This window comes from Enterobacter cloacae complex sp. P16RS2 (genome assembly GCF_014982155.1).
Lineage (GTDB): Bacteria > Pseudomonadota > Gammaproteobacteria > Enterobacterales > Enterobacteriaceae > Enterobacter > Enterobacter cloacae_M.
This window is the reverse complement of the sequence record NZ_JADCKW010000004.1, coordinates 12,587-61,976: the sequence shown is the minus strand read 5'-3', so window position 1 is coordinate 61,976 and position 49,390 is coordinate 12,587. Positions and strand designations below refer to the sequence as shown.

Below are 49,390 nucleotides of genomic sequence, written 5' to 3'. Positions count from 1 at the left end.
CGGTGAGGGCTTCTGCGCCCGCCATGTTAATTCGCGGTCTTTTTCATCATACTGAAGATAAACAGCACCGCCGCACTCAGCACCACTGATGGCCCCGCAGGCGTGTCATAGAACGCCGAGAAGGTTAACCCACCCGTTACCGCAATCATTCCGATAATCACGGCTACGCCAGCCATCTGCTCCGGCGTACGGGCAAAGCGACGCGCCGTGGCGGCAGGGATGATCAGCAGCGACGTAATAATCAGCGCGCCGACAAACTTCATTGCGACACCAATCGTTAACGCCGTCACCAGCATCAGCAGCAGTTTTACGCGCTGCAGCTTCACGCCGTCGACAAATGCCAGATCAGGACTGACGGTCATGGCCAGTAAATTCCGCCACTGCCAGAGCAGAATAGCGAGCACTACCACCACGCCAACGGCGATAGCGATGAGATCTTCCGGCGTCACGGCCAGCAGGTCGCCGAAGAGGTAGGCCATCAGATCCACGCGGATGTTCGACATCAGGCTGACCACCACCAGGCCCAGAGACAGGGCACTGTGCGCCATAATGCCAAGCAGCGTATCAATGGCGAGGTGAGGGCGCTTTTCCAGCCAGACCAGACCGGCGGCCAGCAGCAGCGTGACCACAATCACCGCGTAGAAGGGGTTGACATCCAGCAGCAGACCAAAGGCAACGCCCAGCAGAGACGCGTGCGCCAGGGTATCGCCAAAATAGGACATTCTGCGCCAGACAACAAACGAGCCGAGTGGACCCGCGGCGCAGGCAAGCATAATCCCGGCCAGCCAGCCGGGCAGTAACAGTTCAATCATGAGTGTCCATTTCCCCGACGCAGTACGATTCGTCCCTGTAGATCATGGCGATGATTATGATGATGACGGTAAATACCCAGCTGTTCAGCGCCGCGGGGGCCGAACATGGAGATAAACTCCGGATGCATTGACACCACTTCAGGCGTACCGGAACAGCAGATATGGTGGTTGAGACACAGCACTTCGTCGGTTTTTGCCATCACCAGATGCAGGTCGTGAGACACCATCAGCACGGCGCAATCAAGCTCCCGACGTAGCTGGTCGATCAAATCATAAAGCGCAACCTGACCATTCACATCCACACCCTGAGTTGGTTCATCCAGTACCAGCAGCTGCGGGCTGCTCAGCAGCGCGCGGGCAAGTAAAACACGCTGAGTTTCACCGCCGGACAGTTTTTGCAGCGGCGCATCGACAAGATGGCCCGCCTGCACGCGTTTCAGCGCCGGGAGAATATCGGCTTTACGGGTGCCGGGGCGCAGACGCAGGAAACGGCTGACCGTCAGCGGCAGCGTGGCGTCGAGGTGAAGTTTTTGCGGCACATAGCCAATACGCAATTTTTCCTCGCGCTTAATTACGCCGTCATCGGGGGCGACCAGACCCAGCACCACGCGCACCAGGGTGGATTTGCCTGCGCCATTGGGGCCGAGCAGCGTCAGAATTTTGCCGGGCTTCAGATCGAGCGACACGTCAGAGAGGACGCGGCGCTGCCCGAATGAGACCGAAATATTTTCAAGAGAAACCAATGTCGTCATGTCATTTTAAGCTTGAAGAAGTCAACGAATGTTATAATATCACATTCCACGCATTCACTACGATGATTAGTCGCATTATGTTACATAAAAATACGCTTCTTTTCGCAGCATTATCCGCTGCCCTTTGGGGTACAACCGCACAAGATGTTAACGCTGCGGTTGTCGCTTCGCTTAAACCACTCGGTTTCATCGCGTCCGCCATTGCAGACGGGGTAACGGAAACCCAGGTTCTGCTCCCTGATGGTGCATCCGAGCATGACTATTCCCTGCGCCCGTCGGATGTAAAACGCTTACAAAACGCGGACTTAGTCGTCTGGATTGGTCCGGAAATGGAAGCGTTTATGCAAAAGTCAGCAAAACAGGTTGCTGGCGAAAAACAGGTCGCGATTGCCGAACTCTCCGGGGTGAAACCGTTGCTCATGAAAGGGGCGGATGACGACGGCGACGAACATGATCATCATGCCGCAGACGGCGAAAAAGGTGATGGAGATCACCATCACGGCGAGTACAACATGCATCTTTGGTTATCCCCAGAGATAGCGCGGCTTTCAGCGGTTGCAATCCATGACAAATTAGTGGAACTTATGCCGCAAAGTCGAGCCAAACTAGACGCCAACCTGAAGGATTTTGAGGCACAATTAGCCGCAACCGATAAGCAGGTTGGTAATGAGCTCGCACCGTTGAAAGGTAAAGGGTATTTCGTTTTTCATGACGCCTACGGCTATTACGAAAAACACTACGGTTTGACCCCACTGGGCCACTTCACCGTCAACCCTGAAATTCAGCCTGGTGCGCAGCGTTTACATGAAATCAGAACACAGTTGGTTGAGCAAAAAGCGACATGCGTTTTTGCTGAGCCACAGTTCAGGCCAGCGGTCGTAGAAGCCGTGGCCAGGGGAACATCCGTGCGCATGGGAACCCTTGACCCGCTAGGTACGAATATCCAGTTGAGCAAAGCGAGCTATTCGCAGTTCCTCAGCCAACTGGCGAACCAGTATGCGAGCTGCCTGAAAGGAGATTAACGAGGAAGTGAATACGTGCAACAGATAGCCCGCTCTGTCGCCCTGGCATTTAACAATCTGCCACGACCCCACCGCGTTATGCTGGGGTCGCTTACAGTTCTCACCTTAGCGGTCGCCGTCTGGCGGCCCTATGTTTACCACCCGAGTTCTGCCCCTATCATTAAAACCATTGAGCTTGAAAAGAGCGAAATCCGTTCTTTGCTGCCTGAAGCCAGTGAGCCTATCGACCAGGCGGCTCAGGAAGATGAAGCTATCCCGCAGGATGAGCTGGACGATAAAACCGAGAACGAGGCGGGTATCCACGAATATGTTGTCTCTACCGGAGACACGCTGAGCAGCGTGCTTAACCAGTACGGCATCGACATGGGCAATATCAGCCAGCTGGCGGCTGCGGATAAAGATCTTCGCAACCTGAAAATCGGACAACAGCTCTCCTGGACTTTAACGGCGGATGGCGATCTCCAGCGTCTGACCTGGGAAATGTCCCGCCGCGAAACCCGCACCTACGATCGCACTGCAAACGGTTTCAAGATGACCAGCGAAATGCAGAAGGGTGACTGGGTTAACAGCGTTCTGAAAGGCACCGTGGGCGCGAGCTTTGTCTCCAGCGCGCGCGATGCAGGCCTGACCAGCGCTGAAATCAGCTCGGTGATCAAAGCCATGCAGTGGCAGATGGATTTCCGCAAGCTGAAGAAGGGCGATGAGTTCTCCGTCCTGATGTCTCGCGAAATGCTGGACGGCAAGCGCGAGCAAAGCCAGCTGCTGGGCGTACGTCTGCGCTCCGAGGGCAAAGATTACTACGCGATTCGTGCCGAAGACGGTAAGTTCTATGACCGTACCGGTACGGGCCTTGCAAAAGGCTTCCTGCGCTTCCCGACGGCAAAACAGTTCCGCGTCTCCTCTAACTTTAACCCGCGTCGTCTGAACCCGGTAACCGGGCGCGTTGCGCCGCACCGTGGCGTTGACTTTGCCATGCCGCAGGGCACGCCGGTACTGGCGGTTGGAGATGGTGAAGTGGTGGTGGCCAAGCGTAGCGGTGCCGCCGGATATTATGTCGCGGTACGTCATGGCCGCACTTATACGACCCGCTACATGCACCTGCGTAAGCTGCTGGTCAAACCGGGCCAGAAGGTGAAGCGTGGTGACCGTATCGCGATCTCCGGCAATACCGGGCGCTCTACCGGCCCGCACCTGCACTATGAAGTGTGGATCAACCAACAGGCCGTGAACCCGCTGACGGCGAAACTGCCGCGCACCGAAGGCCTGACAGGTAAAGATCGCACTGATTATCTGGCGCAGGTGAAAGAGGTGATGCCGCAGCTGAGCTTAAACTAAGCCCTCTGTTTTTGTTAAAAAAGCCGGCGCACACTGACGCCGGCTTTTTCTTTTGTGCGTGGACGACTGCCTCGCTACACTATCTGAATAAAATTTTTGCGTCATCAGACCCTGGATCCAGCATGGAAACCAAAAAAAACAACATTGAATATATTCCTGAGTTTGAAAAATCCTTCCGACATCCGCGCAACTGGGGTGCCTGGCTTGGTGTTTACGCCTTTGCGGGGATGGCGATGCTGCCTGCCTCTGTTCGCGATCCCGTTCTCGGTAAAATTGGCCGTCTGGCCGGGCGTTTAGGCAAGAGCGCCCGCCGCCGCGCGCAGATCAACCTTTACTACTGTTTTCCTGAGAAAAGCGACGCCGAGCGCGAGGCAATCATTGATGAGATGTATACCACCGCCCCGCAGGCAATGGCGATGATGGCTGAACTGGCGCTGAAAGGGCCGGATAAAATCGTCGATCGCGTTGACTGGAAAGGGCTGGACATCATCGAGGAGATGCGCCGCAATGACGAGAAAGTCATTTTCCTTGTCCCCCACGGCTGGGGTGTTGATATTCCGGCGATGCTGATGGCGTCTCAGGGCCAGAAAATGGCGGCGATGTTCCATAACCAGGGAAATAAAATCTACGATTTTGTCTGGAATACGGTGCGCCGTCGTTTTGGCGGACGTTTGCATGCGCGTAACGATGGCATTAAGCCCTTCATTCAGTCGGTGCGTCAGGGGTACTGGGGCTATTATTTGCCGGATCAGGACCACGGTCCCGAGCACAGCGAGTTTGTCGATTTCTTTGCGACCTATAAAGCGACGCTCCCCGCGATTGGCCGCCTGATGAAAGTCTGTCGTGCCCGAGTGATCCCGCTGTTCCCGGTCTATGACGGGAAAACGCATCGCTTGAGTATTGAGGTTCGTCCGCCGATGGATGATCTGCTGACCGCTGACGACCACACGATCGCGCGTCGAATGAACGAAGAGGTGGAAATCCTGGTGGGGCCGCATGCCGAACAGTACACGTGGATCCTGAAGCTGCTTAAAACGCGGAAACCGGGTGAAACAGAGCCCTATAAACGCAAAGAGCTTTATCCGAGGAAATAAAAAAAGCCCTCTCCAGATGGAGAGGGCTTTTTAACACAGACGTTATTACTCGACGGTCATAACGCGCGTGGTGTTGGTTGAGCCGATGGTGCTCATCACGTCGCCCTGGGTCACAATGACGATATCACCGGACACCAGATAGCCTTTGTCGCGCAGCAGGTTTACGGCATCGTGCGCCGCAGCTACGCCGTCATTGGTGCTGTCGAAGTGAACCGGCGTCACGCCGCGGTACAGCGCGGTCAGGTTCAGCGTACGTTCATGACGGGACATGGCGAAGATCGGCAGACCAGAGCTGATACGAGAGGTCATCAGCGCGGTGCGGCCAGATTCGGTCATGGTGATGATCGCGGTAACGCCCTTCAGATGGTTTGCCGCGTACATCGCAGACATCGCTATCGCTTCTTCCACGTTGTCGAACTGCACGTCCAGACGGTGTTTAGAAACGTTGATGCTTGGGATCTTTTCAGCGCCCAGGCAGACGCGCGCCATGGCGGCCACGGTTTCTGCCGGATACTGGCCTGCAGCGGTTTCCGCAGAGAGCATCACCGCATCGGTACCGTCCAGCACGGCGTTAGCCACGTCCATAACTTCTGCACGGGTTGGCATAGGGTTGGTGATCATCGATTCCATCATCTGAGTGGCGGTGATCACCGCGCGGTTCAGCTGACGTGCGCGACGGATCAGCGCTTTCTGGATCCCTACCAGCTCAGGGTCGCCAATTTCCACGCCCAGGTCTCCACGCGCAACCATCACCACGTCGGACGCGAGGATCACATCGTCCATGGCATCCTGATCGCAAACGGCTTCCGCGCGTTCAACTTTCGCGACGATTTTAGCATCGCAGCCTGCATCACGAGCCAGGCGACGCGCATAGTTCAGATCTTCGCCGCAGCGCGGGAAGGAGACCGCCAGGTAGTCAACGCCGATCAGCGCAGCCGTCACGATGTCCGCTTTGTCTTTATCGGTAAGCGCTTCTGCAGAGAGGCCGCCGCCCAGTTTGTTGATGCCTTTATTGTTGGAAAGCGGGCCGCCGACGGTGACTTCGGTGAACACTTTCATGCCCTGAACTTCCAGCACCTTAAGCTGTACGCGACCGTCGTCGAGCAGCAGGATATCGCCTGGCACAACGTCAGCCGGCAGGCCTTTATAGTCGATACCGACTTTCTCTTTATCGCCTTCGCCTTTGCCCAGGTTGGCATCCAGCAGGAATTTGTCGCCGATATTGAGGAAAACTTTACCCTCTTTAAAGGTCGATACGCGGATTTTTGGACCCTGCAAATCGCCGAGGATAGCAACGTGGCGGCCCAGTTTGGCTGCGATTTCACGCACTTTATCGGCACGTAACTTATGGTCTTCTGGCGTACCGTGAGAGAAGTTCATACGCACCACGTTGGCGCCGGCAGCGATAATTTTCTCAAGATTATTATCGCGATCGGTGGCCGGGCCTAAGGTGGTTACGATCTTGGTTCTGCGAAGCCTTCTGGACATGTAATACTCCGTTGACTGAAACAACTTTGGTGTTGCGTGAACATTGAATCGGCCTTCATCTGCTGCAAGGCAGCAGAGAGTGGACCGAATGCCGTAAATCGTTACATCGTAATTATTGGTTACGTCTTCGTTATCAACTATCAGGGAACATCGCTCTTTATAAGCAATTCTTTATCAAAACGCGATTCCTTCAGCGCTTCCTTGACCCGCTTCAAGTTATCCCGGAATTTTGCGCCCCGACGCAAGGTAAAACCGGTTGCCAGCACGTCAATCACGGTAAGCTGCGCCAGTCGGGAAACCATCGGCATATAAATGTCGGTGTCTTCCGGCACGTCGAGGGTGATCGCCAGCGTCGCCTCACGCGCCAGCGGCGTGCCTGCCGTGGTGAGGGCAATCACCATGGCATCGTTTTCACGGGCCAGCTGTGCCAGCTCTACCTGACTCTTGGTGCGGCCGGTGTGCGAAATCAGTACCACGACGTCATCTTCACTGCAATTCATACAGCTCATGCGTTGCAGCACAATGTCATCGGAATAAATAACCGGGACGTTAAAGCGGAAAAATTTGTTCATGGCGTCATGCGCCACGGCTGCCGACGACCCGAGACCAAAGAACGCAATCCGCTTGGCCTGGGTGAGCAAATCCACCGCGCGATTCACGGAACTCATGTCCAGAGACTGGCGCACGTGGTCGAGCGAAGCCATGGCCGATTCAAAAATTTTCGCGGTATAGGCATCAACGCTGTCGTCTTCATCCACATTACGATTAACATATGGGGTGCCGTTAGCCAGACTTTGTGCCAGATGCAGTTTAAAATCAGGAAAGCCGCGCGTTTCCAGGCTACGGCAAAAGCGATTGACCGTGGGTTCGCTAACACCCGCTTCCTGTGCCAGAGCGGCGATGCTTGAATGAATCGCCTGAGCGGGAGAGGCGAGAATGACCTCGGCCACTTTTCGCTCGGATTTGCTAAGGTGTTCCAGTTGAAACTGGATTTTTTCCAGCATGTTCATGTTAACAGGATGCTCATGGGTGTAAACGATTTCATAAATTGATGAAATCGTGATTCGATTTAGCCGATATTACCCCTGTGGCTTCCATTAAGGGTAACAATCGACAAGATAATGTTGTTGTTTTTTTTCATTACTTGATCGGTGTCGGGTTTTGCTGTGACCCTGTTGCGCAAAGAAACGGCGGTTGTTGCGTCATTACGCCGTCGTAATCACCCAGATGGTGAAAAATCGCGGTATCGCACGCGACGATAAGCGCTAATGGTTTCGGGAATGACGTAAAAGCAGTACAGTGCATTGTAATAAAATTACAACGATACCTGGCAGAAGTACCAGGTGATCCAACTGAGGAGAATGACATGGCGGTAACGCAAACAGCCCAGGCATGTGACCTGGTCATTTTCGGCGCGAAAGGCGACCTTGCACGCCGAAAATTGCTGCCTTCCCTGTATCAACTGGAGAAAGCGGGCCAAATTCATCCGGATACCCGTATCCTGGGTGTCGGGCGCGCCGACTGGGACAAGGACGCTTATACCAAAGTCGTCCGCGAGGCGCTCGAAACTTTCATGAAAGAAAAAATTGATGAAAGTTTGTGGGATACCCTGAGTGGACGCCTCGATTTCTGCAACCTGGACGTCAACGACGTCAGCGCGTTTACCCGCTTAGGCGCGATGCTGGATCAGAAAAACCGTGTCACCATTAACTATTTCGCCATGCCGCCAAGCACCTTCGGCGCCATCTGCAAAGGTCTGGGCGAAGCCAAACTGAACGCCAAACCGGCGCGCGTCGTGATGGAGAAGCCGCTGGGTACGTCGCTGGCAACCTCGCGTGAAATCAACGACCAGGTGGGCGAGTTCTTTGAAGAGTGCCAGGTCTACCGCATTGACCACTATCTCGGTAAAGAGACGGTTCTGAACCTGCTGGCGCTGCGTTTCGCTAACTCCCTGTTTGTGAATAACTGGGACAACCGCACTATCGACCACGTGGAAATCACCGTGGCGGAAGAGGTGGGGATTGAAGGTCGCTGGGGTTACTTTGACCAGGCCGGCCAGATGCGCGACATGATCCAGAACCACCTGCTGCAAATTCTGTGCATGATTGCCATGTCTCCACCGTCTGACCTGACGGCTGACAGCATCCGTGACGCAAAAGTGAAAGTGCTGAAGTCACTGCGCCGCATCGACCGCTCCAACGTGCGTGAGAAGACCGTCCGCGGTCAGTACACCGCCGGGTTTGCGCAAGGCAAAAAAGTGCCGGGCTACCTGGAAGAAGAGGGCGCGAACAAGTCCAGCAACACCGAGACGTTCGTGGCGATCCGCGTGGATATCGACGACTGGCGCTGGGCGGGCGTTCCGTTCTACCTGCGCACCGGTAAACGTCTGCCGGCCAAATGTTCCGAAGTGGTTGTTTACTTCAAAAACCCGGAACTGAACCTGTTCAAAGAGTCCTGGCAGGAACTGCCGCAGAACAAGCTGACCATTCGTCTGCAGCCGGACGAAGGGGTGGATATCCAGATCCTGAACAAAGTGCCGGGGCTGGATCATAAACACAACCTGCAGACCACCAAGCTGGATCTGAGCTACTCCGAAACCTTCAACCAGACGCACCTGGCCGATGCTTACGAGCGTCTGCTGCTGGAAACCATGCGCGGTATCCAGGCGCTGTTCGTGCGTCGCGACGAAGTGGAAGAGGCGTGGAAATGGGTCGACTCCATCACCGAAGCCTGGGCTGCCGATCAGGATGCGCCAAAACCGTATCAGGCGGGTACATGGGGACCTGTCGCGTCGGTGGCGATGATCACCCGCGATGGCCGCTCCTGGAACGAGTTTGAGTAAGATAATCCTCTAGCTCGAAAGTGTTATTTTACCGGTAACATGATCTAACACAGCTAGTGGCACAATTTTCAACTTTTAAGCTCCGCGTGGATTCACCCGCGGAGCTTTTTTTATTACACTGCCGGAAGCGATTTTGCCCCTGAGCTCCGGACAGCAAGCGTTTCAGCGTTGTTAACAACTGCCAGCGACTTTGTAAACTCCCGAGCCGGACAGATAATTTAGAGGAGCTTTTATGAATCCGACATTGTTACGCGTAACACAGCGCATTATCGAGCGCTCGAAAGAGACCCGTTCGGCCTACCTCGCCCGGATTGAACAGGCAAAGAGCAGCACCGTCCACCGATCTCAGCTGGCCTGCGGGAACCTGGCGCACGGCTTCGCCGCCTGCCAGCCTGATGATAAAGCGTCGCTGAAAAGCATGTTGCGTAACAATATCGCCATTATTACCTCCTATAACGATATGCTTTCCGCCCACCAGCCCTATGAGGTCTATCCCACTATCATCCGTAACGCGCTGCATAGCGTAAATGCGGTGGGCCAGGTGGCGGGCGGCGTACCTGCCATGTGCGACGGCGTGACGCAGGGGCAGGACGGTATGGAGTTGTCCCTGCTGAGCCGCGAAGTGATTGCGATGTCTGCCGCGGTGGGCCTGTCACACAATATGTTTGATGGCGCGCTGTACCTCGGCGTGTGCGACAAGATTGTCCCGGGCCTGGTGATGGCGGCGCTGTCGTTTGGGCATTTGCCTGCGATCTTCGTCCCGTCCGGCCCAATGGCGAGCGGTCTGCCGAACAAAGAAAAAGTGCGTATCCGCCAGCTGTACGCGGAAGGGAAAGCAGACCGTCAGGCGCTGCTGGAGGCGGAAGCTGCGTCCTATCATGCGCCGGGGACCTGTACGTTCTACGGTACGGCTAACACTAACCAGATGGTGGTGGAGTTTATGGGGATGCAGCTTCCGGGCTCGTCCTTCATCCAGCCGGATGCACCGCTGCGCAAGGCGCTGACCGAGGCCGCGGCCCGTCAAGTCACGCGTCTGACCGGCAACGGCAACGAATGGATGCCGATGGGTAAAATGGTTGACGAAAAAGTCATTGTTAACGGGATTGTCGCGCTGCTGGCAACCGGGGGCTCAACCAACCACACCATGCATCTGGTGGCCATGGCGCGTGCGGCGGGCATTCTGATTAACTGGGATGACTTCTCCGAGATCTCTTCTGTAGTGCCGCTGATGGCGCGCCTGTACCCGAACGGTCCGGCGGATATTAACCACTTCCAGGCTGCAGGCGGCGTACCGCTGCTGATGCGCGAGCTGCTGAAGGGCGGACTGCTGCATGAAGACGTAAATACCGTGGCGGGCTTTGGCCTTCAGCGCTACACCCAGGAGCCGTGGCTGAACAACGGCGAGCTGGACTGGCGTGAAGGGGCGAGCGCGTCCCTTGATGCGCAGGTGATTGCTACGATCGACAAACCGTTCTCTCCTCATGGCGGCACCAAAGTGCTGAGCGGCAACCTCGGTCGTGCGGTAATGAAGACCTCTGCCGTACCGGAAGAGAACCAGGTTATCGAAGCGCCGGCGGTGGTGTTTGAAAGCCAGCACGACGTATTACCTGCCTTTGACGCCGGTCTGCTTGATAAAGACTGCGTGGTGGTGGTGCGTCACCAGGGGCCTAAAGCTAACGGGATGCCAGAATTACATAAACTTATGCCACCACTTGGTGTATTATTGGACCGCCGTTTCAAAATTGCGCTAGTCACCGATGGACGCCTCTCCGGGGCATCCGGTAAAGTGCCTTCAGCCATCCACGTGACGCCGGAAGCCTACGACGGCGGTCTGCTGGCGAAAGTGCGCGACGGTGACATGATCCGCGTGAACGGCCAGACGGGCGAGTTAACCCTGCTGGTGGATGACGCCGAGCTGGCGGCACGTCAGCCCCATATTCCTGACCTGAGCGCATCGCGCGTGGGGACCGGACGCGAAATGTTCAGCGCGCTGCGTGAGAAACTCTCCGGTGCGGAGCAGGGCGCAACCTGTATTACGTTTTAAGACGACTTGATTTTAACGATCTGGCGAGAGAAAACTCTGATGAAAAACTGGAAAACAAGTGCAGAAGCAATCCTGACCACTGGCCCTGTCGTGCCGGTTATCGTGGTAAACAAGCTGGAGCACGCTGTACCGATGGCGAAAGCGCTGGTTGCGGGCGGCGTTCGCGTTCTGGAAGTGACCCTGCGCACCGCCTGTGCGATGGATGCTATCCGCGCTATCGCCAAAGAAGTGCCGGACGCCATCATCGGTGCGGGTACCGTTCTCAACGCGCAGCAGCTGGCGGAAGTGACCGAAGTGGGCGCGCAGTTCGCCATCAGCCCTGGCCTGACCGAGCCGCTGCTGAAAGCCGCCACTGAAGGTACCATTCCGCTGATCCCTGGCATCAGCACCGTCTCTGAACTGATGCTGGGCATGGACTACGGTCTGAAAGAGTTCAAATTCTTCCCGGCTGAAGCGAACGGCGGCACCAAAGCGCTGCAGGCGATTGCGGGTCCCTTCTCTCAGGTACGCTTCTGCCCGACGGGCGGTATCTCTCCTGCCAACTACCGTGACTACCTGGCGCTGAAAAGCGTGCTTTGCATCGGCGGTTCATGGCTGGTTCCGGCGGATGCGCTGGAAGCGGGCGACTGGGATCGCATTACCAAACTGGCTCGCGAAGCGGTTGAAGGCGCGAAGCAGTAAGCCACTCGCCGCATGAAAAACGGGCCTTTTGGCCCGTTTTTTTATCCCTCTACCTTGACGTTCGCAGCGGCCGCTTTCGCTCTCGCCACGGCGTCGTCAACGTTATCCCCGGTGGCTAATGCCACGCCAAGACGGCGGGTTCCGTCGATCTCCGGCTTGCCGAACAGACGTACCTGCAATCCTGCACCCACCGCCCCGTCGACGTTATCAAAAGTGACGTTCTGGCTGGTTAGCTGCGGCAGGATCACCGCCGAGGCGGCAGGGCCATACTGACGAATACCGCCGACGGGCAGGCCGAGGAAGGCGCGCACGTGCAGGGCGAACTCGGAGAGATCCTGCGAAATCAGCGTGACCATGCCGGTGTCATGCGGGCGAGGGGAGACTTCGCTGAAAATCACCTCATCACCGCACACAAACAGCTCCACGCCGAACAGGCCATAGCCGCCCAGCGCCAGGACGGTTTTACGGGCGATCTCCTGAGCACGCTCCAGCGCCAGGGGGCTCATCTGCTGCGGCTGCCAGGATTCGCGGTAATCGCCATCCTCCTGACGGTGGCCAATCGGGTCGCAGAAATGGACGCCGTCAACGGCGCTGACGGTCAGCAGGGTGATTTCGAAATCAAACTTCACGACGCCTTCGACTATTACGCGACCGGCCCCGGCACGGCCGCCCTGCTGGGCGTAATCCCACGCGTTATCCAGGGCACCGCTGTCGCGAATAAAGCTCTGCCCTTTTCCGGAGGAGCTCATCACCGGCTTAACGATGCACGGGTAGCCAATCTCCTCAACGGCCTGCAGGAACGCGGCCTTATCGCCAGCAAAACGGTAGCTCGAGGTGGGCAATCCCAGCTCTTCCGCCGCCAGGCGACGAATGCCTTCGCGGTTCATGGTCAGCTTTGCGGCTTTCGCACAGGGCACCACGCGCTGGCCTTCCTGCTCCAGGGCGATCAGCGTATCAGTGGCGATGGCCTCAATTTCCGGCACGACAAAATCGGGTTTTTCGCGCGCAATCAGCTCGCGAAGGGCATCGCCATCCAGCATGTTAATCACATAAGAACGATGGGCGACGTGCATGGCGGGTGCGTCGGCGTAACGGTCTACGGCAATGACTTCCACACCTAAACGCTGGCACTCAATGGCGACCTCTTTTCCCAGCTCGCCCGATCCCAACAGCATCACTCGCGTCGCCGCAGGTCGCAGCGCAGTTCCTAAACGAATCATAACAATCCCCCTGAAAAAGTTGCGCGCAGTATAAACGAAAACGTTTGCGTCTGTCTTGCGCAGGGATAAACGCGAGGGCAGAAATTTGCGCTTCTTTAGCCCGACCAGACATTTCCTGACGCCCGCTCGCTTACGCTGTGGAACATGTTCACCGTTAAGTGAGGGAAACCATGTCTGGCTGGTTAAATCAATTGCAATCCCTGTTAGGGCAGAAAACATCGTCTGGCGAACGGGACTTCAGCAAACTGCTGGTACCCGGGGCGCTCGGCGGGCTGGCAGGCCTGCTGGTCGCGAATAAATCCTCACGCAAGCTGCTGGCAAAGTATGGTACAGGCGCGCTGCTGGCCGGCGGCGGCGCCATCGCGGGCACCGTGCTGTGGAATAAATACAAGGACAGGGTACGGACCGCGCACAGCGATGAACCGCATTACGGCGAGCACACCTCGCCGCTGGATCTGCGTACCGAACGGCTCATTCTTGCGCTGGTTTTTGCCGCGAAAAGCGACGGGCATATTGACGATAAAGAACGATCGGCGATCGAGCAGCAGCTGCGCGAGGCCGGTGTTGAAGAGAAGGGAAGAGTGCTGGTGGCGCAGGCGATAGAACAGCCGCTCGAGCCGCAGCGTCTTGCGCAAAGTGTGAAAAATGAGGAAGAGGCGCTGGAGCTCTATTTCCTCAGCTGCGCCGCCATCGATATCGATCACTTTATGGAGCGCAGCTACCTTAACGCTCTGGGCGATGCGTTAAAGATCCCTCAGGACGTGCGCGAGGGTATTGAGCGGGATATCCGGGAGCAAAAACAGGCGTTACAGGGATAGCCGTCGCCGTCGCGACGCTGTTTCGCTTGCATCATGCGTGGGTTTTGCCAACCTTATAGGGTGTAAAACTTAAAAGAATGATGACATGCCACCGAAAGCCCGACGTACTCCTTATGCGATCACCACGCATGGCGATACGCGTATAGACAACTATTACTGGCTGCGGGACGATTCTCGCTCCCGGCCAGAGGTACTCGACTACCTGCACGAGGAAAACGACTATGGCCGTAAGGTCATGTCCAGCCAGCAGACGCTTCAGGACCAGCTCCTGAATGAAATGGTGCAGCGTATTCCCCAGCGCGATATCTCCGCGCCCTGGACCAAAAACGGCTATCGCTATCGCCATATTTACGAGCCCGGCAATGAGTATCCCATCTACCAGCGTCAGTCGGTGTTAAGCGCCGAATGGGATGAGTGGGATATTCTGCTCGATGCCAACCAGCGCGCCGCCCACAGCGAGTTTTATACCCTGGGCGGCATGTCCATTTCCCCTGACAACGCGGTGATGGCGCTGGCGGAGGATTATCTCTCCCGCCGCCAGTACGGCCTGCGGTTTCGCAATCTGGAGACCGGCAACTGGTATCCGGAAATGCTGGAAAACGTCTCCCCGGATTTTGTCTGGGCGAATGATTCCGAGACGGTCTACTACGTCAAAAAGCACGCGTCGACGCTGCTGCCTTACCAGGTGTGGCGACATACCGTGGGAACAGACTCCGCTGACGATGAGCTGGTTTATGAAGAGAAAGACGAAACGTTCTATGTCAGCCTGCATAAAACCTCCTCACGCCACTATGTGATTATCTTCCTTGCCAGCGCGACGACGTCGGAAGTTCTGCTGCTGGATGCCGAACTGCCGGACGCCCAGCCGCTCTGTTTCCTGCCGCGCCGTAAGGATCACGAGTACAGCCTGGATCACTTCCAGCACAGCTTTTATTTGCGCTCCAATCGCGAGGGCAAAAACTTTGGTCTCTATAAAACCAAAGTGCGCGATGAGCGCAAGTGGGAGGTGCTTATCCCCGCGCGGGATCAGGTGATGCTGGAAGGGTTCACCCTGTTTACCGACTGGCTGGTGGTGGAAGAGCGTCAGCGCGGGCTGACCAGTATCCGGCAAATCAACCGTAAAACCCGGGAAGTGGTGGGGATTGCGTTCGATGATCCGGCCTACGTGACGTGGATTGGATTCAACCCTGAACCCGAATCGTCGCGGTTGCGCTACGGCTACTCCTCCATGACCACGCCGGACACCCTGTTTGAGCTGGATATGGATACCGGGCAGCGCCAGGTGATTAAACAGACCGAGGTAAAAGGGTTTGAGTCCGAAAACTACCGCAGCGAGCACCTGTGGGTCACCGCCCGTGATGGCGTGGAGGTGCCGGTCTCTCTTGTTTACCATCGTGCTCATTTCCAGAAAGGCAAAAACCCGATCCTGGTGTACGGCTACGGCTCGTATGGCTCAAGCATGGACGCCGATTTCAGCAGCAGCCGGTTAAGCCTGCTCGATCGCGGTTTTGTTTTCGCCATCGCCCATATTCGCGGCGGCGGTGAGCTGGGCCAGAACTGGTATGAAGAGGGGAAATTTCTGAAAAAGAAAAATACCTTCAATGACTACCTCGACGTCTGCGATGCGCTGATTGAGCAGGGATACGGCGATCCGCAGCTCTGCTTTGGGATGGGGGGCAGCGCGGGCGGCATGCTGATGGGGGCGGCGATCAACCAGCGTCCCGACCGTTTTAAGGGGATTGTCGCGCAGGTACCGTTTGTCGATGTGGTCACGACCATGCTCGATGAATCCATTCCTCTTACCACCGGGGAGTTTGAGGAGTGGGGAAATCCGCAGGATGAGATGTACTACCGCTATATGAAAGAGTACAGCCCGTACGATAACGTTGAGGCGAAAGCCTACCCGCATATGCTGGTCACCACCGGTTTGCATGATTCTCAGGTGCAATACTGGGAGCCGGCAAAATGGGTGGCAAAACTGCGTGAGCTGAAAACCGATAACAATCTGCTGCTGCTGTGTACCGATATGGATTCCGGACACGGAGGGAAATCGGGGCGATTTAAATCGTACGAAGGCGTTGCCCTGGAATATGCTTTTTTAATAGGCCTGGCGCAGGAAACTTTGCCAGGCCGTGCAGAGCGTTAAGCGTCGCCAAGATAATGTTTTAGCGTTAAGCGCAGTTCCGGGCTCATTCTGTCGAGGTTGTTATACAGCCAGCGCAAATAGCCCGGGTCTTTATCCGCCACCTCGGACACCGGCTTCCCGCGATATTTACCAAAGGTAAACGTGGTCAGCAGCGCGGGACGTCCGGTGATCGTCGCCATGTCATCCGGCGTCCAGCCAGAGATATTCATAATATCAATCAGCAGCGCGGCGGTGATATAGCAGTCATACAGGGCGCGGTGATGGTGAAGCCCCTCTGGGGTACGAACGCTGAGCTTGCGGGACTTGTACAGCGCCATATTGCTGTATTTAATCCCCGGCCACAGACGACGCGCCAGCTTCATGGTGCAAATCCATTCCCCCGGCATTTCAGGCAACACCCGGCGGTCAAAGCTGGCGTTATGCGCGACGTACCATGGGCTACCGTAGTAGTGAGGTATGATCTCTTCGATCCACGGCTTATCCGCCACCATCGATTCGGTAATGCGATGGATAGCCATTGCCTGAGGGCTGATGGGGCGATCGGGACGCACCAGATGGCTCATGGGGTTGACGATTTTACCATCAACCACGTCGACAGAGGCCACTTCCACTATTCCGCCCTGAAGATCGCAAGTTTCGGTATCGATGACGCGCAGCATTGAAAACTCCTGAGCTTAAAACGCCTAGCCTAAAGGAATGATATCGCCTTGCCAACCCTCTCCGCCGAGCGTGCCGGTCACCAGAAGCTCGCCCTTATCCGCGCGCACGACCAGCTGGCCTTTTTCATCCCACAGCGCGCTGCCGCCGCAGGCGTTCGCCATCAGCACCGCAATGGCATATTTATGCGCGAAGCGCTGCAGGTTACTGATGGACTGCCGCCAGCGATTATCCCCCACCGACTGGCAGCTGGTAACAAGCGTTGCCCGGGGATCGAGATTGGGCGAATCGGGATGTGTATCAAGGATGCTAAGGTGTTTATCCCCCGGCACCAGGCTGGCACCGCGCCCTTGCGGATAGCGCAAAATGCGATGGCGAGCGGGCGAAAACAGCACAAGGCCTTTCTGGCGCTGGCCATTCTGTTCCAGGGGGAGCCCGGCAATAACGGTAATCTGGTGTAGATGTGCCGCGTTGAGCAGCGGCTCAAGCTGCGCGTCATCGGGCGGGGGAGGTAACGTCGGCGCGCCAGAGCCCGTTAATGAGAGCTCAGGGAAAACCAGCAGATCGCACCGCTGCCGTGCTGCTTCGGCGATGAAGCGCAGGTGGTGCGTAACATGGTCATCTACGGTCTGATGCAGCCCGCCATACTGGGCTGCCGCTATATTCCAATGTGACATCGTGACTTCCTTATACACTGAGTCGCAGAGATTTAAGAATAGACCCAAATTTATCAGGGTTTTCTTATCCTGCCAGATTCCGCGTAAGGAAGTGTAACGACTCGTTAAGCTTATTTAACTTTAGGCTCGTACGGTAAACGGGAGAGATTGACCGAAGCAAGACGGTGGGCGATGAGTCTTTCGCGGAACCAGTCGCGCAGATGGGCGGGCTGTTCCCGTTCCACTACTTCAGCCACGATGGGCATGTTGTAACGCTCTTTGAACGCGACGCCAGCGGCAGCGAGATCGACATTCACTTTATCCATCTCGTCCTGCGGAAGGGCGGCCAGATTGATCTTCATTACCTTCTCCTTTTTATGCGGCGGCAACGTTACCGCGATTGCACGATGATGACAAGCGGAGGCAGGATGATCCTCGACTCGTTTATTATACAGCGTTATTCTTTAGCATACAGACATAACAAAAAGGAATGATTGGATGGGTTTCTCCGCTTCCCGCGCAGTATGCGCACTGGTTTTTGTGGCCTCGACAATGATGACGCCCTCCGTGCTTGCACATGCGCATCTTAACCAGCAGGTCCCGGCAGCAGACAGCGTGGTGACCGCACCGCAGGCACTTACGCTGAATTTTTCGGAAGGTATCGAACCTGGTTTTAGCGGTGTGGTGGTAACGGATGCGCAAAAGCAGGTCATCAAAACGGGAACCGCTACGCGCGACGAAAAGAACAAAGCTCAGCTTACCGTGCCGCTGGAACAAACGCTGGCAGCAGGAACTTACCAGGTGGACTGGCACGTGGTCTCCGTTGACGGCCATAAAACCAAAGGCAGCTATCACTTTAGCGTGAAATAGCATGCTGGCGCTGTGTTATGTCGGATTACGCTTTATCCATTTCGGGGCGCTGATGCTGGTGTTTGGCAATGCGCTTTACAGCGTCTGGTTTGCGCCATCCTCCCTTCACCGTCTGCTGTCCCGGCGTTTTCAGTCGCAACAGAAAGTGGCGGCCTTAGTGAGCCTGGCGGCTGCGGTCCTGATGTTTTTGCTGCAGGGCGGATTGATGGGCAACGGCCGGGGAGATGTGTTTGCGCCACAGGTCTGGTTCAGCGTGATGGGAACCCGGTTTGGCGGCGTCTGGCTGTGGCAAATGATCCTCGCGGCGATAACGGTCAGCGCCGCATGGCTCGCGCCGCTGAAAGGTTCGCGTCTGCTGCTGCTCGCAATGGGCCAGCTTATCCTGCTGGCTGGGGTAGGGCACGCGGCGATGAACGACGGTCCGATGGGGGCGCTACAGCGTCTTAATTATGCTTTTCACCTGATCTGTGCCGCCACCTGGCTTGGCGGATTACTGCCCCTGCTGTTCTGCATGCGACTGGCGAAAGGGCGCTGGCAGAATGCCGCCATCTTTACCATGATGCGCTTCTCGCGCGTGGGGCATTATGCCGTTGCGGGCGTCCTGCTCTCCGGGGTGATAAATGCACTTATGATATTGGGCCTCAATATTCCCTGGCAGGCTGGCTACGTGCAGTTTTTGTTGTTCAAATGTGCGCTGGTGGCGTTGATGGTGGTAATTGCGCTGGCAAATCGGTATTTTCTGGTGCCACGGTTTCGTCCGGAGAGCGGGCGAGCACAACAGATTTTTATCAGGATGACACAGGCAGAAGTGGTGCTGGGAGCGCTGGTGCTGGCAACGGTCAGTCTGTTCGCCACCTGGGAACCCTTCTGACAAGGTTAAATATCATATGAAAAAGACAGTACTTTCTCTCTTATTGCTGGCCTGTACGGGGAGCGCGCTTGCCGCACCGCAGGTTATCACCGTGAGTCGTTTTGAAGTGGGTAAGGACAAATGGGCGTTCAATCGCGAAGAGGTGATGCTGACCTGCCGTCCAGGCCATGCGCTGTATGCGATCAACCCGAGCACGCTGGTGCAATACCCACTGAATGATACCGCAGAGCAGCAGGTAGCCAGCGGCAAGAGCAGCGGCCAGCCGATTAGCATTATTCAGATCGATGACCCGTCACACCCGGGACAAAAAATGAGTCTGGCACCGTTTATCGAGCGCGCCGACAAGCTCTGCTAACGTTCGGGTTTCCAATAAAAAACCGCAGATGCTTGCGAAAGCACTGCGGTTTTTTACTTTTTATGATGCTCTTACGCTTTTTTTCCGACCGCTTTTGCTGTGGACTGGAAAACCTGGCGTCGTCATCTATTCTTAAAAGGCAAGGCGACTTAGCCTGCATTAATGCCAACTTTTAGCGCACGGCTCTCTCCCAAGAGCCATTTCCCTGGACCGAATACAGGAATCGTATTCGGTCTCTTTTTATCTATTTGTTTATCAAGGGTTTTTTCTGTCTTAACACGAAATCCCCCGAAAATTACTCGAATTTTCCATATCCTGTCTAAACCATAACATACTCTGCACCGCGTGCGTCCAGGTATTTTTTGGTCATTGTTAAATTTTTGTGTCCGAGTAAACGCTGAGCAAATTCTTCTCCGCGCTCCTTTTCATAAAGCCTGCTCGCGAGGCTTCTGATCTCATGAAAAGGCGGTGGGTTAGGGCCGAATTTTAACCCGGTCGAATCCCGTATCTCTGCGAAGGCCTGGGTGAGCCCGTCAGGAGTTAGCGGCCCCGGCTTTCTCCCGCCACGGCGAACCGGCGAGTAAAGCATAAAGTCGGATGGGTTATTTACCCGGCATCGCTCAATGACATCCTGCAACACAAGCCCGGCGACGTCCAGCCTCAAATCAAGTGGGAGCGCCAGTTTGTGACCTGTTTTCTCCTGAGTAACGAAAAGCCTCCCGTCTTTAACGTCACTGAACCTGAACAGTGAGATATCCTCCCGCCGCTGGCCGGTGATCAGCGCCAGATCGCATGCGTTAGGCGCCCAGTCAGAATGAGTTAACGCGGCCTGGCGGATTACAGTGAACTGTTCGAGCAACAAGCGTTCTCGTTTAACTTTCGGCGTCGGAGTTCTCGTCGGCTCGGCCGGGTTTCTGTCCACGTGACCTTCAACGATCGCTTCCCTGAAGATGTCCATCATTACAGACCTCAGCCCGGAGGCCATGCTCTTTTTATCGCAGAGAATGTACCCTTCAAGAAATGAGGCGATGTCCTTTGTCGTGACGGATGAGAGGGGGATTTTGCCGAACTCTTCCTTTATGGTGGCGATCTGGTTTCGCCTGACCTTCATCGTGTTTGGTTTCAGCTCGCGCCGCTCGAGAATTACCTCGTAACGCTCAAGCCATGCAGCCACTGTGAAAGTGGGCACGTCTTTTATGCGATCCAGTAGAGAAGAGGGAAGGTAATTCTGGTCGATGTAGTTGTTGGCCTCAATGGCCTGGGCAACAGCGTCCTTGCGATCAATCCGTCCAAGAGAAATCTCCTGCCCGGTCACCGGATTGCGCCAACTGTATAGTCTGTCTCTTTTACGATAGGTCAGGTTACGGGGCAGGTTAGCGTCGTAACGTACTGGCCTTTTCGCCATGAGTCAGTCTCTCCAGTAAGGTGCCGCCGGACGGCAGTTTGGTGTGTTTCGGTTTAGCGCGCAGATTCTTCTTGCGCGGATCCACGTAGATAGCGTCAGGCTGAACTTTATATTCCTTTCCATGCAGCTCAGGCGCGGGATAAATGCGCCCCTCCCGCGTCCATCGACGCAGAGTAGAAAGGGAGGGTGGAGTCGTGTAGACCTCAGCAGCCCATTCCTGCAAGTTGAGAAGCTTAGCCATGAGAACTCCTTAGCCGCCAGGCATTATAAGCGAGGCCGCGTTGACGTGTTGATTAATCGAAATCAGGTAAAAAGAAGCCCGGCTCAGGGCCGGGCAAAAGGGATTACGTGGCAGTGCTTTCGCACTCAATAGCCAGCTCATAACTGGCTATGAGTTGCGTCATGGTTTGATGTGAAGGCGCGGTTCGCCGTCTTTCGGTTCAGGCCACTGGCGGTCCATGTTCACCTTTAGCTTTTCTTCCAGCGCTGCGGTGATCTGCTCATCGGTGATGCCGGCGCGCCGCTGCGCGTCCCATAGCAGGAACTGCATATCAGCCCACTCACTGAGGTCGCCAGGAGCGGCAGCAGCTTCCAGCGCCTCTTTGGAAAGGTGCTTCAGAGGTCCGATGGGGCCGACATTGCCGAATGTCTTTTCTGACCATTCAGCGTGGCGCCGCCGGATCAGGTTTCTGGTGAACTGTGATTTCTTCGACTCGTAAGGTTTCACGTTCTCTCCTCATGCCGCACGCTGGGCGCGCAGCTTCTTCAAGTGTTCTGTTGTTTCGATTTCTTCGGCGATCCGCTTGGCCTGTGCTTTGGTGAGCGGCTCGAATTCGTGCTGAAAGCGGCCCATGCTGGCAATGCAGGTGCGACCGTTGCGGATGTAGTGGATAACTTCGTGGGTAGCGCGTATGATTTTGCAGGGCGCGCCGTGGGGATCGGCGTACCAGGTGTTAGGCTGGATTATCCTGAACATGGGCTGACTCCTGATTGCGCTTTATTTCCTTTCGGTATGCTGCAACCTCTTTGGCTTTCCTTTTCTGCCGCGGTGATGGCTTTGCGTGCTCCCAAACAAAAGGCCAATTGCTACCCCATACCAACCAGCGTCTATTGCTGATTCGATAAGTGTTATTGATGTGAGCACCAAGCAGCCTACGCGCTTGTCGGTTGTTCATGACAGTCCCGTCTGCTTATTCTTCAACTCGATGACGGATTGGCACTCCGCGCAAGTCTTGCAGCCGGGAACGGCAGCGCGCCGCGGCTCGGGAATTGGTTCGTCGCATTCTTCACAATGCTCAGCTGATACGGCGTTGCGGTTGAGTCGGTGAGCGGAAAGGGCAGCGTTACGCTGAAGCTCTTCAATCTCTGCTGCTGTGTCGATGATATCGGCCATGGTCACTCCTTACCGAGGGCTTTGTTGATGGCATGCAGCGCCTTCTTTCCGGCAGGCTCATCTTCGAGCCGCCAGTTACCGGCATCGCCTGAATCAGCGAGCTGCTTATAGTTGTTGAACGGGCATTGCAGAGCTTCTAAAAGGTCAGGTGCCGAAGCGATAAGTCTGGCATTGGCTCTTGTTTCCACTGCCTCTCGGTCATGCACATTTTCGTAAACAGGCGTTATGACGTTGGCAATTTTGTAGCGTCCACCAATATTGGTGCCGCGGATGCGGATGTAGTTCTTATCTACTTCTTCAGGCAGGGCTATCCAAGGCCCGCGCGTAAATCTTGTTTTTTCCATTTATCACTCCGCGAACAGTCGGTTAATTCGGTTGAATGTGAACGCGAGCAATAAAAAAGGCCGCCCGAGCGACCTGGTTATCAGTTCCTTCATGCTGGCTCCTTTTCGGCTAACTCGTCCGGTATGTCCACCTCATGACCGATCTTTGCAAATACAACTGCGCGGCAAATGGCTGTGCGAGGATTGTCAGCAACCAGGCCCCGGCGTCGGCCAGGCGAAACCAGTTCATAAACCCCAACCCAGTGATGCAGCTTGCCAGTAGCTGGGTCTGCTGACTGATAGCAGCTGATGGATAAGTTCTCCATCATAGGGCCGCATTGCGCCCATTCCGTTGAAGGGCTCCAGGTGAACCACACATCGCGCTCTTCAAACCAAAGACACCCGGTATCAGCTTCAAAATCCACCTTCTGACCGGTTGCTAGCGCTGTTGCATAATCAAGCTGGATGCCTACTAAATCTTCAGTCTTAACCTTCACGATTCAACTCCGAAGCGGCGATTAAGCCGCCCTGTGTATACGACGAACTCCAGGAGCTAACCCCCAGAGCTTCAATTTTCTTGTGATGCTTGTTGATGATTGGAGGCACCGTATCGTTCCAATTAGGCTTTGGCTTCCTGCGCATGGCCTGCTGGATTTCTTCGGTGCAGCGGCGGCAGGCGGAGCGGATGGCGTTGTCTGTTTCTGACGTCATGCGGCCTCCCGGCGGGCGAGAAGTTTCGCCCCGAAAGCCATCAGTTCGTCCCGGTCCACAGTTGCGAAGTGGCAGTGTGTACGCGGGTACGGTCGCCAGATTATGAGCATCGACCCTTTGTTGTTGCCGCTTACCGGCTTACCGGTGACCGGGTTGATAAATGCCAGCCGCCCGGCTGTGATGAAGCGAACCTCGCTGGCGGTCTGGATAGCCTCCTTAAACCAGCCAACCGAAGTGTCAGCTGGGGCAAGCATGACCGTGCCGATCTGATTGACGCTCTCGGCGGCAGCCTTCTTAACGAACGGTGTGATATCGCTGTATGGCGGGTTCAGCCAGACGTAGCCGGGAATGCTCAGGTATTCAGCCCACTGCGTTTCCAGTGTGTTCTGCTCGGCGGTGATGAACTTCCTGCACAGCGCGTTATACGGCGCTGCTGCGGCATCCAGCTGGAAGCAGAACTCAGCATCAAGGGAAGCGAACAGCGCTGGTGGAGTGCGCCATAGGTCGCGCTGATCCGCTGGCGTGTTGCTGCCGGTGTAATCAGTCATGCCGCCTCCCGTCTGCGTGCCAGCAACGGCCCGTCGTGTCCTGCGTTAAAGCTTTCAACCATCGCGCGGCAACACGCCGGACAGCAGCTATAAGTCCTTTGCGGTTCTTCGTCGAATTTCCAGTAAGAGGAACGCATAGACGCGGAGAACGTGGCGCAGATATCGCAATGAAAGGCTCCCGATTCCAGAACCTTCATTAGCTGAGGCTCTGAGAGTTCGAACTTTCTGGCGATAACCGCATGCTCAAGTCCAGCATCAAGCAGGGCTTCAATCAGCTGCAGATCGTCGATGGTTAATTTCCCGCAGCGGTAAAGACCCATGCTGCTGGCCTTCATCTGGATAGATGCTTTGGTGCGCTGTAACGTTGCGCACAGTTCATCCATGTTCATGTAAAGGTAGGTTTTGGACAAAAAAATGGCCTGTGAATCAGGCCAGGGCATTGAGTGCATCTGCATTGTCATAACTACACCTCAAGGCTTTTCGCCAGGATAACTTTGACGAGCTGCTCAGCAGCCGATTTCTGCGCCGGAACGGAGGCAATGATCGTTGGCCGGTCTTTTTCGGCATTCACGCAGATACCGCTCCATCGCGAAATCAGGAAGAAGTCTTCCATCTCAGTGGAACCTGCATTGCTCGCCAGTTCGTCAATCATCTGGACGATATCGACGATTGAGTGGTCAGCCATCAGCCGCTGAACGGCGTAGCCGAAGGCATTGATCATCACCGCGTGGAACTGAATGTAGTCGCGCTTATAGTCTGCCTGGCTGGTGCCGTGGCGAATCGCCTCGATCTGCGTAAGTGACAGCCAGGCCTCCCAGATGGATTCGATGTCGCCCATTTCCAGCGGCTTACTGCCCGCGTTGGCAAACTTGGCCGTCGCGTCGCTCAGCGCTTTGAAGCTCACCCACAGCTTACTTTTCGCCGGAACGACGTTGTGCTCGAAGTCTGTCACCTCTGCGAAGGTGTCGTGCTGAGACAGGAACGTCACCATTTCCTGTGCAACTTCATTACGCCTGTCATAGGCCATGTTGATCGCAGCTGAAGGTTTCGAGACGTTGTTATTGATATCGGAGAAGAACTGCTGGCGTGCCTTCAGCGGGAGATTATGGGTCAGCATCAGCGGGATGCTGATTGGCTCTCCGTAAGTCCGGCAGAACTCAGCTAATCCGGCAGCGCGGTGCTGGCCGTCGAAAAGTTTGATCACCGCATCCATAGGGAAGCGTGCGACGCCCACATTCGTATTGCCGAACTCTTCAAACTCAATATCCGCGTCGCAGTTGCCGACCAGCGGCGGGATGATGAAGGGCTCTTTGTTTTGGTATGCATTGACGAGGTACTGGTAAAACTTCTTCACTCGCGCCTGGTTAATTTCGCGTTGAGAACGCTCGAGCGTGCTGCCGTGATTGTCGGAGGCAAGTATGCGCGTCAGAGCGCGGGCCGGTGCCGTTATCATGTAAGTCGCCGTGCCACCCTGCATGCCGCGCGACGCCGGAAACTCGAAGAAATAATCGCCTACTTTGCTCATGCATCCTCCCGCTCCGGATCGTTAACATCCCAGCCATTACGCTCAATATTGGTTTGCAGCCGCTTATCTCCGACCTCTTCAATGCTGCGGCCGGTTATATCCGCGACTTCAGCGTTTGAGTGCCGCCACAGCAGCGCAAGCTCTTCGAGTGACCACGCTTTCATAGCACTGACTCCATTTCGTCGATGTAGAGGCCCTGAGCAATCAGGCGGCTACGGCGGGCGGCACGTTCAATGCATTCCTGCCGTCTGCCTTCCTGTGATTGCTCTATGGCGCGCCGGGTGAACAGCCGCGATTTGCCCTGTGGTGTTACGACCTTTGGCTTCGTAACCAGGTCGAATGTCCGGTCGCAGATGCCGTCCTCGTTGACCCATTTTTCCGACTCAACGATCTGAGCTATCTGTCCGGAGCCGCGGGTAATGCCGTTGGCTACCCGGTTGAACTCGATGAGCGTTACGCCGAACTTCTCTGCGATTTCGCTGCCGGTGACCGGGCGACCGCGCGTCTGAATCATCCAGATCACGCGCTCACGGAGGCCGGAGAATTGCCCGGTTCGCCCGGGCCTGCGGTAGAATGGGGTGCGTTTCATTCGAGCTCCAGTATGCGGCGTTTAGTGTCCGCAACAAGTTCGAGGAAATCATTTCTGCGTGCGCGTAGCCGGGCTATTTCTGTTTCACATTCAGCAGCTGTAAGGCGATAAACGATGAGCTGCTTACCGTCCGGGAAGTCTGAGCAGAAGCTGATGAAGTCAACCCAATCCCTGCCGGAGCAATCGAGGTGACCGACCAGTTGCCATCTGTATGCCGGATCGAAGGAGCCGCGGGTGAGGGTGGAGTAGTGAGTGGCGGCAATGACCGACTTAATCTCAACGAGCCCGCTCTGGCCAACGAGGCCGTCGGGGCTGTCACCATACGTTTCGTGATCAAAGAAACCGCCGTTATCCACATCGACGAAGTTCATCTCTTCGTACAGCATGCGTGCAATTGGCTCCTGTTCGTGCCCGCGCTCCATGTGGTCGTTTGAGAAGCCATACTCAGACTTGCACCCCTTAATCTGCTCCAGAGCCAACTGAAGTGCGTAACGCTTGGCTGGTTCGCCAAAAGCCTTTCCATCGTTAGCCATAATCAGGCCGAAGTTGGACGCGGTTGCCTTACCCAGGCGAAGAGCATCCCACTCTTCACCATTTTGCTCGACGTCGTGCCAGATCATGATGAACACTCCTGCTCAAGCTGGCGCCGATGCTCTGGAGAAATATCCATTCTCGCCAGCACTGCATCAAGGTTGCCGTCTCGCTTGAAGGCAGCTTTGGCGTTATTCCATGCCTGCGTTTTTTCCGGCGAAAGCACCGGTTTTGTGACGCGCGCCGGGCTTAAGCGGAGACCTTCAACCGATTCCTTTCCGAACCGGACATTTTTATCGACGTAAACAGTGACCTTCACGCCTACCCAATCCTCAAGGAAGGGGGATCCGGTGATGCTTTTCAGCATCTTGCTATTGGTTGCATTCAAAATCATCGGCTTAAGCTTTTCGCCAGGGCGCAGCTCGCGCTCTTCAAAATAAGCGGTGTTAAAAACGTCTTTGGATTTTTTTGTTTTGTCGTTTTCTAACGTTGCCCGGGCGATCGTCAGCACCGTTGGCTCAACGATGTCGGCGCTGCTTAGGTAAGGGGAGTCAAATGCCTTGCGGTAATGTGTTTTTGAATCTGTCATTTTGCAGCCTCTCTGATGAATCTGTTTACCAAAGGCCTGAGAGCATCCTGAATGGTGAAATGCTCGCGTCGCTCTTTGCTGCTGTCATAAATCGGTGTCCAGCCGCATCCCGTATTCACCTGGATCACCTGGTAACTACCTTTCCCATCTCTCCACTGAATTCCGTTCATCGAGAGCCACTCCTTAAAGTCGGCTAATTTCGATTTGTGGAGTAAATTTCTGCGGGCCATTAGCTCTTTCCTTAAAACGGGCAGCCGGTACGGTGTTCCCAGTCGTATTCCGCCTGGGCGTAAGCAACTGCCGAAATGAAATCGTTGTAGGCTTCGCCAGCTTTATCGCTGCGAAGTCCTTCGTATGGGCTGGAGTCAATCGGGACCGAGAAGCGGAAGAGGCCGGACGGCTCTTTTGGCATCATGTCGATGATTTGCTGTGCCCGGTCGTCGATCCACTTCTCTTTCTCGTCGTCGAGCTGCTGCTCAACCCAGCGCCGATCTTCGATGCGGTCGTAAGTGAGGTATGCGTTCATGGCTTAACTCCTGAAATTTGGATGTGCAGATCCCGCCCGCATTGAGCCAGGCCGATCGGTTGAACAGGGTGGTTGGTATCAGTGAACCATTGGCTCGCCGCGCTCATTCAGCAGCACAACGACGGAATCACTTTTGATGATGGTTTTTTCGAAGATGTTGAAGGCGTACAGGCCTTTCTCAACGTTCGCAGAGGCGCAATAAGTTTTGCCGTGGTGTTGCAGCATTGTGCCCGGTAAAACCTCGCTACGTGGCACTGATGCGGTGCCGTAGTGCATTCCAATCATACCTTCACCTCAACCTGTTCCAGGAGGCCAGCGATATGCATCTGCCAGCGGTTCAGCACCAGTTTTTCCCGCGGTGCCGATAGCGACGTCAGTAGCCACTCGTTATCGTTGAGCTTTTTGGCGGTGTACTGCTTTCCGTTGTGGGTGACTGTCATGATGCCTCCCGGGCGCGGAGCATTGCGTCAGCCATCTCGTAAGAGATTTTAGCTACTGACTGAGCAAAAATATCCATTCGTCCCAGAGGGTTCTCTGGCTTCGAAGTTAACAAGGCCGACTGCATAGCTTTAGCCGCGAAGTAGTCACGCATGCTTATTCCACGACCACCAAAATCATCGCTATCCCATGAGTTAATTTCAGGTGTACATACGCCTGATTGTGGAAAAGCTGGACCACCAGTTTTGTTGTTCATAAATCCTCTTGGCCTTATCGCGGCGAACGGAACGGTTAATACAAGACTTCAACGCATTTATTCAGTGTTTCAATGGGCGGTGGATGGCCGCCGGTTTTCATAACTAAGCCGCCTCGGTGAAGCGACTGAGGTATGCATTTACCTTTTCCGTAGTTGCTAAATTTGAGATCGCGTGTTAAATCATCAATTGCTTAATCAACAACGTAGTTCGATGTTTTCTAATGAAAAAGGAGATCTTATGAGTGATGTTATTAACCCCAGAAATAGCGCGGAAGCAGCAGCCCAGCAGGTCATACTTGAATTAATAAAAGCTGGGAACTTAGGTGCTGTGGGGAACGGAAAGGCTATAACTGATGTTTATGAAAACCTTGTAAAAGAATACAAACGATTAAATAAAGAAAGTCAGTAACTTAAAAACTGAAGCTTATATTTAAGCTTCAGTTATTTCGCCACACTCTCGCAGTGGCCGCGCTCATGCCCTTGAGTACCTGTCGCTCGTCGCCGCTCATAACCGGTGCGCGTATGGCGTTCGCACTGCTTTACCGGCATACCCTTTTCCTCGATTTACCCTGACCAGCGGTAAGCCGCAGTTCGGACCTGCGTCTGGCTCTCTCACTGAGACTCGGGGCCGCATCATTACTGCGGCTTGAAAGTGCGGTCTGTCCGCTTTAGTGCTTCATTGGAATCACTCCTCTAAGTTGAATCAGCGCCAACTCCTTGCCAGTGTTGCCCGTTCTCACGCCGTTCTCGCTCTCGCGCGGGGATACTCTCTCACCGACCGGATCGCACCCGGTGATACAGCACGTTTACGTGTAGGGGTCTTAACAGGTCATTGACGCTGTAAATCTGCATGTTGTTAAAAAGCAGGCGACTTGCTGTCCGCCGCTGGCTAACTTCGCTCAGCTGTCGATGTTTCGTTTCGATGGGGTAAATTTAGCGTGATGCTAAATTATGCGCAATAGCAAAATGCTAAATTGTTGATGATTTTTATTTAGCGTATTGATTAATAAGCGATTAAAAATTTACAGCGCAGGGATTCGTGACGTAAAAAAGCCCGCGCGATGGCGGGCTTGAGGGGGTTTGCGTGAGGTTATGGGATGTTTAGTATTTTGGCATCAACCACAACGCCGATAATTTTGCAGTTTCCATTAACCTCTAGCATTGGATATGCGGGGTTAAGTGGCTTAAGGAAGCGTCTGCCGGCATCGATTACAAGCTTCTTAAATGTCGCTTCGTTATCGCCTTCCAGCTTTGCGACAACCAGCTTCCCGTTGCGCGGTTCGACTTCAGGGTCAACAAGTATTGCTGCCCCCTCGGGTATGCTCAGTCCGGCCGGGGAGGTCATAGAATCCCCTTTAACGTCCAGCCAGAATGAATCTTCTGAGCAGTCAACAGTCGTGTCATACCAGCGATCTATCGCTCTTCGGTGATAAGGTTCTACAGCTTCCATCCATTGCCCCGCGCTTACCCAGCTGATTACAGGATAACTTCCTTTTGTCTCGTTCAGTCCTCGAAATGCAACGTTCGAAGATTCCTCACTGGCGTGTAAAACATCCATCCAGCCAAAAGGCAGATTAAGCGCAGTTTCAATTTTGCGAGCCATCTTATCGCCGATATTGCGATGAGGGTTTGGTCCCAGTAGCTGGCTAAGCGCAGCCGGACTTGTCTCGATGAGCTCGGCGAACTGCGCCTTGGTCATTCCAGACTCGTGCTGACGCTTCTCGTACAGCGCTTCCAGGTTGGCTTTTCTGATTTCTTTATTTTCCATACCTGCATTGTTACTGCTTTTAGCAAAATGATAAATGTGCAAATTGCTAAATGATGCTTGCGTAGTATTTAGCATAACGCTAAACTCCAAATCAAACGACTCACCCGGAGACACCAATGAGCACTGAACTACACCGCTGGCGCAAGGCCGCCACTACCGACGAATGGGCGCAGCTCGCAAAGTTGGCTAACACGACGCCAGGTTACCTGGACCAGATTGCCTACGGAAATCGCCGGGCATCTCCAGAAATGGCATCTGCTATCGAGAAAGGCACGAAGAATTTTCACCGCCAGGCTCCGGTCCTCAAAGAAAGCCTGGTATTCGCATCGCCGCGTGATACTGCGGCCTAACCACGAAAGGGAAAGCAATGCATTCACTTGCGTATCAACAAGGTAACAAATTTTCGCCAACGGCGATGATTTACCAGAATCGCCGGGAGCCTGATTCCGTGGCGTTAAACATCGATGGGATCCGCGCGGCTGTTCGCGCCTGGGCAGCTGACTGCCGCAGCCGTGAATTTGTCGCGGCGCTGATTGTGGAAGAGTGGCGGGCTACCGGCGGCACCGGGCTGGATATCCCGACTGACTCGCACCGCCAGATGCAGAAGGTGTTTCGCTGGATTGATGGCGATACCGAATACGCCGCCAACAACATTCGCCAGATGGCGCCGGCAATCATGGCCGTTCTGCCGCTGGAGTATCGCCATCGACTTCTTCCTGAGGACAGTTTCATGTCCCGCTTAGCTCGACTTGAGAAGGAAACGAGCGAGGCGAAAGTGGCCGTTGCGATGAACGCCCCGCGTCACCAGAAGCTCAAGGAGCTCAGTGAGGGGATTGTAGAGATGTTCCGTGTCGACCCGGACCTGACCGCGCCGCTGATGGCCATGGTCACTTCGATGCTGGGGGTTATGTGAGAACTACAGAAATGGCGAAAGCCGCGGTGCTGTAACACCAACGGCTTTCAGGTGCAATAAACGTCAGTCAATTGCGAGGCAATTATGCCAAGTAAATCGAAGAGAGTAAACAAACCGGAGGTAGCACGTGAGCATGTCACTTATGGCGAAAGCAATGGGGGTCAAAGTGGGAAACTCACTGCGTAAGCTCGTCCTGATTAAGCTGGCTGATAACGCCAACGACAAAGGCGAATGCTGGCCTTCGTATCAACACATCGCCGACCAATGCGAATGCAGCCGAACGGCTGTTCGTAACCATATTGATGCGCTTGAAGAAATGGGTCTTATCAAGCGTGAGAACCGTGTCGGCGTCAACAACGGAAAAGGTAACACGTCAAATGTGTATTACCTCAAATTAGATGCCACCCCTATGCCATTAAATGGCACAGGGGTATGCCACGACGAAGCACACCCTATGCCATCAGATGGCACACCCCCTGTGCCACCAGATGGCACCAGAACCAGTCACTCTTTTGAACCAGTCATTGAACCTAACTCTCTCTCTGGACGCGAAGGTTTTATGAGCGAAGCCGCTAAGCGTCGGATCGGTATTTCACCAAACGGGGAGATTCCATTCCCGCCCCTGTTCAAGCCGTCGGCAGATCACATTGCTATGGCTGCCGAGAAGGGGGTGAGCATTGAAACTGAGCTGCTGAACTTCCGGGACTATCACCTTTCCCGTGGCACGCAGCTAATCGACTGGAATTCGGCTTTCAGAGTCTGGATCCGGAATGCCAGGGTTAACCCGCTGGCTAAGCGTGGTCGTGCCGAGCAGGAAACGCCTCACTGGAACAGCCGCGAGGGATGGGAGGACTTCCTGTGAATAATCAGATTATGCAAGCCGTTAACGGCCGTGATGGCGCGCTACTTTCCAGAATGGCGAACGGAAGTACCGACCAGCAGAAGGTTATCAACCCTGAGGCTGAGGGGCTTGTTGATTCTCTCTTTCGGCAGCTGAAGCAGATTTTCCCTGCGTCTACGCAGACAAACCTGAAAACTGACGCAGACGAGAAAACGGCAAAGCGTCAATGGATCGCAGCGTTTTCAGAGAATGGGATCCGCACACGCGAACAGCTTTCTGCCGGAGTACGGCACGCCCGCGCCAGTGAATCACCTTTCTGGCCGTCGCCGGGGCAATTCATCAAATGGTGCAAGGATAGCAGCACGGTGCTTGGCATTGGCCTGGCTGATGTGATGAATGAGTTTCATCGGTATAGCCGCGAAAAAGGGCTGCATACCGGCGGAGCAGAAGCTTTCCCGTGGTCTCATGACGTCATGTACTGGATTGTGACCGATACGCGCAGAGCGATGTACCAGCGCCAGCTGAGCGAGGCTGAAACTGAAAAATACGCGTCAAAAAAACTTGAGGAATGGGCGCTGAAAGTTGCTGGTGGGGAAAAAATACCATCTCCCGTCCTGGCGCTCGAGAATTCTGATGAAGTGATCCCGACAAATCACGTGAGCCGTCAGGCCGGTTATCACCCGGAAGGAAAAAGCTTCGGGTGCATGCCAAACGCAGCGACTCTCGGAGCTCTAACCCCGGCCCAATGGCTTTGGGAAGAGTATCAGCGCGGGAAAGAGAGAGGGCTTATCCAATGAAAGGCAAACAGGCAATCCTGCGTTATCTCGAAACGCACCGGACCTTCACAGCGAAGGATGTGGCCACAGAGTGCGGCATGACCATCAATTGCATCACGAAGAACGCCATCGATCTGGAGCGGGCCCGCAAGATTGTCCGGGTGAGCAAGGTCTGGCGAACGGTGACTTATCGCCTGGCGACGCCGGAAGAGCAGGACGGCACCGCGCGCAGCTGCACCAACGGAATATTTCAGGAGTGCCGCAACAGCGCGGCTATGAAGCGTGTATTGATGGTTTGGGGGAGGGTAGGGGTATGAAAATTTACATCGCAGGACCAATGACGGGTTACGAAAACTACAACCGTCCGATGTTTAATGCAGTAGCACAGCAGATGTTATCAGGTGGTCATGTGGCATTAAATCCGGCCACGCTCCCGGATGGTTTATCTCAGCATGAGTATATGGACATCTGCCTGGCGATGCTTCGCTGCGCCGACGCCATTCACATGCTGCATGGGTGGCAAGAGTCGGAAGGCGCCGTCGCTGAGCATGCCATGGCTAAAAAGCTGGGAATTAAAATTTCCTAACAATTTGAAGGAGCTGCCGCATGAAACCAACATACGAAGAACTTGAAGCCAAGAGCGCGTCTCTGGTTGCGGAGAATGCGCTTCTGAAAAAATCTGAGCCAGCACCATTCAGTAAGCTGATGATGGAGGCGCTTGATGTTTATCAGGCAGGGGCTGACGAAGTGCCGGAGCTGGCAATGCTAAGCGCGTACACGAAGCTGCGAGATGGTCTAAAAATCCCGGCCACCGACGCTTTCCTGGCTGAAGTGCGGGCGCATGCGCGTAACGAAGGCATCAACTATGCCGCAGGTCGTCTCGCCGCTGCATTCAATCACGGTTTTGTCGATAAGCCGCTGGCTGAAGTCTGTGACGTGGTGCACATGATTCTGGACACCAAAGAAGAATTGGCAGTGTCCATGATTCCAGCTGTTGACGGTTTATCTGGCGAGTACGCAGAAGCGTTTCTCAAAGATTCCGCCGCCCAGCTTCGCAAAGGAGTGCAGTCATGAGCATGATGGATTTCGCAGAAGCTAAAAAGGCGGTCGACGCCATCACAACCGACTGGTCTATACGTGGACCTTATCATGAAGACGACGGCAAATATTACGCCTTGCTTCGTGGAGAGTGGGTTGGTGGCGGATATGCCGGAAAACGGAAGGCTCTTGATGCCATTCTCGAAAAGTTAACCAGCGAGGCCGCCCAATGAGCAACATCGACAAACGCGCATTACGTAAAGCCGCCGAAAAACATGGAGATGACGACATCCTGGAGCTGCTGGATGAGCTGGAAGCCAAGGAAAAGAGGATTGCTGAGCTGGAGGCACGGGAGGTTGTACTGCCGAGTACGCAAGATGTTCACCCATTAGGTCCACAGTCGGCGAAAATTTTTTGTGAGTTTCACCGGAGTATCGTGAACAGATGCGCCGATGAGATTCGCAAGGTTGGCGTCAAAGTCAGCATCAAGGGGAATTAGGGTTATGGCTGAATTAACCAAAGAATGGCTCCAGAAGACAATCGCGGAGCTTGAAGAAGAGCGCGATGAGACACCCGGCGCAGTAAACGAAGATGCAGCCAAGGCGCTCGCTGCGATGAAGCTGGCGCTGGCATCGTTCGAAGCGGAGGCTGTGGCGTATATCAGAGAAGGTTATGGTCTTTGCTATTTCAGGCCGCCGCGTGAGTACGGTTTAAAAATTGGTGACAAGCTCTATGCCGACCCGCCAGCGCCGGCATCTGTGCCTGATGCCATTCATTCCCAGGGTGAGAAATCCGTTGGCGATGATTACTACGCTCTTGGCTGGAACGCCTGCCGCGCCGCCATGCTTCAGGGTGCCGAACATGTAAGTAATCGTGATGAGTTGCCAGATGGTTGGGTGATGCTTCCCGCTGAGCCAACCCAGGCAATGATGAATGCGTGGCTATCAGAGGTCGCCAACTGGCGCGGACATGCAGCCGGTTACAGGGCCATGATTGCAGCAGCACCGCAGCAGGAGGTGAAGTGATGAGACAGCGGAGGCCTCAGGTGAGGCCTCGTTCTAAACAACCTTCTTTTGCCACCGCCTCCGTCTCGGTATAGGTATGCAAGATATAGAGGTGAGGCGTGTTCCACAGACGGAGCAAACCGCACCATGAGGTTGGTTTAAGTCTGAACTAAAGGTCGTAAAAAAGAACTTTTTGTTCGAACAAACCTGGCACTTGAATTGGATGTTGGGGATGGTCCCCTCCGGCCAGTTGATTGGAGTCTTAAAGTTACAGTAATTATTAGTCTGCGTATTTAAATATTTGAAAGAAATTTGAGTTGTGAGGGTTCATTTACAATCGCCAGACAATTTCTCTTCAAGGCCATTTTTCTCATGAATGGTAATCGGGCCAAAAAAAGCCAGCGGCTAGCGCGCCAGCTGACATCATAATCAGAATTGTTATCAACAACCTGGATTTAACAGAGGGATCCTTGTCCCCGCAAAGGTAATGTCTAATCAAGGCGAAGGCAAACGCGGCACTTAATGCTGCATGCACATAGGTTAGCTTTTCTGGTAATGACACATACGCTCCTTGCGACCAGCACTGACACATCAAACATGTGGCACCTTAGTCTAATAATTTTTGGAGAAAAAATTAAGTTTGTGGTGAGTAAATGCAAAATTTGATTAATCAAAATCAACCCGCCATAATTGAGTCATCGGAGCCTGAACAACTCCGGTGACTTCTGCGCATTTAAGGGGACTTAAATGCGACCACAATCTGAACTCCTCACTTTGTCACAGATGCAGAAATGCACCTGCGATTTTCTGCATTCTGCGGTTTCCGGGAAGGAGGCCGTATGACTCTGACAGTAGACGGCATCAAACTCCATCGCGGTAACTTCGCGGCCATCGGCCAGCAGATTCAGCCATTACTGGATGCCGGGCAATGTTTCCGCCTTCAGGTTAAGCCATGGCGAGAGAAGCGCAGCCTGTCACAGAACGCTCTCAGCCACATGTGGTACACGGAAATCAGCGACTATCTCATCGCCCGCGGCAAGACCTTCGCTACGCCTGAGTGGGTCAAAGACGCGATGAAGCACACCTATCTCGGCTACGAAAGCAAGAACCGGGTAGACGTCGTGTCCGGCGAGGTCACCACGGTCCAATCTCTCCGCCATACGTCCGAGCTGGAAACCGGCGAGATGTACATTTTTCTGTGCAAAGTCGAAGCCTGGGCGATGAATATCGGCTGCCACCTGACCATTCCGCAGAGCTGTGAATACCAGCAACTGCGCGATAAGCAGGAGGCATGATGTCTACTCCACTTTCTCGCGTCATCACAAACGAAATCTTCCGCCTCCCGGCGCGCCGCCAGCGCAAGCCAGAGGTTAAGCCGTCCGACATCCCTACCATGAAAGACTACACCGCCCGCTTGGTGGATCAGAAATGGCTGCGTCTCGCGGCAAGGAGGAAACGTGCGTAAACCATCCCGCCGTAAGTGCAAAGTATGCGGTGAATACTTCGTGCCGAAATTCCACGATATCCGGATCCGCTGGTGCTGCCCGGAGCACGGCGCAATCCTCGCGATGGAAGAACGCGAAAAGGAAAAGGTGAAAGCCGCGGCCAAGCGCATCAAGGAGCAGAAGGAAGCCGAGAAGGCCGGTCGCAAGCGCCGCAAGGAGCGGCTGGCAGAGCTTCGGCCTGCCGGTTACTACAAAGCGCAGGCTCAGCAGGCATTCAACGCCTACATCCGCGCGCGTGATGCTGGTTTGCCATGCATCAGCTGCGGCGAGACCAACCCTCCTGATCTGCATGGCGGCCAGTGGGACTGCGGCCACTTCAAAACGGTCGGCGCTAACCCTGAATTGCGCTTTGAAGAGCGCAACGCCCATAAGCAGTGCAAATCGTGTAATGCGGGAGCGGGCAAATACACCGCCAAAGAGGCGACGGTCGCGCAGCAATACGAAGCTGGCCTGGTCGCTCGTTACGGCCAGGAATACGTCGACTGGCTCAATGGCCCCCACGAAATGACCAACTACCGCCGGGAAGACTTCATCCGGATCCGCGATGAGTACCGCGCCAAGCTCAAAGCACTGAAACAGCGGGAGGCCGCATGAAACTTGAGTCTTTATTTCTGCTGGCCTTTTACCTCATTCCCCTGATCGCGATGGGCATTATCAGTCATATCAATTACAAAAAATGTCGCATTCAGTTCTCAGCAATCAGTAAAGGTATTCGGTTTCAAAGAAATTACCAAATGCTGAAAAGCCTTCACCCAGACCGGGAGGACTTATGAATTTTTCAGAACTTCTCCGGTACCAGGCAGAAAGCGTTAAGCGCGCCAGCCTGCCGCCAGTAGCAAAGCACAGCCAGACCAAAACCAACCAGCCACAGAAGGAAGCCGCATGAACAGTCAGCAACTGGAATACGTACGTCAGCAGCTCATTGTGGCGACCGCAGATCTGAGCGGGGCGACGAAAGGGCAACTGGTAGCTTTCGCCGAGAACGCGCAATTCACCGCGACGGCGCGCAGCCGGGGTCGGAAGAAAATCACCGATCCGGTCACTGGCAGGAAAGTTAACCCTGACGGTCCGGCGATGAGCGGCAGCCAGTCCCGCGCCAAAGGTTCATCTATTGCCCTGGTAAGCCCGGTAGAGTTCGGCACCGCATCGTGGCGCCGCGCTGTCCTATCGCTGGAAGAGCACCAGAAGGCGTGGCTGCTGTGGAACTACAGCGAGAACACGCGCTTCGAATACCAGGTATCGATAACCCAGTGGGCGTGGGCAGAGTTCCTGGAGCAGCTTGGCGCGAAAAAGGTGGCCGGCAAGACGATGGAGCGCCTGAAGCAACTTATCTGGCTGGCAGCGCAGGACGTCAAAGCAGAGCTGGCAGGGCGTGAAACGTACGAATATCAGGCCCTGGCTGATCTGGCAGGTGTAGCGAAATCCACCTGGACAGAAACCTATCTACCTCACTGGCTGGCGATGCGTAACAGCTTTAAGCGACTCGATAGCGGTGCGCTTATATCCGTAACGCGATCACGTTCACAACAAAAGGCGACAAATTTAGATGTAAGTCTTGCAAAACCGAACTGAAACGCATATATTTCATGTAAATCTGATATCGTCGCCATAGCTTCGTAGGTCGACAAAGAATTAAGAGCCTCGCCATCGAGCGGGGCTTTTTATTTGAACAAAAGAGATATCCCAAGTTTTACCAAGAAGACGAAAATAGCGATATCGATAATCATGTGAATAATTCGATCCGCTAAGTCCGGATTCTTGTTGATTCTGTACCTACCACGTCTACGTCTGCCCATTTTTCTCTCCTTTAGGGGATGTATCGGCAGTGATGTAAAGAAACTTTATTCAAAGGCTCACTCATGTGGGCCGTTTTTATTTCAGGCTCCGGGAACCATCATCGACACGCCTACTTGTTAAATCGTCCCGAGGGCCTGAACCAACTACACACGGAATAAATATGTCTGAGACCTTCACTATCGTAGGCGTTGGTCTTACATCGTCATCAGTCGGTGTAACCTTTGCCACGCTGTTTCCGGAGGCGACTCCAGCAGTCATGCTCGGATCACTCGCCGGAACTGCGCTATACGTTCTGACCTCAGATCCCCATCAACTCTGGAAGCAGGCTATCTTTGCGCTGATATCGTTTATCAGTGGCGTGTTCTTCTCCGTACCCATGGCGAAAATCATGGCCGGAATCATCAACACGCCGTTAAGCCTGATGAAGCCACCGGCCAGCATTGAGGTATCGCCAGCTGTCGGTGCAATTGTCACTGCTTCCATTTCCGTGGCAGTCCTGCTGCGTATTCTCCGCAAATCCAAAAGCGGGAAGATGCCGGGGCTGGGGGAGGAAGATAAATGACATGGCAGCTTCTTCTGATGGATGCAAACGCCATAGTTTGCCTGTTAATCATGGTCAGGCTGATGTTTTTTCGAAAAGAGGGAAAGCGTCATCGCCTGAGTGTCGCGGTGCTGGCCTACTTGGTCATCCTTGCCGCCGGATTCAACGCCTTCAACATTCTGCTCGGCCACTACGTACAGGTTAACCTCGGCGATCTGCTGCTTAACTCCGTCATCTGCATGGCGGTGTGGCTGGCACGCGGGAACCTGGCGAAGGTCGTTATAACGGGGTAGTCCATGCAAACCAGCGAAAAGGGCATTGCCCTGATTAAAGAGTTCGAAGGATGCAAACTCACCGCATACCAGGACAGCGTCGGCGTCTGGACGATCGGCTATGGCTGGACTCAGCCTGTCGACGGCAAACCAATCCGCGCCGGGATGACGATTAAGCAGGAAACGGCAGAACACCTTCTGAAGACAGGACTGGTCAGCTACGAAAGCGACGTCTCCCGCCTGGTTAAAGTAGGGCTGACTCAAGGGCAATTCGATGCTCTGGTGTCGTTCACGTATAACCTTGGCGCCCGGTCATTGTCGACATCTACTCTCCTGCGAAAACTCAATGCCGGAGATTGCGCTGGCGCTGCCGATGAGTTCCTGCGCTGGAATAAAGCTGGTGGGAAGGTGCTGAATGGCCTGACACGTCGCCGTGAGGCAGAGCGCGCTCTGTTCCTGTCGTGATTGGCGCGCTGGTTAAACGTTACTGGTTGCAGTTGCTGGTTATAGCGGTAATCGGCGTGCTGGCGTTCTTCGTGAACCACTACCGCGACAACGCCATCGCCTACAAAGACCAGCGCGATAAAGCCACTGAGAAACTCAGCCTGGCGAACGCCACCATCAAAGATATGCAGACCCGCCAGCGTGATGTCGCTGCACTGGATGCCAAATACACCGGAGAACTGGCTGATGCGAAAGAAACCATTGAGCGTCTGCATAGCGATGTCATTGCTGGCCGTAAGCGGCTGCAGCTCAACGCAAACTATCCCGCGAACGGAGCGACCAGCACCGGCGGCCTGGGCAATGCTTCCGGCCCCCGACTTACTGACTCCGCTGAACGGGATTATTTCACCCTCAGAGAGCGAATCGTCACTGTGACGAAGCAGGTTGGCTATCTGCAGGACTACATCAAAGATCAGTGCATCAAATAACAGCCTCGCATTCGCGGGGCTTTTTTGTAGTAACCAGAAGACGAAGAAGGAAGTAACCATGTTCACAGTGAAAACCATCATCAATGGTGTAACCCATATCTGCGAGTTGCCGACATTCACAGTAGCGCGACCAGACTCAGAAAGATTTGAAGATATTCTCAAGCTGATTGATTACCACTCAAGCCCTGACTTTGCTATTTGGCTACCTGATGTTTATGCAGATGCAGAGTGCAAAAACGCATTGCAGGAAGAGGAGCTAATCATCAGTGAGCGAGAGGGTGTACTAGATTACCAGGCTATTGCTGTTCTTATCGAAGACTTTGAGAGTCCTGAGCATGCAAAGCAGAAAGCATTTGATGGCATCCGATACCAGTTCATCTATCCGGGCGACCAGGTTTACGTGATGAACTCTCACGGGTCGACCATCGAAACAGTGAAGTAGTCATTACAGAAGCTCCTTGCGAGGGGCTTCGATAATGATCTGTGTAACCCCGCAAGGATGGTGATCACATCTTGCTGACGGGTAAGCCGTAGGTGGCTAAGCACTTCTGAGAAGCAGTGCAACAGCTGCGACAAGGCAAAGAGGTAATCATGTCCGACATCTACCAAATCACGCTAACCACCCAAACAGGCGAAACCTTCACGGGCAAGATGTCACGACGTCAGCCTGAGCTGGTTAACGGCTTTGTGCCGCTGGCGACGGAAACGGGCGAGTGGCTTTACTTCGCTCCTGGCGACGTGAAGCGCGTGCAGTTCACGCCAGTACCGGCAGAGCAGATCGAACAGCCAGAAGAACAAACAACGGAGTAACGAATGAGCAAACCGGACTGGGAGGCCATCGAGACGGCGTACCGGGCCGGAGTGATGTCCCTCCGAGAAATAGCATCACAGCACGGTATTAGCGAAGGCGCTATCCGTAAGCGTGCCAAGCGTGATGACTGGTCGCGTGACCTCAATGCGAAGATTCAGCAAAAGGCTGAGGATCTGGTACGCAAGCAGGAGGTACGCAGAACGGTACGCAACGAAAGCACTTTGACCGAGCGCGTACTGATAGAGGCGACTGCCGAGGTAATTGCCACGGTACGCATGGAGCACAGGGGTGACATTCGCCGGGCTCGAGAACTGACCAACACGCTATTCGATGAACTTGGTGCGCAGTGCGCAGATGTAAGCGCGCTCGAGCAGTTGGGCGACATCATGTTTGACCCCGACGATAAAGGGCGGGACCGGCTCAATGAAATTTATCAGAAAGTGATCAGCCTGCCTTCCCGCGTTAAATCCATGAAAGACCTGAGCGACAGCCTGAAGACGCTGATCGGCCTCGAGCGTGAGGCATACAGCATCGAGAATAAGGCTGAAACGAAAGAGGTCACGCATAACGTCATGCTGGTGCCAACCAGTGACAACGTGGATGACTGGGAAGCGGCAGCGCAGAAACAACAGGGCGGGGTGCTCGGTGGATGAATTACAAAGCTGTATGGAAGCCACTGCCTGGATCTCAGTCCCTGGCGCTGAGTTGCCCGTGTAACGAAATCCTGTTCGAGGGTACTCGCGGACCGGGAAAGACAGCTGCGCAGTTAGCCAGGTTCCGGCGCAATGTCGGCGTGGGTTATGGCTCATTCTGGCGCGGCGTCATTTTCGACACCGAATATAAGAACCTTGCCGACATCATCACTCAGTCGAAGCGTATGTTTCGCCTGTTCAACGACGGTGCGCGCTATCTGTCATCTGCGAGCGAATTGCGATGGGTATGGCCTACTGGCGAGGAGTTGCTCTTCCGTTTCGGCAAAGAGGCGGACGACTACTGGGACTTCCACGGGCAGGAATTCCCGTTCATTGGCTTTAACGAGCTGACTAAACAGCAGTCCCCGGAATTCTACGAAATGATGTTCTCCTGCCGACGTTCATCGTTCAGGCCGGAAAACTACCCGTTGGAGAATGGCAAGTTACTGAGGCCGATCCCGCTGGAGACGTTCAGCACTACCAACCCGTTTGGCATCGGGCATACCTGGGTGAAGAAACGCTTCATTGAGCCAGCGCCGCGCGGAACCGTGCAGCGCGACCGGCAAATGGTGTTCAACCCTCAGACAGAACGAGAAGAGGAAATCACGCTGACCCGCGTGGCCATCCACGGATCGTTCAAAGAGAACCCGTACCTCGACCCGCAGTACATCGCCACCCTTATGGCCATCAAAGACCCGAACCGGCGCAAAGCTTGGGTGGAGGGTTCATGGGATGTGACCAGTGGTGGGCGATTTGACCACCTGTGGAATGAATCGCTGCACGTCATTAAGCCATTCCGCATACCGGATAGCTGGACAGTTGACCGCTCGCATGACTGGGGTGAGTCGAAGCCGTTCGCTAATCTGTGGTGGGCGCAGGCTGATGGCACTGCCGCCGAGTTGCCTGATGGTCGGCAGTTCTGCCCGCCGGCAGGGACGTTAATCCTGATCGGAGAATGGTATGGCTGCCCGCCTGATGAGCTGAATAAAGGCCTGAATATGTCATCCACCAACGTCGCGAAAGGCGTGGCGTGGATTGACAAACGGCTGGTGGGCGAAGAAGTCGACGAGCCGGAAGAGATTCAAATCGACGGGGTCACGCAGGGCCAACTCAACATTGCGCCGGGAATTTGCTCGGAAGTTATCCCGGGCCCGGCTGATAGCGCCATTTTCAATACCGGTGACGATGAGTTGTCGATCGGCCAGAAAATGGAAAATCAGGGTGTCGAATGGCTTGAAGCCAATAAGAAGCCAGGCTCGCGAGTAAACGGGGCCTCGGTATTCGCTGACATGCTTGAGGCTGTAGTTGAAGGTAAGAAGCTGGAATCTGGCATCCCTGAGAAGCCTGCCTTTTACGTTTTCGAACATTGCCGTGGCTGGATCAGCCGCATACCCGTACTTGTTCGAGACAGCAAAAACCCTGATGACGTTGATACCCAGCAGGAAGACCACGACTGGGATGCTACCCGCTATCGAGTACTGCATTCACCACAGAAAATAACCGGCATGTTGGTGCGCTCGCGCTGACGGAGGAAACCGTGAACGAAAGCGAAAATAAACAACTCGCCACGAACGCCAGCATCGACCGCGAGCGGATGCGTTACGTCAACGCGCTGTTCAATGGCACCAGTAATACCAAGCGCCAGCGTCTGTACCAGGAGTTTGGGTACCCTAAAGAGCTTTGCTTCGATGACTTTTACCGTGCTTACCGCCGCAATGCCATTGCTGGCGCCGCGGTGACGCGCATGGTTGATGGCTGCTGGGAAGATTACCCGGAAGTTTACGAAGGGGACCAGACGAAGGATGCAACCCAGCAAACAGCATGGGATAAGCGGGTCAATAAGCTGCTTAAACGCTGCTGGAAGCAAATTAAGGGCGCCGACAAGCGCAACTTGGTGGGGCGCTACTCTGCTCTGCTAATTCAGGTGAAAGATAGCAAGCCATGGTCGGAACCGGTTGATAAGGCGACGGTTGGCAAGCTGCAGGAAAGAGCGCTTGTCAGGCTAATCCCGGTCTGGGAGGCTCAGCTCGACCCGGTCAGCTATAACGAGGACCAGAACAGCGAGAGCTATGGCGCTGTGAGCATGTATTCTTTCACCGAGATACCGGTGCAGCAGCAGCGCAGTGGCCAGCCAGGGCGAATTATCAATGTTCACCCAGATCGCGTCATCATCCTGGCTGAAGGATCTGATGACGGGCGGCTTGATTCAGGCGAGTCACTGCTGGAAGAAGGATTCAACAAACTGCTGGACCTCGAAAAAGTGTCTGGTGGTGCTGCTGAAGGGTTCCTGAAGAACGCCAGCCGACAGCTCAACTTCAACTTCAGTGCCAAGACAAGCTTTGCGCAGCTGGCCAGAGCGCTGGGCGTTAGCGAAGCTCAACTCTCAGAAGGGATGGATGATCAGGTTCGCCGACTCAATGACAGCACGGACAGCGCCGTCATTATGCAGGAAGGTGATACCCGCGTGCTTTCCGTGGCAGTTGCCGACCCGGAGCCAACATGGCGGACTGCGCTCAATGAGTTCTGCTCCACAGTGCCGATCCCGGTGAAGGTGCTGGTGGGCATGCAGACAGGAGAAAGGGCCAGCACGGAAGATGCGAAGGACTGGGCAAAAACCCGTATGAGCCGACGCAATGGCTTCCTGACCGAAGTAATCACTGAGGTGGTTACCCGCTTCTGGACGCTTGGTTTCATTCCTCCAGCCAGCGGCGAAGAAGTTACAGTGGGATGGTCCGATCTACTGGCGCCGAGCCAGGCAGAGAAGATTGCCAACATGGACAAGCTCGCGGACGTGGCCGTGAAGTCGACGAACGCGTTTGGCCGCTCAGCAATCACCGAAAACGAGATACGCGCGGCGGGCGAACTGCAAGCCCTGCCTGAACTTGATGATGAGGTGCCGCCAGATGGCAACCAGCCAAAGCCTGATCCACTGGCCGACCCAGAATCAGAAGCCGAAAAGTCCGGTGATACCACGGTCGAAAGTTGACCCCACAATGTCGCGTAAGTCCGTCAGCAGGAAGGATCGCGACATTGTGGATAGGTATTACGCGATAAAGGTAGCGTTGAAAGCACTGTTCGATCAGCGCCTGACCGGGCGAGAGCGAGAGGTGAACAGCCACAACTGGCACTTCCTGTGCCACGACCACGGCGCTGACATGCGGCTCTACCAGGTCAACGCCGGCAAGTTCATCTACGACATGTCAGCGCAGGAACTGGCTGATTTGCTGGAAGCGGTGCAGGCTATTCTCGAAGAGTACCTGTTGGATGGTGGCGAGCGGAACCTATGGGCGATGGATTACGTCGTCGCAGAAGCACAGCGTGGCACGCTGGAGGCCTTCAACAACCTCTCGCAGCAGTCGCAGGTGTACGCCAGCCAGACGACGCTACAGCAGCTTTTAAGCAGCCCCGGTTATCTGAATCAGATAGCGGCGGCCAGGCTGACAACGTTCAGTGACTGGAAGGTCATCAGCGACACAGCCCGCGGCGACCTGACGAATATCATCACCGACGCGGTAGCGCGCGGCGTGAATCCACGCGAGACGGCCAGCGTCATCAGCAAGCGCCTCGATGTATCGATGTCGAAGGCCAAGACCATCGCTCAGACTGAGCAGGTCGGCGCGCTGCGGCAGGCACAATGGAACGAAACGGACTGGGCTGCTGACCGGCTGGGGCTGAATACCGGCCTGCTGTGGCTGTCAGCGCTCAAGCCTACGACGCGCACCTGGCATGCCAGCCGTCATGGCAAGGTCTACACCACCGAAGAAGTGCGGGACTTCTACGCTGAGAACGGCAACCGGTACAATTGCTATTGCAGCCAGATTCCGGTGCTGCTCAACGATGACGGCAGCATCTTCAATGAAGGGCTAGCTGACAAGCTGGCGAAAGAGCGCAAGCAGTGGTATTTATAAGCACCCCCTTTACTTTGTGGTCATTTCCAGTGAAAAAGATAGGAATACTTGCAAAAGTTTTTTCGTGTGAGGAATACAAAGAGGATTTCCTTAACGGCAATATATATATGAACACAATTCAGTTTTTTAGAAGCTATGAGGAAGAAACTGAAGGTAATATAGGTGACAAATACGAAGCATTAACTGGATGGATGCATCCTCATGAATACAGGTTTGAGCTTGAGGTTGATGGCGTAAAACACATTTTGAATCCTGATGATATAGTGGGGCCCATCACCACGAGTATGAAAATTCATGACCATGCCAATGTATTCTGCATGACGCACTTACATTCTCATGATCTCGATATGTCATCCATTAAAAATGAAGAAGAGTTTAGACTAGCTGAAAAATATTTTACTCTCCCGGAAGAGGTTAAAAACCTAGGTGAATATATGGTTGTTATCACCAATCCAAGGGAATTCGTCAGGAGGGCGAGAGATGAGGCTCAACGGCTCCACGACATTGGTGATGCAGTTTATTATCAGTCAAAGCAGGTAATTTATTATGATGCGGCAACTCAAAGCATCATGCTTGATAACCACAACGACGCTCCTTTTTACAAACAAAGCAAATACGCTCATCAAAATGAGTATCGTCTTTGTTTAGTAAGGAATAACCCAGATAATAAGCCCTACACAATGAAAATAGGTAGTCTCAGAGATATATCTATGGAGCTTAAAACTAATGACTTCAATTCTTTATTGGAATTAAAGCGATAAAGGTCAGCTACATATTTATTATTGCGGCGTAACTCAATCGGTAGAGTAACGCATCAACGCGGCCATGCCATTGCTGGTCGTGCTCGGTTCGGCATGATGTTGACGCCTGACGAGAGTGCTGGTTCGAGTCCAGCAGCCGCAACCTAAAACAAGACCCAGCCGTAGTGCTGGGTTTTTTATTGCCTGATATCCACCAATGAGGACGCAACGTGAAGCTATCCAGCATCCACGTTAAATCCCTCGCCATCAACGCCTCCAACATCTCAACGACAACCATCAGCGGCCAGGAACACTACGTCATTCGTGGTGCGGTCCCGATCGTCGATGACATCGTGATGAATGGCGGGCTATACCCGGCGGAGGAGATTAACAACAGCTACCAGACGATGGAGCGCAAGTTAATGCCGATCGGCCACCCGATGGTGAACGGCAAATACGTTAGCGCCAACGACCCGCAGGCGGTCAACGATTACTACGCCGGGGCATGGGCTCAGAACGTCAGCAAGGCCAACGACAAGGTCGTGATGGACGTTTACGTCAATAAGGCAGTGGCAGACACCAAGCCTGACGGTAAGCGCCTTATTCAGCGCCTGGACGACATGATTTCCGGCAACAACGCCGACCCGATTCATGTTTCTACCGGTCTGCTGCTGAACAAAGAGCAAAAGGCAGGTGAGTCGAAGCAGAAGAAATACTCCTGGGTCGCTCACAACATGCAGTTCGACCACATCGCGATCCTGCTCGACGAGCCTGGCGCCGGTACTCCGGATGAAGGCGTCGGCATGTTCGTCAACGCTGACGGACAAGAGGCTGATGTTGAAGCGACGAGCCTCATCGATGCTGCCAACAGCATGAAAGACGGCTGGTGGAACAAAGTAAAGTTCTTCATCAGCAACGCTTCAGAGATGTCATTCGACGACATCTACCAGGCGCTGCGCATGTCCATCAAGCAGGACGACAAAAAGTGGCGCTACGTCGTCAGCGTCTGGCCTGACCATTTCGTTTACGAAGAGGATGGCGAAAACGCCAAGCCGAAGCTCTTCGACCAGAAGTACCTCATCTCTGACAAGGTCATAACGCTTGTCGGCGATCCAGTAGAAGTCGTGCGCAAACCAACTGAGTACGAAGTCAAAACCAACGGAGAAACAAACCCGATGAAAGAGAAGATGATCGCCGCGCTCAATGCCGCAGGCGTTAAAACCGAGGGGCTGACCGACGATCAGGTCTGGGATGCCTACAACCAGCAGATGCAGAAGAAAGAGGGTGGCGGCGACCCTGGCCAGGCTCAGATCAACTCTGATGTGATTACTGCTGCTGTTAATGCTGCGCTCACCCCGCTGAACGAAAAGCTGAGCAAGCTGGAAACTCAGCTGCAGGCGAACGCTGAAAGCGAGCTGAAAACCAAACGTGACGCTGTTAAAGCGAAATTCTCGTTCATGACCGAAGCAGCGGTTAACTCCCTGTCCGGTGACGCGCTGAACGACTTGTACTCACAGTGCCAGACCAGCACCGGTCTGAACCCTGCATTCCAGGGGAATGGCGCTCAGAGTGAAATCCTTAACATGGAGGCACCTGAATAATGGCTCTCGCACCTCGTTTCCATACGGTAATCGCGGGCCCGGCCCGTAAGAATGACCCACAGGTCATTGAAGCAATCATGGCGGCGGACGTGAAACCCGGCTCACTGGTGATGCTCGACAGCACTGGGAAACTGGCAGTTCACAATGTCGCTGGCGGTGCAGGCGTTGCCCTAGCTCTCCAGCACAACTACATCGGCGGTGGTGACATTCGCGACTCGGTTCCTGCAGGTGATACCGGCGCGGCCATCATGTGCGAAGACGATGTGGATTACCACATGCTGGTCAAAGCAGGCGAAGTGCTGCTGGAAAACGAAGGTCTGGTTTCTGCCGGTGACGGCACGCTGGCCAAGTCAACCACACCAGCCACCGACCAGGTCCTCTTTTATTCACGCGAAAAAATCACCGTTGGCGCTGAAGCTCAGCTCGTGAAAGTTCGCAAATCAGGGAAAGCAACCGCATGAGCATGATCGTATTTAACAAAAAGCTGATCACCGAGCACAACCAGGTGAAGCAGGCATGGAATCAGCTGCTGATGCAGCGTGAATCCTTCAACATCAACCAGGGCACCATTTCTGCCCAGTACGGCGGCGCGCTGGAAGTGAACCAAGCCGCGCTGATCTCCAAAGACTACTGGCGTGAAGTGGATAACATCACTACCCGAGTCTTCCGAAATGACGAAGGCAACGGCCTGCTGGATGATCTGCTCGGTCTCGGTACGCCGATCTCTATCGGCAAGACAGCGGCGCTTTACCGCGTCTCCAGTGACGCGGGCAAGGTTCATCGCACACTGACGGGCCACGTTCCGGAAGAACTGGATAAAGTCATCTACGACGAAGCTGGTGACCCAATCCCGATCTTCAACACCGGCTACAGCCGTGAATGGCGTGAGTGGAACGGCATGCAGTCAGAAAACCTTGACGCAATGGCCGATGACCAGGAAGCGCACGTTGCAGCCATCCGCGAGGATATGGCCGACTACATGCTTTCAGGTGATGCGAAAGTGAAGGTGAAGGGGTATGTTGGCGCAGGCATTACCAACCACGCCAACACTAACCAGGTTGATCTGAGTGCGTCCGGTCTGAATATCGACCTGACCACCGCCACCCCTGACGAGATGGTCGCATTCTTCACCGGCCCGTTCGCGAAGCTCCTGGACGATAACTACGTGCAGGAGAAGGTGAAGGTGTGGGTGTCGCCTGACATCATGCGCAACATGAGCAAACCATATTCCTCCGCTGCCGGCTTCAAAGAAGGCACTGTGCTGGAGTACATCCTGCGCTACGGCCGTATCGAGTCTGTTAACCAGACCTTTAAGTTGACGGGTAACCACTTCATCGCGTACGTGCGCAATTCGCAGTACATCAAGACGCGTATTGCCGCGCCGGTGGGCACCTTCATGATCCCGCGCCAGAATCCGTTCGACAACTACAACACTCTGGTCTGGAGTGCTGTCGGTCTGCAGATTAAGCGCGATTTCAACGGTCGCTCTAAAGTGTTCAACGCACAGGGTTAAGGGGCTTCGGCCCCTTTTCTTCGGGAGAGAGCATGAAAAAGTTAAAAGTCGAGAAGGCTGGTTGCTGGGGAACGATTAACGGAGTATTCCAGCAACTGCCGGTTGGTCATGAGTTTGTTGCGGTTGATGTGCCGCCAGCTTTCGCTGGACGCGTTTCAGTGGCAGGTGAAGTTGATGATCAGGAGCTTGAAGTTGCCACTCCAGGTACTGACAGTAAACCTGCAGAGCAGGCAGAGCAGGC

General features: G+C 54.5%; 69 protein-coding genes and 5 pseudogenes. 44 read left to right on the top strand and 30 right to left on the bottom strand.

The window, feature by feature from the left end:
* Positions 1–26 precede the first annotated feature (26 nt).
* Together znuB and znuC are read right to left on the bottom strand one after the other, a co-directional pair.
* Positions 27–812: a zinc ABC transporter permease subunit ZnuB gene (znuB, locus tag INF68_RS01595; RefSeq protein ID WP_029741768.1), complete on the bottom strand. Its 786-nt coding sequence runs from the start codon at positions 810–812 to the stop codon at positions 27–29.
* Positions 809–1,564: a zinc ABC transporter ATP-binding protein ZnuC gene (znuC, locus tag INF68_RS01590; RefSeq protein ID WP_126786411.1), complete on the bottom strand. Its 756-nt coding sequence runs from the start codon at positions 1,562–1,564 to the stop codon at positions 809–811. The genes znuB and znuC overlap by 4 nt, the downstream gene beginning before the upstream one ends.
* Before the next feature lie 77 nt (positions 1,565–1,641).
* Between znuC and znuA the strand changes: the two genes are divergently transcribed.
* The 3 genes from znuA to lpxM all read left to right on the top strand — a co-directional run bounded on the left by znuA (position 1,642) and on the right by lpxM (position 5,015).
* Positions 1,642–2,586, top strand: coding sequence for a zinc ABC transporter substrate-binding protein ZnuA (gene znuA / locus INF68_RS01585; RefSeq protein ID WP_045404493.1), 945 nt, complete (start codon positions 1,642–1,644; stop codon positions 2,584–2,586).
* A 15-nt stretch (positions 2,587–2,601) separates the two neighbouring features.
* Positions 2,602–3,921 carry a murein DD-endopeptidase MepM gene (gene mepM / locus INF68_RS01580; RefSeq protein ID WP_023312231.1) on the top strand — a complete coding sequence of 440 codons (1,320 nt, stop codon included), beginning with the start codon at positions 2,602–2,604 and terminating at the stop codon, positions 3,919–3,921.
* Between the two features lie 122 nt (positions 3,922–4,043).
* On the top strand, positions 4,044–5,015 hold the full coding sequence (gene lpxM / locus INF68_RS01575) for a lauroyl-Kdo(2)-lipid IV(A) myristoyltransferase (RefSeq protein ID WP_023312230.1): 972 nt from the start codon (positions 4,044–4,046) through the stop codon (positions 5,013–5,015).
* Between the two features lie 45 nt (positions 5,016–5,060).
* On the opposite strand, the gene pyk is transcribed toward lpxM, so the two are convergent.
* Positions 5,061–6,503, bottom strand: a complete 1,443-nt coding sequence (pyk, locus tag INF68_RS01570; RefSeq protein WP_008500455.1) for a pyruvate kinase — start codon at positions 6,501–6,503, stop codon at positions 5,061–5,063.
* Positions 6,504–6,643: 140 nt separating this feature from the next.
* On the bottom strand, positions 6,644–7,513 hold the full coding sequence (locus INF68_RS01565; RefSeq protein ID WP_023312229.1) for a MurR/RpiR family transcriptional regulator: 870 nt from the start codon (positions 7,511–7,513) through the stop codon (positions 6,644–6,646).
* Between the two features lie 356 nt (positions 7,514–7,869).
* On the opposite strand from INF68_RS01565, the gene zwf reads away from it, so the two are divergent.
* From zwf to kdgA, 3 genes are all read left to right on the top strand, one after another.
* On the top strand, positions 7,870–9,345 hold the full coding sequence (zwf, locus tag INF68_RS01560) for a glucose-6-phosphate dehydrogenase (RefSeq protein WP_023312228.1): 1,476 nt from the start codon (positions 7,870–7,872) through the stop codon (positions 9,343–9,345).
* A gap of 232 nt (positions 9,346–9,577) precedes the next feature.
* Complete coding sequence (gene edd / locus INF68_RS01555) at positions 9,578–11,389, top strand: phosphogluconate dehydratase (protein WP_045404461.1); 1,812 nt, start codon at positions 9,578–9,580, stop codon at positions 11,387–11,389.
* Between the two features lie 39 nt (positions 11,390–11,428).
* Complete coding sequence (kdgA, locus tag INF68_RS01550) at positions 11,429–12,070, top strand: bifunctional 4-hydroxy-2-oxoglutarate aldolase/2-dehydro-3-deoxy-phosphogluconate aldolase (RefSeq protein ID WP_126786410.1); 642 nt, start codon at positions 11,429–11,431, stop codon at positions 12,068–12,070.
* A 41-nt stretch (positions 12,071–12,111) separates the two neighbouring features.
* Here the strand turns inward: kdgA and purT are convergent, their stop codons facing one another.
* Positions 12,112–13,290: a formate-dependent phosphoribosylglycinamide formyltransferase gene (gene purT, locus INF68_RS01545; RefSeq protein ID WP_126786409.1), complete on the bottom strand. Its 1,179-nt coding sequence runs from the start codon at positions 13,288–13,290 to the stop codon at positions 12,112–12,114.
* Positions 13,291–13,460: 170 nt separating this feature from the next.
* Between purT and INF68_RS01540 the strand changes: the two genes are divergently transcribed.
* Both INF68_RS01540 and ptrB read left to right on the top strand, forming a co-directional pair.
* Complete coding sequence (locus tag INF68_RS01540; protein ID WP_126786408.1) at positions 13,461–14,108, top strand: tellurite resistance TerB family protein; 648 nt, start codon at positions 13,461–13,463, stop codon at positions 14,106–14,108.
* A gap of 85 nt (positions 14,109–14,193) precedes the next feature.
* Positions 14,194–16,254, top strand: coding sequence for an oligopeptidase B (gene ptrB / locus INF68_RS01535; RefSeq protein WP_126786407.1), 2,061 nt, complete (start codon positions 14,194–14,196; stop codon positions 16,252–16,254).
* Here the strand turns inward: ptrB and exoX are convergent.
* The 3 genes from exoX to INF68_RS01520 form a co-directional block, all read right to left on the bottom strand.
* Positions 16,251–16,913 carry an exodeoxyribonuclease X gene (gene exoX / locus INF68_RS01530; RefSeq protein ID WP_010432611.1) on the bottom strand — a complete coding sequence of 221 codons (663 nt, stop codon included), beginning with the start codon at positions 16,911–16,913 and terminating at the stop codon, positions 16,251–16,253. The two genes, ptrB and exoX, sit on opposite strands and share 4 nt — an antisense overlap.
* Before the next feature lie 24 nt (positions 16,914–16,937).
* A complete protein-coding gene (locus tag INF68_RS01525) occupies positions 16,938–17,588 on the bottom strand; it encodes a carbon-nitrogen hydrolase family protein (RefSeq protein WP_109845158.1) in 651 nt (216 codons plus the stop codon).
* 110 nt (positions 17,589–17,698) lie between these two features.
* Positions 17,699–17,929 (bottom strand): DNA polymerase III subunit theta, encoded by a 231-nt coding sequence (locus INF68_RS01520; RefSeq protein ID WP_013096102.1) that lies wholly within the window; start codon positions 17,927–17,929, stop codon positions 17,699–17,701.
* Positions 17,930–18,065: 136 nt separating this feature from the next.
* On the opposite strand from INF68_RS01520, the gene yobA reads away from it, so the two are divergent.
* From yobA to INF68_RS01505, 3 genes are read left to right on the top strand one after another with little or no spacing between them, the layout of a single operon-like run.
* The gene (yobA, locus tag INF68_RS01515) at positions 18,066–18,437 is read left to right on the top strand and encodes a CopC domain-containing protein YobA (protein WP_109845157.1); all 372 of its coding nucleotides are present in this window, start codon (positions 18,066–18,068) and stop codon (positions 18,435–18,437) included.
* Between the two features lies 1 nt (position 18,438).
* On the top strand, positions 18,439–19,308 hold the full coding sequence (copD, locus tag INF68_RS01510; RefSeq protein ID WP_193525245.1) for a copper homeostasis membrane protein CopD: 870 nt from the start codon (positions 18,439–18,441) through the stop codon (positions 19,306–19,308).
* Between the two features lie 16 nt (positions 19,309–19,324).
* On the top strand, positions 19,325–19,663 hold the full coding sequence (locus INF68_RS01505) for a YebY family protein (RefSeq protein WP_039263646.1): 339 nt from the start codon (positions 19,325–19,327) through the stop codon (positions 19,661–19,663).
* Between the two features lie 319 nt (positions 19,664–19,982).
* On the opposite strand, the gene INF68_RS01500 is transcribed toward INF68_RS01505, so the two are convergent.
* From INF68_RS01500 to INF68_RS01400, 21 genes and pseudogenes are all read right to left on the bottom strand, one after another.
* A complete protein-coding gene (locus INF68_RS01500) occupies positions 19,983–21,068 on the bottom strand; it encodes a tyrosine-type recombinase/integrase (protein WP_193525244.1) in 1,086 nt (361 codons plus the stop codon).
* Positions 21,037–21,309, bottom strand: coding sequence for an excisionase (locus INF68_RS01495; RefSeq protein WP_023300430.1), 273 nt, complete (start codon positions 21,307–21,309; stop codon positions 21,037–21,039). Before INF68_RS01495 ends, INF68_RS01500 begins: the two co-directional genes overlap by 32 nt.
* Before the next feature lie 165 nt (positions 21,310–21,474).
* Positions 21,475–21,747, bottom strand: a pseudogene (locus INF68_RS01490) (dATP/dGTP pyrophosphohydrolase domain-containing protein); the annotation flags it as partial.
* 57 nt (positions 21,748–21,804) lie between these two features.
* A complete protein-coding gene (locus tag INF68_RS01485; protein WP_193525242.1) occupies positions 21,805–22,044 on the bottom strand; it encodes a DUF4222 domain-containing protein in 240 nt (79 codons plus the stop codon).
* Between the two features lie 195 nt (positions 22,045–22,239).
* The gene (locus tag INF68_RS01480) at positions 22,240–22,461 is read right to left on the bottom strand and encodes a TraR/DksA family transcriptional regulator (RefSeq protein ID WP_193525241.1); all 222 of its coding nucleotides are present in this window, start codon (positions 22,459–22,461) and stop codon (positions 22,240–22,242) included.
* Between the two features lie 2 nt (positions 22,462–22,463).
* Positions 22,464–22,805, bottom strand: a complete 342-nt coding sequence (locus INF68_RS01475) for a hypothetical protein (protein WP_193525240.1) — start codon at positions 22,803–22,805, stop codon at positions 22,464–22,466.
* An 89-nt stretch (positions 22,806–22,894) separates the two neighbouring features.
* Entirely contained in the window at positions 22,895–23,281 is a 387-nt protein-coding gene (locus INF68_RS01470; protein WP_193525239.1) for a phage protein NinX family protein, read from the bottom strand.
* Positions 23,278–23,495 (bottom strand): annotated as a pseudogene (locus INF68_RS01465) (hypothetical protein). Before INF68_RS01465 ends, INF68_RS01470 begins: the two are co-directional and overlap by 4 nt.
* Positions 23,492–24,043: a phage N-6-adenine-methyltransferase gene (locus INF68_RS01460; protein ID WP_193525238.1), complete on the bottom strand. Its 552-nt coding sequence runs from the start codon at positions 24,041–24,043 to the stop codon at positions 23,492–23,494. The pseudogene INF68_RS01465 and the gene INF68_RS01460 overlap by 4 nt, the downstream one beginning before the upstream one ends.
* A complete protein-coding gene (locus tag INF68_RS01455; RefSeq protein WP_193525237.1) occupies positions 24,040–24,504 on the bottom strand; it encodes a hypothetical protein in 465 nt (154 codons plus the stop codon). Before INF68_RS01455 ends, INF68_RS01460 begins: the two co-directional genes overlap by 4 nt.
* A 2-nt stretch (positions 24,505–24,506) precedes the next feature.
* The gene (locus INF68_RS01450; RefSeq protein ID WP_193525236.1) at positions 24,507–25,568 is read right to left on the bottom strand and encodes a DGQHR domain-containing protein; all 1,062 of its coding nucleotides are present in this window, start codon (positions 25,566–25,568) and stop codon (positions 24,507–24,509) included.
* Positions 25,565–25,732 carry a hypothetical protein gene (locus INF68_RS01445; RefSeq protein ID WP_180251303.1) on the bottom strand — a complete coding sequence of 56 codons (168 nt, stop codon included), beginning with the start codon at positions 25,730–25,732 and terminating at the stop codon, positions 25,565–25,567. Before INF68_RS01445 ends, INF68_RS01450 begins: the two co-directional genes overlap by 4 nt.
* Entirely contained in the window at positions 25,729–26,157 is a 429-nt protein-coding gene (locus INF68_RS01440) for a regulator (protein ID WP_193525235.1), read from the bottom strand. The genes INF68_RS01445 and INF68_RS01440 overlap by 4 nt, the downstream gene beginning before the upstream one ends.
* The gene (locus tag INF68_RS01435; protein WP_193525234.1) at positions 26,154–26,777 is read right to left on the bottom strand and encodes a YqaJ viral recombinase family protein; all 624 of its coding nucleotides are present in this window, start codon (positions 26,775–26,777) and stop codon (positions 26,154–26,156) included. The genes INF68_RS01440 and INF68_RS01435 overlap by 4 nt, the downstream gene beginning before the upstream one ends.
* Positions 26,774–27,082 (bottom strand): hypothetical protein, encoded by a 309-nt coding sequence (locus INF68_RS01430; protein ID WP_162184608.1) that lies wholly within the window; start codon positions 27,080–27,082, stop codon positions 26,774–26,776. The genes INF68_RS01435 and INF68_RS01430 overlap by 4 nt, the downstream gene beginning before the upstream one ends.
* Positions 27,079–27,277, bottom strand: a pseudogene (locus INF68_RS01425) (hypothetical protein). The gene INF68_RS01430 and the pseudogene INF68_RS01425 overlap by 4 nt, the downstream one beginning before the upstream one ends.
* A complete protein-coding gene (locus tag INF68_RS01420; RefSeq protein ID WP_023328770.1) occupies positions 27,274–27,507 on the bottom strand; it encodes a hypothetical protein in 234 nt (77 codons plus the stop codon). Before INF68_RS01420 ends, INF68_RS01425 begins: the two are co-directional and overlap by 4 nt.
* Before the next feature lie 11 nt (positions 27,508–27,518).
* The gene (gamL, locus tag INF68_RS01415) at positions 27,519–27,803 is read right to left on the bottom strand and encodes a host nuclease inhibitor GamL (RefSeq protein ID WP_063659678.1); all 285 of its coding nucleotides are present in this window, start codon (positions 27,801–27,803) and stop codon (positions 27,519–27,521) included.
* 78 nt (positions 27,804–27,881) lie between these two features.
* Positions 27,882–28,088, bottom strand: a complete 207-nt coding sequence (locus INF68_RS01410) for a cell division protein FtsZ (RefSeq protein ID WP_063659676.1) — start codon at positions 28,086–28,088, stop codon at positions 27,882–27,884.
* Positions 28,085–28,243, bottom strand: coding sequence for a hypothetical protein (locus tag INF68_RS01405; protein WP_063659674.1), 159 nt, complete (start codon positions 28,241–28,243; stop codon positions 28,085–28,087). The genes INF68_RS01410 and INF68_RS01405 overlap by 4 nt, the downstream gene beginning before the upstream one ends.
* On the bottom strand, positions 28,240–28,497 hold the full coding sequence (locus INF68_RS01400; RefSeq protein WP_063659672.1) for a hypothetical protein: 258 nt from the start codon (positions 28,495–28,497) through the stop codon (positions 28,240–28,242). The genes INF68_RS01405 and INF68_RS01400 overlap by 4 nt, the downstream gene beginning before the upstream one ends.
* Before the next feature lie 238 nt (positions 28,498–28,735).
* On the opposite strand from INF68_RS01400, the gene INF68_RS01395 reads away from it, so the two are divergent.
* Positions 28,736–28,906 carry a hypothetical protein gene (locus INF68_RS01395; RefSeq protein ID WP_153257397.1) on the top strand — a complete coding sequence of 57 codons (171 nt, stop codon included), beginning with the start codon at positions 28,736–28,738 and terminating at the stop codon, positions 28,904–28,906.
* Between the two features lie 681 nt (positions 28,907–29,587).
* Here INF68_RS01395 and INF68_RS01390 read toward each other — a convergent pair.
* Positions 29,588–30,340, bottom strand: coding sequence for a LexA family transcriptional regulator (locus tag INF68_RS01390; RefSeq protein WP_063659730.1), 753 nt, complete (start codon positions 30,338–30,340; stop codon positions 29,588–29,590).
* Positions 30,341–30,381: 41 nt separating this feature from the next.
* Between INF68_RS01390 and INF68_RS01385 the strand changes: the two genes are divergently transcribed.
* From INF68_RS01385 to INF68_RS23145, 32 genes and pseudogenes are all read left to right on the top strand, one after another.
* Complete coding sequence (locus tag INF68_RS01385) at positions 30,382–30,615, top strand: hypothetical protein (RefSeq protein WP_000102594.1); 234 nt, start codon at positions 30,382–30,384, stop codon at positions 30,613–30,615.
* A gap of 17 nt (positions 30,616–30,632) precedes the next feature.
* Positions 30,633–31,178: a toxin YdaT domain-containing protein gene (locus tag INF68_RS01380; RefSeq protein WP_063659671.1), complete on the top strand. Its 546-nt coding sequence runs from the start codon at positions 30,633–30,635 to the stop codon at positions 31,176–31,178.
* A 133-nt stretch (positions 31,179–31,311) separates the two neighbouring features.
* Positions 31,312–32,040: a helix-turn-helix domain-containing protein gene (locus tag INF68_RS01375; RefSeq protein WP_063659728.1), complete on the top strand. Its 729-nt coding sequence runs from the start codon at positions 31,312–31,314 to the stop codon at positions 32,038–32,040.
* Positions 32,022–32,816, top strand: coding sequence for a replication protein P (locus tag INF68_RS01370; protein ID WP_063659670.1), 795 nt, complete (start codon positions 32,022–32,024; stop codon positions 32,814–32,816). The genes INF68_RS01375 and INF68_RS01370 overlap by 19 nt, the downstream gene beginning before the upstream one ends.
* Positions 32,813–33,112 (top strand): hypothetical protein, encoded by a 300-nt coding sequence (locus INF68_RS01365; protein WP_023300409.1) that lies wholly within the window; start codon positions 32,813–32,815, stop codon positions 33,110–33,112. Before INF68_RS01370 ends, INF68_RS01365 begins: the two co-directional genes overlap by 4 nt.
* Complete coding sequence (locus INF68_RS01360; protein ID WP_063659669.1) at positions 33,109–33,381, top strand: DUF4406 domain-containing protein; 273 nt, start codon at positions 33,109–33,111, stop codon at positions 33,379–33,381. Before INF68_RS01365 ends, INF68_RS01360 begins: the two co-directional genes overlap by 4 nt.
* 20 nt (positions 33,382–33,401) lie before the next feature.
* Entirely contained in the window at positions 33,402–33,869 is a 468-nt protein-coding gene (locus tag INF68_RS01355) for a hypothetical protein (protein WP_128771555.1), read from the top strand.
* On the top strand, positions 33,866–34,066 hold the full coding sequence (locus INF68_RS01350) for a hypothetical protein (protein WP_063659668.1): 201 nt from the start codon (positions 33,866–33,868) through the stop codon (positions 34,064–34,066). Before INF68_RS01355 ends, INF68_RS01350 begins: the two co-directional genes overlap by 4 nt.
* On the top strand, positions 34,063–34,332 hold the full coding sequence (locus INF68_RS01345; protein ID WP_074181813.1) for an ead/Ea22-like family protein: 270 nt from the start codon (positions 34,063–34,065) through the stop codon (positions 34,330–34,332). The genes INF68_RS01350 and INF68_RS01345 overlap by 4 nt, the downstream gene beginning before the upstream one ends.
* A gap of 4 nt (positions 34,333–34,336) precedes the next feature.
* A complete protein-coding gene (locus INF68_RS01340) occupies positions 34,337–34,858 on the top strand; it encodes a hypothetical protein (RefSeq protein ID WP_193525233.1) in 522 nt (173 codons plus the stop codon).
* An 818-nt stretch (positions 34,859–35,676) separates the two neighbouring features.
* Positions 35,677–36,132, top strand: a complete 456-nt coding sequence (locus tag INF68_RS01335) for a YbcN family protein (protein ID WP_193525232.1) — start codon at positions 35,677–35,679, stop codon at positions 36,130–36,132.
* On the top strand, positions 36,132–36,302 hold the full coding sequence (locus tag INF68_RS01330) for a NinE family protein (RefSeq protein WP_058650885.1): 171 nt from the start codon (positions 36,132–36,134) through the stop codon (positions 36,300–36,302). Before INF68_RS01335 ends, INF68_RS01330 begins: the two co-directional genes overlap by 1 nt.
* Positions 36,295–36,936 (top strand): recombination protein NinG, encoded by a 642-nt coding sequence (locus tag INF68_RS01325; RefSeq protein WP_063659663.1) that lies wholly within the window; start codon positions 36,295–36,297, stop codon positions 36,934–36,936. Before INF68_RS01330 ends, INF68_RS01325 begins: the two co-directional genes overlap by 8 nt.
* Positions 36,933–37,115, top strand: a complete 183-nt coding sequence (locus INF68_RS01320) for a hypothetical protein (protein ID WP_063659661.1) — start codon at positions 36,933–36,935, stop codon at positions 37,113–37,115. Before INF68_RS01325 ends, INF68_RS01320 begins: the two co-directional genes overlap by 4 nt.
* Entirely contained in the window at positions 37,112–37,228 is a 117-nt protein-coding gene (locus INF68_RS23155) for a hypothetical protein (RefSeq protein WP_120301929.1), read from the top strand. Before INF68_RS01320 ends, INF68_RS23155 begins: the two co-directional genes overlap by 4 nt.
* Positions 37,225–37,914 (top strand): bacteriophage antitermination protein Q, encoded by a 690-nt coding sequence (locus INF68_RS01315; protein WP_063659659.1) that lies wholly within the window; start codon positions 37,225–37,227, stop codon positions 37,912–37,914. The genes INF68_RS23155 and INF68_RS01315 overlap by 4 nt, the downstream gene beginning before the upstream one ends.
* Positions 37,915–38,299: 385 nt before the next feature.
* Positions 38,300–38,701: a putative holin gene (locus tag INF68_RS01310; protein ID WP_001514183.1), complete on the top strand. Its 402-nt coding sequence runs from the start codon at positions 38,300–38,302 to the stop codon at positions 38,699–38,701.
* On the top strand, positions 38,698–38,973 hold the full coding sequence (locus INF68_RS01305; protein WP_062937888.1) for a phage holin family protein: 276 nt from the start codon (positions 38,698–38,700) through the stop codon (positions 38,971–38,973). The genes INF68_RS01310 and INF68_RS01305 overlap by 4 nt, the downstream gene beginning before the upstream one ends.
* A 3-nt stretch (positions 38,974–38,976) precedes the next feature.
* A complete protein-coding gene (locus tag INF68_RS01300) occupies positions 38,977–39,417 on the top strand; it encodes a lysozyme (RefSeq protein WP_193525231.1) in 441 nt (146 codons plus the stop codon).
* Positions 39,414–39,884: a lysis protein gene (locus tag INF68_RS23405; protein ID WP_193525230.1), complete on the top strand. Its 471-nt coding sequence runs from the start codon at positions 39,414–39,416 to the stop codon at positions 39,882–39,884. Before INF68_RS01300 ends, INF68_RS23405 begins: the two co-directional genes overlap by 4 nt.
* 58 nt (positions 39,885–39,942) lie before the next feature.
* Positions 39,943–40,326 carry a hypothetical protein gene (locus INF68_RS01290; protein WP_193525229.1) on the top strand — a complete coding sequence of 128 codons (384 nt, stop codon included), beginning with the start codon at positions 39,943–39,945 and terminating at the stop codon, positions 40,324–40,326.
* A gap of 149 nt (positions 40,327–40,475) precedes the next feature.
* A complete protein-coding gene (locus INF68_RS01285) occupies positions 40,476–40,694 on the top strand; it encodes a hypothetical protein (RefSeq protein ID WP_193525228.1) in 219 nt (72 codons plus the stop codon).
* Between the two features lie 3 nt (positions 40,695–40,697).
* Positions 40,698–41,348: a hypothetical protein gene (locus INF68_RS01280; RefSeq protein ID WP_129318612.1), complete on the top strand. Its 651-nt coding sequence runs from the start codon at positions 40,698–40,700 to the stop codon at positions 41,346–41,348.
* Positions 41,345–42,913 carry a terminase gene (locus tag INF68_RS01275; protein ID WP_193525227.1) on the top strand — a complete coding sequence of 523 codons (1,569 nt, stop codon included), beginning with the start codon at positions 41,345–41,347 and terminating at the stop codon, positions 42,911–42,913. Before INF68_RS01280 ends, INF68_RS01275 begins: the two co-directional genes overlap by 4 nt.
* 11 nt (positions 42,914–42,924) lie before the next feature.
* Entirely contained in the window at positions 42,925–44,373 is a 1,449-nt protein-coding gene (locus INF68_RS01270) for a DUF1073 domain-containing protein (RefSeq protein ID WP_193525226.1), read from the top strand.
* The gene (locus INF68_RS01265; protein WP_370552404.1) at positions 44,309–45,295 is read left to right on the top strand and encodes a phage minor head protein; all 987 of its coding nucleotides are present in this window, start codon (positions 44,309–44,311) and stop codon (positions 45,293–45,295) included. Before INF68_RS01270 ends, INF68_RS01265 begins: the two co-directional genes overlap by 65 nt.
* Positions 45,296–45,324: 29 nt before the next feature.
* A complete protein-coding gene (locus INF68_RS01260; protein ID WP_193525224.1) occupies positions 45,325–46,056 on the top strand; it encodes a hypothetical protein in 732 nt (243 codons plus the stop codon).
* A gap of 22 nt (positions 46,057–46,078) precedes the next feature.
* A pseudogene (locus tag INF68_RS01255) lies at positions 46,079–46,198 on the top strand.
* Between the two features lie 67 nt (positions 46,199–46,265).
* On the top strand, positions 46,266–47,636 hold the full coding sequence (locus INF68_RS01250) for a DUF2213 domain-containing protein (protein WP_193525223.1): 1,371 nt from the start codon (positions 46,266–46,268) through the stop codon (positions 47,634–47,636).
* Positions 47,636–48,097, top strand: a complete 462-nt coding sequence (locus tag INF68_RS01245) for a hypothetical protein (RefSeq protein WP_193525222.1) — start codon at positions 47,636–47,638, stop codon at positions 48,095–48,097. Before INF68_RS01250 ends, INF68_RS01245 begins: the two co-directional genes overlap by 1 nt.
* Complete coding sequence (locus INF68_RS01240; RefSeq protein ID WP_193525221.1) at positions 48,094–49,149, top strand: major capsid protein; 1,056 nt, start codon at positions 48,094–48,096, stop codon at positions 49,147–49,149. The genes INF68_RS01245 and INF68_RS01240 overlap by 4 nt, the downstream gene beginning before the upstream one ends.
* A 32-nt stretch (positions 49,150–49,181) precedes the next feature.
* Positions 49,182–49,390 (top strand): annotated as a pseudogene (locus tag INF68_RS23145) (hypothetical protein); the annotation flags it as partial.

What these genes read in the sequence shown, in the direction of transcription:
- INF68_RS01405 (WP_063659674.1), bottom strand. Translation starts at nt 28,243, where the DNA reads ATGACAGTCACCCACAACGGAAAGCAGTACACCGCCAAAAAGCTCAAC.
- INF68_RS01395 (WP_153257397.1), top strand. Translation starts at nt 28,736, where the DNA reads ATGAGTGATGTTATTAACCCCAGAAATAGCGCGGAAGCAGCAGCCCAG.
- INF68_RS01335 (WP_193525232.1), top strand. Translation starts at nt 35,677, where the DNA reads ATGACTCTGACAGTAGACGGCATCAAACTCCATCGCGGTAACTTCGCG.
- INF68_RS01340 (WP_193525233.1), top strand. Translation starts at nt 34,337, where the DNA reads ATGGCTGAATTAACCAAAGAATGGCTCCAGAAGACAATCGCGGAGCTT.
- INF68_RS01460 (WP_193525238.1), bottom strand. Translation starts at nt 24,043, where the DNA reads ATGACTGATTACACCGGCAGCAACACGCCAGCGGATCAGCGCGACCTA.
- INF68_RS01500 (WP_193525244.1), bottom strand. Translation starts at nt 21,068, where the DNA reads ATGGCGAAAAGGCCAGTACGTTACGACGCTAACCTGCCCCGTAACCTG.
- INF68_RS01320 (WP_063659661.1), top strand. Translation starts at nt 36,933, where the DNA reads ATGAAACTTGAGTCTTTATTTCTGCTGGCCTTTTACCTCATTCCCCTG.
- INF68_RS01525 (WP_109845158.1), bottom strand. Translation starts at nt 17,588, where the DNA reads ATGTCACATTGGAATATAGCGGCAGCCCAGTATGGCGGGCTGCATCAG.
- INF68_RS01365 (WP_023300409.1), top strand. Translation starts at nt 32,813, where the DNA reads ATGAAAGGCAAACAGGCAATCCTGCGTTATCTCGAAACGCACCGGACC.
- INF68_RS01430 (WP_162184608.1), bottom strand. Translation starts at nt 27,082, where the DNA reads ATGATTTTGAATGCAACCAATAGCAAGATGCTGAAAAGCATCACCGGA.
- INF68_RS01455 (WP_193525237.1), bottom strand. Translation starts at nt 24,504, where the DNA reads ATGACAATGCAGATGCACTCAATGCCCTGGCCTGATTCACAGGCCATT.
- INF68_RS01440 (WP_193525235.1), bottom strand. Translation starts at nt 26,157, where the DNA reads ATGAAACGCACCCCATTCTACCGCAGGCCCGGGCGAACCGGGCAATTC.
- INF68_RS01485 (WP_193525242.1), bottom strand. Translation starts at nt 22,044, where the DNA reads ATGTTCAGGATAATCCAGCCTAACACCTGGTACGCCGATCCCCACGGC.
- INF68_RS01345 (WP_074181813.1), top strand. Translation starts at nt 34,063, where the DNA reads ATGAGCAACATCGACAAACGCGCATTACGTAAAGCCGCCGAAAAACAT.
- INF68_RS01305 (WP_062937888.1), top strand. Translation starts at nt 38,698, where the DNA reads ATGACATGGCAGCTTCTTCTGATGGATGCAAACGCCATAGTTTGCCTG.
- INF68_RS23155 (WP_120301929.1), top strand. Translation starts at nt 37,112, where the DNA reads ATGAATTTTTCAGAACTTCTCCGGTACCAGGCAGAAAGCGTTAAGCGC.
- INF68_RS01245 (WP_193525222.1), top strand. Translation starts at nt 47,636, where the DNA reads ATGGCTCTCGCACCTCGTTTCCATACGGTAATCGCGGGCCCGGCCCGT.
- copD (WP_193525245.1), top strand. Translation starts at nt 18,439, where the DNA reads ATGCTGGCGCTGTGTTATGTCGGATTACGCTTTATCCATTTCGGGGCG.
- INF68_RS01280 (WP_129318612.1), top strand. Translation starts at nt 40,698, where the DNA reads ATGAGCAAACCGGACTGGGAGGCCATCGAGACGGCGTACCGGGCCGGA.
- INF68_RS01505 (WP_039263646.1), top strand. Translation starts at nt 19,325, where the DNA reads ATGAAAAAGACAGTACTTTCTCTCTTATTGCTGGCCTGTACGGGGAGC.
- INF68_RS01310 (WP_001514183.1), top strand. Translation starts at nt 38,300, where the DNA reads ATGTCTGAGACCTTCACTATCGTAGGCGTTGGTCTTACATCGTCATCA.
- INF68_RS01445 (WP_180251303.1), bottom strand. Translation starts at nt 25,732, where the DNA reads ATGAAAGCGTGGTCACTCGAAGAGCTTGCGCTGCTGTGGCGGCACTCA.
- INF68_RS01385 (WP_000102594.1), top strand. Translation starts at nt 30,382, where the DNA reads ATGAGCACTGAACTACACCGCTGGCGCAAGGCCGCCACTACCGACGAA.
- pyk (WP_008500455.1), bottom strand. Translation starts at nt 6,503, where the DNA reads ATGTCCAGAAGGCTTCGCAGAACCAAGATCGTAACCACCTTAGGCCCG.
- INF68_RS01330 (WP_058650885.1), top strand. Translation starts at nt 36,132, where the DNA reads ATGTCTACTCCACTTTCTCGCGTCATCACAAACGAAATCTTCCGCCTC.
- INF68_RS01360 (WP_063659669.1), top strand. Translation starts at nt 33,109, where the DNA reads ATGAAAATTTACATCGCAGGACCAATGACGGGTTACGAAAACTACAAC.
- INF68_RS01380 (WP_063659671.1), top strand. Translation starts at nt 30,633, where the DNA reads ATGCATTCACTTGCGTATCAACAAGGTAACAAATTTTCGCCAACGGCG.
- INF68_RS01300 (WP_193525231.1), top strand. Translation starts at nt 38,977, where the DNA reads ATGCAAACCAGCGAAAAGGGCATTGCCCTGATTAAAGAGTTCGAAGGA.
- INF68_RS01315 (WP_063659659.1), top strand. Translation starts at nt 37,225, where the DNA reads ATGAACAGTCAGCAACTGGAATACGTACGTCAGCAGCTCATTGTGGCG.
- INF68_RS01370 (WP_063659670.1), top strand. Translation starts at nt 32,022, where the DNA reads ATGGGAGGACTTCCTGTGAATAATCAGATTATGCAAGCCGTTAACGGC.
- INF68_RS01290 (WP_193525229.1), top strand. Translation starts at nt 39,943, where the DNA reads ATGTTCACAGTGAAAACCATCATCAATGGTGTAACCCATATCTGCGAG.
- znuB (WP_029741768.1), bottom strand. Translation starts at nt 812, where the DNA reads ATGATTGAACTGTTACTGCCCGGCTGGCTGGCCGGGATTATGCTTGCC.
- INF68_RS01565 (WP_023312229.1), bottom strand. Translation starts at nt 7,513, where the DNA reads ATGAACATGCTGGAAAAAATCCAGTTTCAACTGGAACACCTTAGCAAA.
- edd (WP_045404461.1), top strand. Translation starts at nt 9,578, where the DNA reads ATGAATCCGACATTGTTACGCGTAACACAGCGCATTATCGAGCGCTCG.
- INF68_RS01540 (WP_126786408.1), top strand. Translation starts at nt 13,461, where the DNA reads ATGTCTGGCTGGTTAAATCAATTGCAATCCCTGTTAGGGCAGAAAACA.
- INF68_RS01275 (WP_193525227.1), top strand. Translation starts at nt 41,345, where the DNA reads ATGAATTACAAAGCTGTATGGAAGCCACTGCCTGGATCTCAGTCCCTG.
- INF68_RS01285 (WP_193525228.1), top strand. Translation starts at nt 40,476, where the DNA reads ATGTCCGACATCTACCAAATCACGCTAACCACCCAAACAGGCGAAACC.
- INF68_RS01435 (WP_193525234.1), bottom strand. Translation starts at nt 26,777, where the DNA reads ATGATCTGGCACGACGTCGAGCAAAATGGTGAAGAGTGGGATGCTCTT.
- INF68_RS01240 (WP_193525221.1), top strand. Translation starts at nt 48,094, where the DNA reads ATGAGCATGATCGTATTTAACAAAAAGCTGATCACCGAGCACAACCAG.
- INF68_RS01480 (WP_193525241.1), bottom strand. Translation starts at nt 22,461, where the DNA reads ATGGCCGATATCATCGACACAGCAGCAGAGATTGAAGAGCTTCAGCGT.
- znuA (WP_045404493.1), top strand. Translation starts at nt 1,642, where the DNA reads ATGTTACATAAAAATACGCTTCTTTTCGCAGCATTATCCGCTGCCCTT.
- kdgA (WP_126786410.1), top strand. Translation starts at nt 11,429, where the DNA reads ATGAAAAACTGGAAAACAAGTGCAGAAGCAATCCTGACCACTGGCCCT.
- zwf (WP_023312228.1), top strand. Translation starts at nt 7,870, where the DNA reads ATGGCGGTAACGCAAACAGCCCAGGCATGTGACCTGGTCATTTTCGGC.
- purT (WP_126786409.1), bottom strand. Translation starts at nt 13,290, where the DNA reads ATGATTCGTTTAGGAACTGCGCTGCGACCTGCGGCGACGCGAGTGATG.
- INF68_RS01400 (WP_063659672.1), bottom strand. Translation starts at nt 28,497, where the DNA reads ATGAACAACAAAACTGGTGGTCCAGCTTTTCCACAATCAGGCGTATGT.
- INF68_RS01390 (WP_063659730.1), bottom strand. Translation starts at nt 30,340, where the DNA reads ATGCTAAATACTACGCAAGCATCATTTAGCAATTTGCACATTTATCAT.
- yobA (WP_109845157.1), top strand. Translation starts at nt 18,066, where the DNA reads ATGGGTTTCTCCGCTTCCCGCGCAGTATGCGCACTGGTTTTTGTGGCC.
- INF68_RS01495 (WP_023300430.1), bottom strand. Translation starts at nt 21,309, where the DNA reads ATGGCTAAGCTTCTCAACTTGCAGGAATGGGCTGCTGAGGTCTACACG.
- INF68_RS01350 (WP_063659668.1), top strand. Translation starts at nt 33,866, where the DNA reads ATGAGCATGATGGATTTCGCAGAAGCTAAAAAGGCGGTCGACGCCATC.
- lpxM (WP_023312230.1), top strand. Translation starts at nt 4,044, where the DNA reads ATGGAAACCAAAAAAAACAACATTGAATATATTCCTGAGTTTGAAAAA.
- INF68_RS01355 (WP_128771555.1), top strand. Translation starts at nt 33,402, where the DNA reads ATGAAACCAACATACGAAGAACTTGAAGCCAAGAGCGCGTCTCTGGTT.
- INF68_RS01375 (WP_063659728.1), top strand. Translation starts at nt 31,312, where the DNA reads ATGTCACTTATGGCGAAAGCAATGGGGGTCAAAGTGGGAAACTCACTG.
- INF68_RS01410 (WP_063659676.1), bottom strand. Translation starts at nt 28,088, where the DNA reads ATGATTGGAATGCACTACGGCACCGCATCAGTGCCACGTAGCGAGGTT.
- INF68_RS01520 (WP_013096102.1), bottom strand. Translation starts at nt 17,929, where the DNA reads ATGAAGATCAATCTGGCCGCCCTTCCGCAGGACGAGATGGATAAAGTG.
- gamL (WP_063659678.1), bottom strand. Translation starts at nt 27,803, where the DNA reads ATGAACGCATACCTCACTTACGACCGCATCGAAGATCGGCGCTGGGTT.
- ptrB (WP_126786407.1), top strand. Translation starts at nt 14,194, where the DNA reads ATGCCACCGAAAGCCCGACGTACTCCTTATGCGATCACCACGCATGGC.
- znuC (WP_126786411.1), bottom strand. Translation starts at nt 1,564, where the DNA reads ATGACGACATTGGTTTCTCTTGAAAATATTTCGGTCTCATTCGGGCAG.
- INF68_RS01475 (WP_193525240.1), bottom strand. Translation starts at nt 22,805, where the DNA reads ATGGAAAAAACAAGATTTACGCGCGGGCCTTGGATAGCCCTGCCTGAA.
- INF68_RS01450 (WP_193525236.1), bottom strand. Translation starts at nt 25,568, where the DNA reads ATGAGCAAAGTAGGCGATTATTTCTTCGAGTTTCCGGCGTCGCGCGGC.
- exoX (WP_010432611.1), bottom strand. Translation starts at nt 16,913, where the DNA reads ATGCTGCGCGTCATCGATACCGAAACTTGCGATCTTCAGGGCGGAATA.
- INF68_RS01420 (WP_023328770.1), bottom strand. Translation starts at nt 27,507, where the DNA reads ATGGCCCGCAGAAATTTACTCCACAAATCGAAATTAGCCGACTTTAAG.